Source organism: Roseovarius conchicola (assembly GCF_041403425.1).
GTDB classification, from domain to species: domain Bacteria; phylum Pseudomonadota; class Alphaproteobacteria; order Rhodobacterales; family Rhodobacteraceae; genus Roseovarius; species Roseovarius conchicola.
In genome coordinates, this window is sequence record NZ_JBGEHK010000002.1 from 416,402 (window position 1) to 472,175 (window position 55,774).

At 59.1% G+C, this 55,774-nt stretch carries 58 protein-coding genes (1 of these 58 only partly in view); 25 read left to right on the top strand and 33 right to left on the bottom strand.

What is annotated here, in order from left to right; genetic code table 11:
• The first annotated feature begins 1,107 nt into the window (after positions 1–1,107).
• From V6N02_RS07905 to V6N02_RS07930, 6 genes are all read left to right on the top strand, one after another.
• A complete protein-coding gene (locus tag V6N02_RS07905; RefSeq protein ID WP_371225276.1) occupies positions 1,108–1,344 on the top strand; it encodes a rod-binding protein in 237 nt (78 codons plus the stop codon).
• Positions 1,337–1,696, top strand: a complete 360-nt coding sequence (locus V6N02_RS07910; protein ID WP_371224985.1) for a flagellar protein FlgN — start codon at positions 1,337–1,339, stop codon at positions 1,694–1,696. The genes V6N02_RS07905 and V6N02_RS07910 overlap by 8 nt, the downstream gene beginning before the upstream one ends.
• Before the next feature lie 206 nt (positions 1,697–1,902).
• On the top strand, positions 1,903–3,117 hold the full coding sequence (locus V6N02_RS07915) for a flagellin N-terminal helical domain-containing protein (RefSeq protein ID WP_371224986.1): 1,215 nt from the start codon (positions 1,903–1,905) through the stop codon (positions 3,115–3,117).
• A gap of 79 nt (positions 3,118–3,196) precedes the next feature.
• Positions 3,197–3,574, top strand: coding sequence for a flagellar biosynthesis regulator FlaF (gene flaF, locus V6N02_RS07920; protein ID WP_371224987.1), 378 nt, complete (start codon positions 3,197–3,199; stop codon positions 3,572–3,574).
• The gene (flbT, locus tag V6N02_RS07925; RefSeq protein WP_371224988.1) at positions 3,571–3,975 is read left to right on the top strand and encodes a flagellar biosynthesis repressor FlbT; all 405 of its coding nucleotides are present in this window, start codon (positions 3,571–3,573) and stop codon (positions 3,973–3,975) included. The genes flaF and flbT overlap by 4 nt, the downstream gene beginning before the upstream one ends.
• Positions 3,972–4,784 (top strand): DUF1217 domain-containing protein, encoded by an 813-nt coding sequence (locus V6N02_RS07930; protein WP_371224989.1) that lies wholly within the window; start codon positions 3,972–3,974, stop codon positions 4,782–4,784. Before flbT ends, V6N02_RS07930 begins: the two co-directional genes overlap by 4 nt.
• Before the next feature lie 35 nt (positions 4,785–4,819).
• On the opposite strand, the gene V6N02_RS07935 is transcribed toward V6N02_RS07930, so the two are convergent.
• The gene (locus V6N02_RS07935) at positions 4,820–6,238 is read right to left on the bottom strand and encodes a FliI/YscN family ATPase (protein ID WP_371224990.1); all 1,419 of its coding nucleotides are present in this window, start codon (positions 6,236–6,238) and stop codon (positions 4,820–4,822) included.
• A 198-nt stretch (positions 6,239–6,436) separates the two neighbouring features.
• On the opposite strand from V6N02_RS07935, the gene V6N02_RS07940 reads away from it, so the two are divergent.
• From V6N02_RS07940 to V6N02_RS07980, 9 genes are read left to right on the top strand one after another with little or no spacing between them, the layout of a single operon-like run.
• On the top strand, positions 6,437–6,823 hold the full coding sequence (locus tag V6N02_RS07940; protein ID WP_371224991.1) for a FlgB family protein: 387 nt from the start codon (positions 6,437–6,439) through the stop codon (positions 6,821–6,823).
• Between the two features lie 12 nt (positions 6,824–6,835).
• Complete coding sequence (gene flgC, locus V6N02_RS07945; protein WP_371224992.1) at positions 6,836–7,228, top strand: flagellar basal body rod protein FlgC; 393 nt, start codon at positions 6,836–6,838, stop codon at positions 7,226–7,228.
• 12 nt (positions 7,229–7,240) lie between these two features.
• Positions 7,241–7,531 carry a flagellar hook-basal body complex protein FliE gene (gene fliE, locus V6N02_RS07950; RefSeq protein ID WP_371224993.1) on the top strand — a complete coding sequence of 97 codons (291 nt, stop codon included), beginning with the start codon at positions 7,241–7,243 and terminating at the stop codon, positions 7,529–7,531.
• A gap of 4 nt (positions 7,532–7,535) precedes the next feature.
• Positions 7,536–7,805 (top strand): flagellar biosynthetic protein FliQ, encoded by a 270-nt coding sequence (locus V6N02_RS07955; RefSeq protein WP_371224994.1) that lies wholly within the window; start codon positions 7,536–7,538, stop codon positions 7,803–7,805.
• 3 nt (positions 7,806–7,808) lie between these two features.
• Positions 7,809–8,522, top strand: coding sequence for a flagellar hook-basal body complex protein (locus tag V6N02_RS07960; protein ID WP_371224995.1), 714 nt, complete (start codon positions 7,809–7,811; stop codon positions 8,520–8,522).
• Between the two features lie 19 nt (positions 8,523–8,541).
• Complete coding sequence (flgG, locus tag V6N02_RS07965; RefSeq protein ID WP_371224996.1) at positions 8,542–9,327, top strand: flagellar basal-body rod protein FlgG; 786 nt, start codon at positions 8,542–8,544, stop codon at positions 9,325–9,327.
• Entirely contained in the window at positions 9,327–9,743 is a 417-nt protein-coding gene (gene flgA, locus V6N02_RS07970; protein WP_371224997.1) for a flagellar basal body P-ring formation chaperone FlgA, read from the top strand. Before flgG ends, flgA begins: the two co-directional genes overlap by 1 nt.
• Positions 9,740–10,483 carry a flagellar basal body L-ring protein FlgH gene (gene flgH, locus V6N02_RS07975; RefSeq protein WP_371224998.1) on the top strand — a complete coding sequence of 248 codons (744 nt, stop codon included), beginning with the start codon at positions 9,740–9,742 and terminating at the stop codon, positions 10,481–10,483. The genes flgA and flgH overlap by 4 nt, the downstream gene beginning before the upstream one ends.
• An 11-nt stretch (positions 10,484–10,494) precedes the next feature.
• Positions 10,495–10,995, top strand: coding sequence for a flagellar basal body-associated FliL family protein (locus V6N02_RS07980; RefSeq protein WP_371224999.1), 501 nt, complete (start codon positions 10,495–10,497; stop codon positions 10,993–10,995).
• A gap of 3 nt (positions 10,996–10,998) precedes the next feature.
• Here V6N02_RS07980 and V6N02_RS07985 read toward each other — a convergent pair whose 3' ends face one another.
• From V6N02_RS07985 to V6N02_RS08030, 10 genes are all read right to left on the bottom strand, one after another.
• Positions 10,999–11,424: a hypothetical protein gene (locus V6N02_RS07985; protein ID WP_371225000.1), complete on the bottom strand. Its 426-nt coding sequence runs from the start codon at positions 11,422–11,424 to the stop codon at positions 10,999–11,001.
• Positions 11,421–12,506: an EscU/YscU/HrcU family type III secretion system export apparatus switch protein gene (locus V6N02_RS07990; protein WP_371225001.1), complete on the bottom strand. Its 1,086-nt coding sequence runs from the start codon at positions 12,504–12,506 to the stop codon at positions 11,421–11,423. The genes V6N02_RS07985 and V6N02_RS07990 overlap by 4 nt, the downstream gene beginning before the upstream one ends.
• Positions 12,507–12,509: 3 nt before the next feature.
• Entirely contained in the window at positions 12,510–13,280 is a 771-nt protein-coding gene (locus V6N02_RS07995) for a flagellar biosynthetic protein FliR (protein ID WP_371225002.1), read from the bottom strand.
• Positions 13,277–15,367, bottom strand: coding sequence for a flagellar biosynthesis protein FlhA (flhA, locus tag V6N02_RS08000; protein WP_371225003.1), 2,091 nt, complete (start codon positions 15,365–15,367; stop codon positions 13,277–13,279). The genes V6N02_RS07995 and flhA overlap by 4 nt, the downstream gene beginning before the upstream one ends.
• Entirely contained in the window at positions 15,364–16,218 is an 855-nt protein-coding gene (locus V6N02_RS08005; protein ID WP_371225004.1) for a transglycosylase SLT domain-containing protein, read from the bottom strand. Before V6N02_RS08005 ends, flhA begins: the two co-directional genes overlap by 4 nt.
• Positions 16,219–16,287: 69 nt before the next feature.
• A complete protein-coding gene (locus V6N02_RS08010; protein ID WP_371225005.1) occupies positions 16,288–18,102 on the bottom strand; it encodes a hypothetical protein in 1,815 nt (604 codons plus the stop codon).
• Positions 18,103–18,566: 464 nt separating this feature from the next.
• A complete protein-coding gene (gene motA / locus V6N02_RS08015) occupies positions 18,567–19,436 on the bottom strand; it encodes a flagellar motor stator protein MotA (protein WP_371225006.1) in 870 nt (289 codons plus the stop codon).
• Positions 19,437–19,504: 68 nt separating this feature from the next.
• On the bottom strand, positions 19,505–20,113 hold the full coding sequence (locus V6N02_RS08020; RefSeq protein WP_371225007.1) for a MotE family protein: 609 nt from the start codon (positions 20,111–20,113) through the stop codon (positions 19,505–19,507).
• Complete coding sequence (locus tag V6N02_RS08025) at positions 20,110–20,520, bottom strand: hypothetical protein (RefSeq protein ID WP_371225008.1); 411 nt, start codon at positions 20,518–20,520, stop codon at positions 20,110–20,112. Before V6N02_RS08025 ends, V6N02_RS08020 begins: the two co-directional genes overlap by 4 nt.
• 11 nt (positions 20,521–20,531) lie before the next feature.
• Positions 20,532–21,038: a flagellar basal body-associated FliL family protein gene (locus V6N02_RS08030; RefSeq protein ID WP_371225009.1), complete on the bottom strand. Its 507-nt coding sequence runs from the start codon at positions 21,036–21,038 to the stop codon at positions 20,532–20,534.
• Positions 21,039–21,149: 111 nt separating this feature from the next.
• Here V6N02_RS08030 and fliF point away from each other — a divergent pair, with 111 nt between their 5' ends.
• From fliF to fliP, 4 genes are read left to right on the top strand one after another with little or no spacing between them, the layout of a single operon-like run.
• A complete protein-coding gene (fliF, locus tag V6N02_RS08035) occupies positions 21,150–22,790 on the top strand; it encodes a flagellar basal-body MS-ring/collar protein FliF (RefSeq protein ID WP_371225010.1) in 1,641 nt (546 codons plus the stop codon).
• Positions 22,790–23,377 (top strand): FliH/SctL family protein, encoded by a 588-nt coding sequence (locus tag V6N02_RS08040; protein WP_371225011.1) that lies wholly within the window; start codon positions 22,790–22,792, stop codon positions 23,375–23,377. The genes fliF and V6N02_RS08040 overlap by 1 nt, the downstream gene beginning before the upstream one ends.
• Entirely contained in the window at positions 23,374–23,679 is a 306-nt protein-coding gene (locus tag V6N02_RS08045; protein WP_371225012.1) for a FliM/FliN family flagellar motor switch protein, read from the top strand. The genes V6N02_RS08040 and V6N02_RS08045 overlap by 4 nt, the downstream gene beginning before the upstream one ends.
• A complete protein-coding gene (fliP, locus tag V6N02_RS08050) occupies positions 23,676–24,410 on the top strand; it encodes a flagellar type III secretion system pore protein FliP (RefSeq protein ID WP_371225013.1) in 735 nt (244 codons plus the stop codon). Before V6N02_RS08045 ends, fliP begins: the two co-directional genes overlap by 4 nt.
• 233 nt (positions 24,411–24,643) lie before the next feature.
• On the opposite strand, the gene V6N02_RS08055 is transcribed toward fliP, so the two are convergent.
• The 5 genes from V6N02_RS08055 to V6N02_RS08075 all read right to left on the bottom strand — a co-directional run bounded on the left by V6N02_RS08055 (position 24,644) and on the right by V6N02_RS08075 (position 30,586).
• Positions 24,644–25,756 carry a flagellar basal body P-ring protein FlgI gene (locus V6N02_RS08055; RefSeq protein WP_371225014.1) on the bottom strand — a complete coding sequence of 371 codons (1,113 nt, stop codon included), beginning with the start codon at positions 25,754–25,756 and terminating at the stop codon, positions 24,644–24,646.
• The gene (locus V6N02_RS08060; RefSeq protein WP_371225015.1) at positions 25,753–26,763 is read right to left on the bottom strand and encodes a flagellin; all 1,011 of its coding nucleotides are present in this window, start codon (positions 26,761–26,763) and stop codon (positions 25,753–25,755) included. The genes V6N02_RS08055 and V6N02_RS08060 overlap by 4 nt, the downstream gene beginning before the upstream one ends.
• A 3-nt stretch (positions 26,764–26,766) precedes the next feature.
• The gene (gene flgK / locus V6N02_RS08065; protein ID WP_371225016.1) at positions 26,767–28,218 is read right to left on the bottom strand and encodes a flagellar hook-associated protein FlgK; all 1,452 of its coding nucleotides are present in this window, start codon (positions 28,216–28,218) and stop codon (positions 26,767–26,769) included.
• 43 nt (positions 28,219–28,261) lie between these two features.
• A complete protein-coding gene (locus V6N02_RS08070) occupies positions 28,262–29,572 on the bottom strand; it encodes a flagellar hook protein FlgE (protein WP_371225017.1) in 1,311 nt (436 codons plus the stop codon).
• A 162-nt stretch (positions 29,573–29,734) separates the two neighbouring features.
• Complete coding sequence (locus V6N02_RS08075; RefSeq protein ID WP_371225018.1) at positions 29,735–30,586, bottom strand: flagellar motor protein MotB; 852 nt, start codon at positions 30,584–30,586, stop codon at positions 29,735–29,737.
• Positions 30,587–30,790: 204 nt separating this feature from the next.
• Here V6N02_RS08075 and V6N02_RS08080 point away from each other — a divergent pair, with 204 nt between their 5' ends.
• On the top strand, positions 30,791–31,327 hold the full coding sequence (locus V6N02_RS08080) for an RNA polymerase sigma factor (RefSeq protein ID WP_371225019.1): 537 nt from the start codon (positions 30,791–30,793) through the stop codon (positions 31,325–31,327).
• Positions 31,324–33,363 (top strand): vWA domain-containing protein, encoded by a 2,040-nt coding sequence (locus V6N02_RS08085; protein WP_371225020.1) that lies wholly within the window; start codon positions 31,324–31,326, stop codon positions 33,361–33,363. The genes V6N02_RS08080 and V6N02_RS08085 overlap by 4 nt, the downstream gene beginning before the upstream one ends.
• 59 nt (positions 33,364–33,422) lie before the next feature.
• Here V6N02_RS08085 and V6N02_RS08090 read toward each other — a convergent pair whose 3' ends face one another.
• From V6N02_RS08090 to V6N02_RS08125, 8 genes are all read right to left on the bottom strand, one after another.
• A complete protein-coding gene (locus V6N02_RS08090; RefSeq protein ID WP_371225021.1) occupies positions 33,423–33,830 on the bottom strand; it encodes a GFA family protein in 408 nt (135 codons plus the stop codon).
• Positions 33,831–33,955: 125 nt separating this feature from the next.
• Positions 33,956–34,423 carry an Hsp20 family protein gene (locus V6N02_RS08095; protein WP_371225022.1) on the bottom strand — a complete coding sequence of 156 codons (468 nt, stop codon included), beginning with the start codon at positions 34,421–34,423 and terminating at the stop codon, positions 33,956–33,958.
• A 131-nt stretch (positions 34,424–34,554) separates the two neighbouring features.
• Positions 34,555–35,379, bottom strand: coding sequence for a trypsin-like serine peptidase (locus V6N02_RS08100; RefSeq protein WP_371225023.1), 825 nt, complete (start codon positions 35,377–35,379; stop codon positions 34,555–34,557).
• Entirely contained in the window at positions 35,379–36,182 is an 804-nt protein-coding gene (locus V6N02_RS08105) for a trypsin-like serine peptidase (RefSeq protein WP_371225024.1), read from the bottom strand. The genes V6N02_RS08100 and V6N02_RS08105 overlap by 1 nt, the downstream gene beginning before the upstream one ends.
• Positions 36,183–36,257: 75 nt before the next feature.
• The gene (gene glcF, locus V6N02_RS08110; RefSeq protein WP_371225025.1) at positions 36,258–37,550 is read right to left on the bottom strand and encodes a glycolate oxidase subunit GlcF; all 1,293 of its coding nucleotides are present in this window, start codon (positions 37,548–37,550) and stop codon (positions 36,258–36,260) included.
• Entirely contained in the window at positions 37,551–37,916 is a 366-nt protein-coding gene (locus V6N02_RS08115; RefSeq protein ID WP_371225026.1) for a hypothetical protein, read from the bottom strand.
• Complete coding sequence (gene glcE / locus V6N02_RS08120; protein WP_371225027.1) at positions 37,913–39,049, bottom strand: glycolate oxidase subunit GlcE; 1,137 nt, start codon at positions 39,047–39,049, stop codon at positions 37,913–37,915. The genes V6N02_RS08115 and glcE overlap by 4 nt, the downstream gene beginning before the upstream one ends.
• A 24-nt stretch (positions 39,050–39,073) precedes the next feature.
• Positions 39,074–40,507, bottom strand: a complete 1,434-nt coding sequence (locus tag V6N02_RS08125; RefSeq protein WP_371225028.1) for an FAD-linked oxidase C-terminal domain-containing protein — start codon at positions 40,505–40,507, stop codon at positions 39,074–39,076.
• 136 nt (positions 40,508–40,643) lie between these two features.
• On the opposite strand from V6N02_RS08125, the gene V6N02_RS08130 reads away from it, so the two are divergent.
• Positions 40,644–41,024 (top strand): hypothetical protein, encoded by a 381-nt coding sequence (locus V6N02_RS08130; protein ID WP_371225029.1) that lies wholly within the window; start codon positions 40,644–40,646, stop codon positions 41,022–41,024.
• On the opposite strand, the gene V6N02_RS08135 is transcribed toward V6N02_RS08130, so the two are convergent.
• Genes V6N02_RS08135 through V6N02_RS08150 form a run of 4 tightly spaced genes read right to left on the bottom strand, consistent with a single transcriptional unit; the run spans position 41,021 to position 47,692 of the window.
• Positions 41,021–43,069, bottom strand: coding sequence for a hypothetical protein (locus V6N02_RS08135; protein ID WP_371225030.1), 2,049 nt, complete (start codon positions 43,067–43,069; stop codon positions 41,021–41,023). The two genes, V6N02_RS08130 and V6N02_RS08135, sit on opposite strands and share 4 nt — an antisense overlap.
• Positions 43,066–45,813 carry a DUF4159 domain-containing protein gene (locus V6N02_RS08140; RefSeq protein WP_371225031.1) on the bottom strand — a complete coding sequence of 916 codons (2,748 nt, stop codon included), beginning with the start codon at positions 45,811–45,813 and terminating at the stop codon, positions 43,066–43,068. Before V6N02_RS08140 ends, V6N02_RS08135 begins: the two co-directional genes overlap by 4 nt.
• The gene (locus tag V6N02_RS08145; protein WP_371225032.1) at positions 45,810–46,688 is read right to left on the bottom strand and encodes a DUF58 domain-containing protein; all 879 of its coding nucleotides are present in this window, start codon (positions 46,686–46,688) and stop codon (positions 45,810–45,812) included. The genes V6N02_RS08140 and V6N02_RS08145 overlap by 4 nt, the downstream gene beginning before the upstream one ends.
• Positions 46,685–47,692, bottom strand: a complete 1,008-nt coding sequence (locus V6N02_RS08150) for an AAA family ATPase (protein ID WP_371225033.1) — start codon at positions 47,690–47,692, stop codon at positions 46,685–46,687. The genes V6N02_RS08145 and V6N02_RS08150 overlap by 4 nt, the downstream gene beginning before the upstream one ends.
• A 70-nt stretch (positions 47,693–47,762) precedes the next feature.
• Between V6N02_RS08150 and V6N02_RS08155 the strand changes: the two genes are divergently transcribed.
• Positions 47,763–48,344 (top strand): DUF1285 domain-containing protein, encoded by a 582-nt coding sequence (locus V6N02_RS08155; protein WP_371225034.1) that lies wholly within the window; start codon positions 47,763–47,765, stop codon positions 48,342–48,344.
• 1 nt (position 48,345) lies between these two features.
• Positions 48,346–49,098, top strand: coding sequence for a hydroxypyruvate isomerase family protein (locus V6N02_RS08160; RefSeq protein ID WP_371225035.1), 753 nt, complete (start codon positions 48,346–48,348; stop codon positions 49,096–49,098).
• Between the two features lie 36 nt (positions 49,099–49,134).
• Here the strand turns inward: V6N02_RS08160 and V6N02_RS08165 are convergent, their stop codons facing one another.
• From V6N02_RS08165 to V6N02_RS08185, 5 genes are all read right to left on the bottom strand, one after another.
• Positions 49,135–49,374 (bottom strand): CDGSH iron-sulfur domain-containing protein, encoded by a 240-nt coding sequence (locus V6N02_RS08165; RefSeq protein ID WP_371225036.1) that lies wholly within the window; start codon positions 49,372–49,374, stop codon positions 49,135–49,137.
• A gap of 179 nt (positions 49,375–49,553) precedes the next feature.
• A complete protein-coding gene (locus V6N02_RS08170; RefSeq protein ID WP_371225037.1) occupies positions 49,554–50,444 on the bottom strand; it encodes an AraC family transcriptional regulator in 891 nt (296 codons plus the stop codon).
• A gap of 174 nt (positions 50,445–50,618) precedes the next feature.
• On the bottom strand, positions 50,619–53,426 hold the full coding sequence (gene polA / locus V6N02_RS08175; RefSeq protein ID WP_371225038.1) for a DNA polymerase I: 2,808 nt from the start codon (positions 53,424–53,426) through the stop codon (positions 50,619–50,621).
• A 51-nt stretch (positions 53,427–53,477) separates the two neighbouring features.
• Positions 53,478–53,990, bottom strand: a complete 513-nt coding sequence (locus V6N02_RS08180) for a class I SAM-dependent methyltransferase (RefSeq protein WP_371225039.1) — start codon at positions 53,988–53,990, stop codon at positions 53,478–53,480.
• A 73-nt stretch (positions 53,991–54,063) separates the two neighbouring features.
• Positions 54,064–55,392 carry a lytic murein transglycosylase gene (locus tag V6N02_RS08185; protein WP_371225040.1) on the bottom strand — a complete coding sequence of 443 codons (1,329 nt, stop codon included), beginning with the start codon at positions 55,390–55,392 and terminating at the stop codon, positions 54,064–54,066.
• Positions 55,393–55,610: 218 nt separating this feature from the next.
• On the opposite strand from V6N02_RS08185, the gene V6N02_RS08190 reads away from it, so the two are divergent.
• Positions 55,611–55,774, top strand: the start of a protein-coding gene (locus V6N02_RS08190; protein WP_371225041.1) for a glutamate synthase-related protein. The gene runs 1,447 nt beyond the window's last position; the window shows 164 of its 1,611 coding nt (coding positions 1–164); the start codon lies at positions 55,611–55,613; its stop codon lies beyond the right edge, outside the window.

The window sequence follows — 55,774 nt, forward strand, 5'->3', positions numbered from 1 at the left end:
TCGAAGTTGGCCGTGCCCGGCTGGTAAGTCTGCCGTTTGCGCTTTGACCGGATCCGGCGCTGGTGTCGCTTCGGGCGCTCCGATGATCAGCGATCGGGGAGAATTGGCGGCGGATGCCCCAGGTGTGTCAGGCCCGGTTGGGATATGTGCGGAAGCGGGCTTTTCCGCACTGTCTGAAACGGCGTTATGCATCAGAGGCATTGGTGCCCCCCGTGTTCGTGCGACAAATCCGACGCCGGCCTGTGTTGGGTCAGCAGCGGGCACTGACGTGATGGAAAAGTGTTCAACGGCTTGAACGTTTCTATTTGGTGTGGCGTCCACCGGTGAAAGGGCCGCCATACCTTCAACTCCTGTCCGATGAACCGCAGTTGGCGTGATCGTTGCGAGGTCCCGAGTGGTCACGACACGCGGGTTGACCTTGCCGATCCGCCCGTCTTCCAGCGTCGCGCTAGGTGTTTGCGGTCCGGTCGTCAGTCGTGAGCGGTTTTCTGTTGCGGTATCCGGCGTCAACTCCTCGAGAGGTCGGTTCGCGTCAGGAATGGCCAGTCCGGGCACTGCTGGGCGGGCGCTTTGCCCCGGAGAATTCGTGGGCATGTCAGTGCGCGCGCGGCCCGCCGCGTATGGAGATGTTATGGGCGCGGAGACCGGAGCATCTGACATTTCGGGAGACGCCCCCTGCTCTGAAAACGCGCCCAGACCCACGTCTTCTGCGAGAGTATCGGCATCGGGTGTCACAGAATCCTGTTCAATTGACGGCTCGGGGTCAGAAACAACTGCTTCCGGAGTTTCATCATGGTCCGCATCCGGTGCTGTATCGGTGAGAACCTCGAGAAATGTGGCCAATTTAGCTCGCGTCTCGGTTGTTTCGGTGTCTTCAGAGCGACCGGCCCTGTTCTCTGCCTCGCCAGATTGAAGACCAATGATCTGGCCAATTTGGAATTGCAGCATGTCTGCCTCCGGGAATTCTTCCGTTTGGACGACAATCCCAGATTTTGGTTACCGCATCTTTACCGCTCTGAGGTCAAATGACACGTAGTCCCAGCAATTCGAGGTATTCCCGTGACAGATTATTTACCTATTCAGCCTCCGCCCGGTGGCACCGCGCGGATGGTCCCACACGAAACCGTCCGCGAGGTGGCAGAAAAACTTGAGGCCACCTTTCTGTCCGAAATGCTGAAATCCGCAGGGTTAGGTGCGCAAAGCCATGAGTTTGGTGGCGGAGTTGGTGAGGATCAGTTCGCCTCGTTTCAGCGTGACGCCCTGGCCAGCGAGATGGTCAAGCGCGGCGGTGTCGGGCTGGCCGAGGTGTTTTACAATGCATTGGTGGAGAAAATAGATGACTGACACGACCCCCCAGGAGTTGATTGACGATCTGGACAGTCTGCTGGATCAGGAGCGATTGGCATTGCTGAGTGGTGACCTTGAGCAGGTCGCCCAGATAGCGCTGCAAAAAGAGAGCCTGATTGATGCGTTGAATGCGGTTGCCCCGACCAGTCAGGAGCAGCTGAAAGACCTGCAAGCCAAGGTGGCGCGCAATCAGGTTCTGCTGGACGGTGCCTTGCAAGGCATTCGAAAGGTCGCAACCCGCTTGGCCGCGCTGCGCAGAATTCGCCGATCGCTGGAAACCTATGATGCCCAAGGGCAGAAGCACACCATTCAGGGCGAGGTTGAGCACCGTATGGAAAAACGAGCCTGACCAGATTTGTTTCAAATACCAAGCACATGAGGGAGAACATTTAGCACTCCATTAGCACTTGCACGAGCATGTTAAGCGGGCATCCGGATCGGGTGGCACAGCAGGGTTCAGGCCCGCTGTACTCGTTAGAACAACAGCTTAGGCCGTCCTTACGGGGCGGGATGTGCAAACAGGCGCAAAAGCGCCGTAAGCTAAAGGAAAATGCTATGTCCAGCATTCTGACAAACACCAGCGCAATGGTGGCGCTGCAAACCCTGAAATCGGTCAACATGAACCTGGCCGACACGCAGACCATGATCTCAACCGGTAAAAAAGTGGCCTCGGCCAAGGATAACTCGGCGATCTGGGCGATTTCAAAAGTGATGGAATCGGACTCCAACGGCTTCAAGGCCATTTCGGACAGTCTTTCATTGGGCCAATCAACGGTTGCCGTGGCCCGTCAGGCGTCTGATGCCATTACCGACCTGCTGACCGATATGAAGGGCAAGATCGTCGCCGCGCAGGAAGACAACGTTGATCGGACTAAGATCAATGACGATGTCACAGCCCTGAAAAACCAGATCAATTCGATCATCTCGGCAGCGCAGTTCAACGGCCTCAACCTGATCGATGGCAGCACGCCATCCGCAAGCATCCTGTCGTCTCTGGATCGCGACGCGTCGGGCAACGTATCGGCCGCGTCGATTACTGTCGCGGGGCAAGACCTTTCGTCGGGTGGATATGTCGCCAAGGCGGCGTTCACCGGTTCGGATGGACTGGCCGTGGATGACGACGATGCCTTCGGGTTCGCGCTTGATGCCACAGGTGGTACGGACGTGGCCGGAACTGTGGTCATCGTTGATCCGACGTATGTCGCAGGCGACAAGATCTCGATGACTTTGGGTGATACCGAAGTATCCTACACCGTGACGGCTGCGGATGTGGCCAGTACATCGGTCGAGGACATCATCGCCGTCGGTCTGAAATCTGCGATTGAGGCAAGCGGTGCTGACGTCACCGTGGATTACAATATCGCGAATGCGGGCACCCTTGTGATCACCAATACAGGCTCTGACTCCTTATTTGTCTCGGGGCAGTTCTCAAACGCCGGATCGGGTGGTCTGGGCGCCATGACCGGAATTGATGTATCGTCAAGCGCTGGGGCAACCGCTGCGCTGGGTACGATCGAAACGCTGATCAACACCGCGATCGACGCCACGGCTGCGTTTGGCTCGGCCGAAGGGCGGATTGAGACACAGGCGACCTTCATCTCGAACCTGACGGATTCGTTCACCGCGGGTATCGGTGCTCTGGTTGATGCCAACATGGAAGAGGCTTCGGCCCGCTTGCAGGCGCTTCAGGTGCAGCAGCAGCTGGCCGTGCAATCCTTGTCGATTGCCAACCAGTCGCCGCAAACCATCCTGTCGTTGTTCAGAGGCTAACAACACTGGTCAGGGGCGCATCGTTTGCGCCCCTGGCATTTCTCAAGGCAGAGCAGCAACAGAAATCTAAGGACGCAAAATGAACGCGATACGTCAAGCGCAGAACGCCTATGGTCAGGGTGCGCAACCCATCCGTACCCACCGGGGTGCCGAATACGATGCCTTCGCCCAGATCACATCAAGGCTGAAATCAAGTGCAGCGAAAGGCAAATCCGGTTTCGCCGACCTTGCCCGCGCCATCCACGACAACCGACGCCTTTGGACCGCGCTGGCGGCAGATGTCGGTAGTGATGGCAACGCCCTCCCAAAAGAGTTAAGGGCCCGGATTGTATATCTGGCAGAATTCACCCGGCTCCGCAGCGGTCAGGCGTTGACCCAGGGCGCTTCGGTAGAGCCGCTGATCGACATCAATGCTGCGATGATGCGCGGCTTGCGTGACGAGAGGGCCAAACCATGAGCGGTCTTGTTCTGAAGCTGGGTCCAAAAGAACGGGTCCTTGTGAATGGGGCCGTGATCGAAAATGGTGACCGACGTTCCCGCCTGTCGATCATGACGCCTAACGCCAACATCCTGCGTTTGCGGGATGCAATCCATCCCGATGAAATTAATACGCCCGTGCGCCGGGCCTGTTATGCGACACAGCTTGTTCTGTCGGGAGACTCCGCGCCGGAAGAGGCGCGTTATCCCCTGTTGCACCGGATCGAAGAGTTGAGCCAGGTGTTGACCGACCCGGATAGCCAGACCCATTTGGCACGTGCCACGGCGGCCCTTCTGGACGGTCAGTTTTATCAGTGCCTCAAAGCATTGCGTGCCTTGCTGCCGCGAGAGGCCCGTCTTCTGGCGCATCCGATCCAATGACTTTCCAACCCGTTGTTCCAATCTCGGGGCTGAGCGGCTGGACGTTCTTGCAAAACACCCTGCCGCGTCAGACTGAGGCGTATAACAGCTCACCGGTGCTGACCCGCGATACCGACTATTTCGCGCAGAACATTGGGTCGGTGGACAGTGCCGAGGCGCTTGTCTCTGACCGGCGGCTGCTGCGTGTGGCGTTAGGGGCGTTCGGGTTGCAGGATGATATCAACAGCAAGGCCCTGATTCAGAAAGTGCTGGAAGAAGGCACCATTGATGACAATGCATTGGCCAACCGGCTGTCAGATGACCGGTATCGGCAATTGTCTCAGGCCTTTGGATTCGGAGATTTCACCGGCATGCGGACCGGCCGGGAAGGTTTTGCCGATGAAATCAATGCCCTCTATCGGCGTCGTTCATTCGAGGCGGCCGTGGGCGAGCAGGATCAAACCATGCGGCTGGCTTTGAACGCCAAGCGCGAACTGGTCGAAATCGCGGGTCGCGATGATACGGAAAACACCAAGTGGTTCAACATCATGGGGGTGCAGCCGCTGCGGCAAGTGTTTGAGACTGTTCTGGGCCTGCCAAGCGGCTTTGGGCAACTGGATCTGGATCGGCAGCTGGACGAGTTCAAATCGCGCGCGTCCAGTCAGTTGGGCTTGTCCAGCCTCGCGGGTCTGAAAGATCCTGAGGTTCTGGATGATCTGGTCGAACGCTTTGTGTTGCGTGATCAGATATCTGCCAGCGAGTCCCTGTCCACAGGCTCGATCGCATTGAGCATCCTGCAATCTGCGCAGCCCTTAAACAGTGCTTTCTGATCAGGCGACAGACAGGCCACGCTGACTTATCAGGCTCAAACCTGCGCGACCGAAGGTCTGGCCGCGGTTTTGCCTGATGTGGTTGCACGTGTCTGGGCGGCCTTGGGCGCGGTCGCAATCGCGCCGCCCGTCGCCGTCGCCCGCCGCAGGATCAGACCCAGTTTGTCAAAACTGTTCTGAACGGATTGCGTCTCGACCTCGGCGAGATAGGCATCCAGTTCGGGCCAGACTTTCAGGGCCTGGTCCAACTGCGGATCGCTGCCTTCGGCATATAGCCCTGCTTTAACCATTGTTTCGGACCGGGCATAAGCGCCCAACAATGCCCGCGCCTGCCCGATCATCGTGTTTTCCGCCTCGGAGGCCGCCGCAGGCAGGCTGCGCGAGACCGAGCGTAGTAAATCAATCGCGGGGTATCGCCCGCGTTCAGCAATCGTACGATCCAGCACCACATGCCCATCCAGAACACCGCGCAAAATATCTGCAACTGGTTCTTCCATGTCAGATCCGGCTACCAACACGCTGAGCAACGCGGTGATATCCCCTTGACCATTCTCACCCGGGCCCGCCCGTTCGCAAAGCGACATGATCATATGTGCCGTTGAGGCCGGAAAACCGCGCAAAGCGGGCAATTCACCCGATGCGGTGGCCACTTCGCGATGCGCCTCGGCAAAGCGCGTAACCGAATCGGCCAGAAACAGGACATGTTTGCCCTGGTCGCGGAAATGCTCGGCCACGCTCATCGCGGTCCAGGCGCAGCGGCGGCGCACCAGGGGCGATTTATCTGACGTGGCCGCCACGACGATCGATCGTCGCATCCCTTTCTCGCCCAGCACATGCTCGACAAATTCACGAAGCTCTCGCCCACGCTCACCGATCAGGGCGAACACCACCACATCGGCCTGCATGTTCCGGCCCAGATGCCCCAGAAGGCTGGACTTACCCACACCTGACCCGGCAAAGAGGCCCACCCGCTGACCCCGCACAATTGGCAATAGGGTGTTAAACGCTGCCATCCCGGTCTCAAGCCGCTCGCCCAATGTGCGCCGTTGTGCAGGGGCGGGGGGATCGGCCCGTAAGGACCGTGGGCTGGGACCACGCATCAGGGGCCGCCCATCCAAGGGCTGACCAAAGGGATCGATGATCCGGCCAATCCAACTGTCATCCGGGGCAATTGTACTGGCCGAGGACAACGACGCACGATCCCCCAAAGCCACCCCTTGGGCCGCCTCATCGGGCAACATCACAACGCTGTCCTGATCCATCTGCAGAACTTCGCCCGATAACTGACCGCCGCCGCGTCGGTAAACACGAATGCGATCCCCCAGGCAGGCCTGTGCCGACAACCCGCTGATGCGCAAGGTCGCGCCCTCAACAGCGCTAACCCGTCCAACGACGCGCACAGCTTCCAAAGTTGCAATCTCTGCCTGCAACGAGGCCAGACCCGGTTTGATCATCGCACTCTCCAATCATCTTCTGAAAACAATTTCTAAAGGAATCAGGGTTAAGCCTTGGTTGAAGCAAACGCGTTTCACGAAAACCTGGGTCACAGGATCTCGTGCAACGCACCGAAACACATACGCGTTGCGCGCCGCCAGCTTTGACTGCGGGCTGCAGGTTCAACACCAAACGCATTGATCGAGGGAGAAGCCCCGATGTTTGAAAATCTGGATGTTTTCCGCATGGCCCACGCCATGTCTGTCCACGCGGCCACGAAACAGGGTCTCAGCGCCCAAAACATGGCCAATGCCGACACGCCGGGCTACGTTGCGCGCGATGTGACCCCCTTTACAGATCTGATGAAATCCGAGTCGGCCGAATTCGGGCTGAAAGCGACGCGGGCCGCTCACCTGAACGGATCGGGCCAGACTTTCGCCGGCGAAATCTTTGAACGCGACGGCGAACGTGATCCCAACGGCAACTCTGTCTCACTCGAAATCGAAATGATGCATGCAGTGAATGCCAAGCGGCAGCATGACCGCGCTCTTTCTATCTATAAAACTTCCCTTGGCGTGCTGCGCACGGCCATCGGCCGACCATAAGGAGGACGCGGTATGAGTGAATTTCAAAACGCCCTTGCGGTGACATCCAGCGGGCTAAAGGCTCAGGCACAGCGGCTGCGCCATGTGTCAGAGAACATCGCCAATGCCGACACGCCGGGCTATCGCCGCAAGACGATCCCATTTGAAGCCGAATTTGGTGGGTCGGGAACATCGGGCCTGGTTGAAACCGGACGCGTGCGGCTGGATCAAAGCGATCTGACACAGATCTATGACCCGGGCCATCCCATGGCCGATGACACCGGTCACTACCTTGGGTCCAACGTCAATCTGATCATTGAAATTGCCGACGCCCGCGAGGCGCAACGCAGTTACGAGGCGAACCTGAAGATGTTCGACCAAACCCGGCAGATGTCATCAAGCCTGAATGAATTGCTACGTAAATAAAGGAGTTCCAGAATGGAAATCAGTTCCCTTAACGCCGTACAGAAGTACGCAGCAGCCCGCCCCGCAACCGAGCCAAAGGCCGACGCGGGCGGCGCAGCCGACGCCTTTACCGGGTTGGCCAAGGATTTTGCCGCCACGCTGAAAAATGGCGAGGCCACGGCAAAGGCTGCGATGACCGGTGACGCCGATCCGCATTCACTGGTCCACGCGCTGGCGCAAACGGAACTGGCGGTCGAAACCGCCGTGACCGTGCGTGACAAGGTGGTCGAAGCCTATCAGGAAATCCTGCGGATGCCGGTGTAAGCCGATGCAGGATCAAGTGGTTTTCTTTGATACATTGCGCCAGGGGCTTTGGATTGCAGTGATGATTTCGCTTCCCATCCTCAGCATGGCGCTGTTGGCGGGCGTGACGGTGGGGCTGTTTCAGGCCCTCACTTCGATCCAGGAATTGACGCTGACCTTCGTGCCGAAACTGGCGGCGATTGTCCTCGTCTTCTGGCTGACAATGGGGTTCATGACGCAAACACTGGTCTCGTTTTTTCAAACGCGCCTGATCCCGCTGATCGTGGGGGGGTAGGTCATGGAAAACACCAGCTACACAACCCTGACACGGCAGACCGGATTGATGCGCGAGATGCAGGCGGTGGCCAATAACATCGCCAACTCGGCCACCACCGGATACCGGCAGGAAGGGTTGATCTTCGGCGAATATGTTCGGCGGACTGAAGGGGGCCCGTCGATCTCGATGGCTACCGCCAATATTCGTAACACGTCGATGATCCAGGGCGGGTTGACCCAGACGGGTGGCCAACTGGATTTCGCGATTGAAGGTGAGGGGTTCTTCAACATTGAAACGCCCGCGGGCGAGAGGCTGACCCGTGCAGGCAGTTTCGCGATGTCGGCCGAAGGCGATCTGGTCACGCTGGATGGTTTTCGCGTGCTGGATGCCGGCGGCGCACCGATTTTCATTCCGCCTGATGCCACCGATCTGGGGGTGGCTGCCGATGGTACGCTTAGCGCCGGGGGCCGTCCGATTAGTCAGCTAGGGTTGGTGATGCCGTTGGATATGACGGGTTTGATCCGCGAAGACGGTGTGATGTTTCGCGCCGATGGCGGCACTGAACCGGTGATCGAAGGCCGCGTGATGCAAGGCTTTCTGGAAAGCTCGAATGTCGACCCGGTCAGCCAGATCGCCCGGATGATTGAGGTGCAGCGCGCCTACGAGATGGGCCAAAGCTTTCTGGATGCTGAAAATGAACGTATCCGTAACGCTTTGAAAACATTTATCAAATAAATCAAAGAAGGAGCCCTTCATGCGTGCCCTGAAAATTGCAGCTACAGGAATGGCGGCCCAGCAGATGCGGGTCGAGACGATCTCGAACAACCTCGCTAATATGTCGACCACCGGGTACAACACCCGGCGCGCCGAATTTGCCGACCTGCATTATCAGCAACTGGCGCGCGCCGGCACAGTAAATGCCTCTGACGGGACGGTGTTGCCCACCGGTGTGCAGCTGGGTCTTGGCGTGCGGCCCTCCGCGATTTCGGTGCATTTGCAACAGGGCTCGCTCTCGGCCACGGGCGGCGATCTGGACGTGGCGATTGAGGGCAAAGGATATCTTGAGGTGACGCTGCCATCCGGGCAGTCGGCTTACACACGCGACGGTGCATTGAAGCGCTCGGCCGAGGGGTTGATTGTCACGTCTGACGGATTTGCCGTGGCCCCCGAAATTGTCATTCCTGACGATGCACGCAGCATTTCGATCAATGCCGATGGCGAGGTATATGCCTATTTCCAGGATACGGTTGAAGCCCAGCTTTTGGGGCAATTCACCATGGCCGGTTTCACCAATCCCAAGGGGTTGGAGGCGATCGGAAGCAATATGTTTACTGAGACCGAAGCCTCGGGTCAGCCATTGATCGGCGATCCGGGCGAGGATGGGCTGGGCACGCTACGTCAGGGGTTCCTTGAATCCAGCTCGGTTGATCCGGTGCGCGAAGTGACCGAACTGATCGAGGCACAGCGCGGGTATGAACTGAACTCCAAGGTAATCTCGGCCGCTGACCAGATGCTGGGCGCGACGACGCAGGTGCGGTGATGCGGCCTCTGATCCTCATCGCGGCGCTGTTCGCCGCTCCGGCCTCTGCAGAAACCGTGTTTGCGGCTCACACTATCCGCGCTCAGAGCATTCTGACCGCGCAGGATATCATGATCAAAGATGTGGACGTCCCCGGGGCCGCCACCAGGCCCGAACAGATCATCGGCAAGGAATCACGGGTGGCGCTTTATGCTGGCCGTCCGATCCGGCAGGGCGATGTGGGGCCGCCCGCCGTGGTGGATCGCAACCAGATCGTGCCGCTCATTTTCAAGTCCAGCGGACTGACCATCACCGCCGAAGGCCGCGCCCTGCAGCGTGCGGGCGCTGGCGAATACGTGCGGGTGATGAACCTCGCATCGCGCAACACGGTGACTGGTCTGGTACTGGCCGATGGCCGCGTGATGGTGTCGCAATGAAAGGGAAGACCATGTGGAAGACCTCGCTTTGCCTTGGCGTCGTGCTGACGATCAGCGCTTGTGGAAGGGCCGATCATATCGGCAAGCCTCCCAGCTTTACGCCAAATCTTGAATCCGACGAACGGGTTGCCATGCTTGATCCGGGTTTGCCCCTGAATGTTGAACGGCGGCGCGATGTAGACGCAGCATCGCTTTGGAGCGGCGGCAAGCAATCCTTGTTGGGGGATCGGCGAGCGATTCAACGCGGCGACATCCTGACCGTCGTAATCGAGATCGACGAGAAAGCCGAGATTTCAAATTCGACTGACCGGTCACGCAACGGGTCGGAAACCATGGGCGTGCCGCAGCTGTTCGGCCTCCCGCAACGTATCGATGGCAGCTTGCCAGATGGGGCGACAATGGCCGAGGCGGTTTCAGTCAACTCATCGGGCAGCTCGGGCGGCGATGGCTCGGTCAAACGCACCGAAAAACTCGAGCTACGGGTGGCTGCCACGATTATGCAGGTGCTGCCCAATGGTGTTCTGGAAATCTCCGGCTCGCAGGAAGTGCGGGTGAATTTCGAACTGCGTGAACTTCTGGTGACCGGCTATGTAAGACCCGAAGACATCTCGCGCAAGAACGAGATCACCTATGACAAGATCGCCTCGGCCCGGGTGTCCTACGGCGGGCGCGGGCAGATTACAGATGTGCAGCAACCGCGATATGGCCAGCAAATACTGGATGTCATTCTGCCGTTCTGAGAGGGCCTGAGATGAATAAGATTTTACCTGTTCTATTGCTTCTGGTCGGGACCGGCGCGGGAATCGGTGCCGGTATCGTGCTGAAGCCAAGCCCGGCTGACATGGCTGACGAGCATGCGCAGGTTAGTGTAGAAAATCCGCAACATGAGGATGGTCATGATGCAACGCAGGAGAAGGATGAGTCCGATATACCTGAATATGTCGAGCTGAATAATCAGTTCGTGGTGCCGGTGGTTCGCGACGATATGGTGGATTCCCTGGTCGTGATGTCCTTGGGCATCGAGGTGGACGCCGGCGGTGAAACCGACGTCTATCGCCGCGAACCCAAGCTGCGCGATGTCCTGTTACAAGTCCTGTTCGATCACGCCAATGTCGGAGGATTCCATGGCCGGTTTACGGATGGCAATACAATGGACACCCTTCGGATGGCCTTGACCGAGGCGGCCCAGTCGGTTGTCGGCAAGGCTGTCCGCGCAGTCGTTATCACCGATATCGCAAGACAAGATGTCTGAAATTCAAACCTGACTGGCACGGATCAGAGACTGTTCCTGTTCCTGCGCAGTCTGACGGCGGCCCAGAATTTTGCGATGGGCTGCTTTTTCTTGCTCTAACAAAGCTTCCGATGCCTGATGCTTGCCATAGGCTTTGCGAAGGGCTGTGAGATGACGGGCCTTTTGCACAAGACAGAGGGCCAATTGCCGGTTCAGCTCTTCGCGATTGCGGCCGACCCAACCTTGCCAGAGGATGTCCGCCCCAATTTGGCGCACTGCGTGCAACTCCTCTGCTGGCAATGACAGGGCTGCCTTTCGATGGTCTTCCAGTTGCGCAAGGGCTTGTCGCAGGCTGGTCTCCTGCTGAACAAGATCGCGCATTCGGGCTTGTTCAGCCCGGTAGAGCGCCCCGGTCAACTCGGTCAGATCTTCCAGAGTGTCGCGGCTCATCCAAAGCTCCTGGCGCGGCGACGCATGTCATCAGCAAACCTGATCGACGCCGCCACGGCGCGGTAGTGATCGGTATCGATCTCCTGGCCGATGTCGGTTGTGGCATGCAATGCGCGTGCGGTGGGCGGATCGTGTCGCACCGGCACACCATGTTCCATGGCGCATTCCCGAATGGCGAGCGCAACGTGATCCACCCCTTTGGCGATGCAGACCGGCGCCGAACCCGGCTCACGGCTCCATTTCAGGGCGACGGCATAATGGGTTGGATTGACGATCACCACATCAGCGGTGGGGACGTCACTCATCATCTGCTCTGAGGCTATCCGCGCTCCGCGTTGACGACGTTCTTGTTTGAGATGCGGATCGCCTTCCGAGCTTTTGTGTTCTTCCTGCAGTTCTCGGTACGACATGCGATGCTGGCGCATGAAATCAAACCTCTGCCAGACAAAATCAAGGCCACCGATCACCAGTGCAATCAAAAGCACCACGAACATGAACTCGATCAGCATCCGCATCATCAACGCGCCGACAAGTTGCGGGCTGCCAAACAAAGTCGCAGCCATGTCATCAAGCCGATAATTCAGGTAAAGCCCAAGACAAATTGAGTACACCACAAGCTTGACGAAATTCTTGGCAAACTCAAAAAGGCCCGAAGGTCCGAATTTCTTCTTGGCGTTCTGGATCAGGCTAAGACGGTTCAGCTTGGGCATAATTTTTTCGCCAGACACCACAAAGCTGCGTTGGGCGATCACCGATAACAGCGCCATGCCGGACGGGATCAGATACCAACCGAGAAGCGACAGAGAGACAGCGACCACCAACCCTGTCAGGGCAGACGCCCCCGATCCTTTGAAAATCACCTCTGACAGCGGATCGGCCTGATCAAGAAGCGCCATCATTGCCGTGCTGATCCCCTGGATCGACGGCACGCCCACGACGAGACCAGCCAGCAAGAAACCCCCGTATGAGGCGGCGGTGGTCAGGTCGGCCGAGCGGACAACCTCGCCTTTCTTTCGCGCCTCAAGCAATTTCTGCGGCGTTGGTTCGTGGGACTTTTCGGTATCGTCATCTTGCTTGGACATCGCCTAGCCCCCGAACGGATTGGCGATGAAACCATGCAGGGCATCGACCCAGAGCGTCAGCATTGTCGGCGCCAATAAGAGAAGTAGAAACAGCCCTCCCAGGGTGATCACCGGTGCGCCGACGAAGACCACCATCATCTGGGGCATCGCCCGATTGATGATGCCGAGGGTAAGATTGTAAAGCACCGAGACGATCACAAACGGCGCGGCCAGGGTAAAGGCCAAGGCAAAGGCACCTGCCACCTGCCGCACTCCCCAGAGCGAAACCGCGCTGGCATCGGGCATCTGGGCTGGTGGGAACAGCCCGTAGGTCAGCACCAACATTTCGGCCACGCGCACGTGCAGGCCGAGCATCATCGCCAGGGCCAGGGCCCCGACCACAAGAAGGTGGCCCATGGCCGGCAGGGGCGTCACACCCGCATTGCCCAGGATCTGCGCCAGCGATGTGGATTGCGCGGCGATTGCACCAGCGGTTTGCAGGGCCAGCAGAAACAGGCGGATGCCAATGCCGATGATTAACCCCACCAGTGTTTCACTCAGAACCAGCCATCCGATGGGGGGTGGTGTATCGACGAGGTGGCCAAGACCAGGCGCCGCTGCGGGCGCGACGATCACGGTAACGGCCAAGGCCAACACCAGTTTGATCCGAACCGGCACGGATCGCTCGCCGAGGCCCGGGAAAAGCGACATCACGGGCCCCACGCGCAGAAACACGATGAAATGCAGCCAAAGCACATCCTGCGTGAGATTCAGAAGGTCAGCGGCAGCAGTCATGCGGCGACAACGCCCACAAGCGAGGGTTTGGCCTCCAGCCCGATTTCCTCGAAGGACAAAACAGGATTGGCAATGTTGCGCGCACTCAAAACGGTGCGCAGGAACCGCCGTCGCGCGGTTGATGTGACGATGGCGGGGAAAAGCCCCTGATCTCCGGCTTTGTTGACCTCGTCTGAAACTGCCTCCGTCAGCGTATTGAAAAGTTCGGGTGGCAGGGCCACGTCCAGTCGGTTGGCGTCACTGTCGATCTGGTAGGTCGCGAACGTGTCTTCCCATTCCGGTGCCAGCTGGATCAGGGGCAGACTGCCATCGTCACGCGCCAGATTGGCCACCAATTGGAACCCAAGGCGCTGGCGAACGTGCTCGCAAATCGTTTCGGGCTGTGCCCCCTGCAGCTGGCGCGCCTCGGCCGTCGCCTCGAGGATCAAAGGCAGGTTGCGGATCGAGACCTGCTCGGCCAGCAACAGCCGCAGCACCGAGTGCAACATGTCGGGCGGCACACGATCCGGAATGATTTCATCCAACAGCTTGCGATTGGCATCACATCTGGCTGGATCGCTGAGATTGACCATTTCGTCCAGCAGCCGGCGCATGGATTTCATAGTCAGCAGCCGGCTCAGGTTTTTGCGAACAACTTCAAGAAGATGTGTCGCCATCACTTCGGCGGGAGCCACCAATGTGGCCCCATCCAATGCGGCGTCATCCTGGGCGTCGGCCGGGATCCAGCGGGCAGGTGCGCCATAGACCGGTTCTTTGACATCCTCGCCTGCAGGCAGGTCAGGATGACTGGTGGGATCTAGCGCCAACATCTGATCCGCCCGTAAGGTCGCGCGCGCTTGTTCGACACCCTGAATACGGATCGCATAAGTTCCGGGTGCGCGCGCCGGATCATCTGTCAATCTGATCTCGGGCAGGATCATCCCAAAGCGCGTCGCGATATGGGTACGCATGTTCGAAATTCGCGCGTCCAGCCCGGTGCCGGGATCCAGCATGAGGTTCACAAGGTCCGCCGAGAACTCCACGTGGATGTCGTCCAGTTCAAGGATATCGCCCAATGATTTGTCAGCAGGAACATCGGATGGATCGGGTGCAACATCGGGTGAAACGGGTGTTTTTCGCCGTTGTAGGATCATCCATGTCGCGGTTGCACCAAGGGCCAGTGCACCAATCATGAATGGCAGGAAGGGCAGTCCCGGGACCAGTGCGAACAGCCCCATCAGCACGCCCACCGTGGCTAGCGCCGATGGATGACGCCCCAGTTGCGAGCTAAGGGCAAGATCGGTTGCGCCCTGTGTGCCGCCACGTGCCAGTAAAAGTGCCGAAGCAATGGAGATAATGACAGCGGGAATTTGCGTAACAAGCCCATCACCGACCGTCAGGATGGTATAGGTTTCAAAGGCTCGCCCCAGGGGCATGTCATGTACGATCACACCCATGATCAGGCCCATGATCAGGTTCAGCATTGTGATCAGAAGACCCGCGATCGCGTCGCCTTTGACGAATTTGGATGCCCCGTCGAGAGAGCCGAAAAACGTGGTTTCCTGTTGTTCACGCTCGCGGCGTTCCTTGGCTTCCTGGTGATCGATAGCGCCGGCAGACATATCGCTGTCGATGGCCAGCTGCTTGCCCGGCATGCCATCCAGCGCAAAGCGCGCGCTGACTTCGGCCATGCGTGCGGCCCCTTTGGTAATCACCATGAAGTTCACGATGAGCAGGACACCAAAAACGACGAGGCCCAGAAACACGCTGCCGCCCATGATGAAATTTGCAAAACCTTCGATCACCTCGCCAGCGGCATCTGTACCGGTGTGACCCTGTCCAATGATCAGTTTCGTCGAGGAAACATTCAGCGAAAGTCGCAACATCAGCGAGGCCAGAAGTATTGTCGGGAAGGCCGAGAAATCCAGGGGCCGTTCGATGAACAAGGTGACGGTAAAAATCAGGATCGCGAGGGCGAAAGAAGCAGCAAGACCGACATCCAGAACCCAAGAGGGCACTGGCAATATCATCATCACGATGATCGCCATCAGCGCGACGGCCAAAAGGACCGTGGGTTGGAATACATCCGAGATGTTCAGACGCGTCATGGCTGCAATCCTCCCCGGTTTGCATCCAAAGAGATCAGAGCGGTCCCTGCATCACGGCCAATCGGATTGTGTCTGGTCTCACCCAACGGAACGAGAGAACCGCGGGATCCATGATGCGAAACCTGCCGAAGCAAAGGGTACCGGTTGACCCGGACTGGCCGAGCTTCGTGGGTTTCACGCGTCACCACCATTGTTCGTGAAGAAGGAGAGACCGGGGTGACATCCATAGTCTGACGGATCTCATCGAAGCGGGTGCGATACCGTTTGGCGAATTTCGGAGTGCGTGAATGGTAGGCACCAGCAGCCTTTGACCAGTCCTGCGTCTCATCGTGCAGTCGCATCAGAAAAGAGGCCGCGTAGCGGGCATTCTCCACCGGATCGAACATTTCATCAATCGAGCGGAACGCCTCGCCATGCCAGCGGTAATTGATCTGAAAGCAGCCAACATCAAAACTGCGGGCACCGCCTTTGAAGTGCTTGAAGACATAAGCTCTGGCGGCATCCTCGGTCTCAAACCATTTACCGACGCCCTCCATGTTAACAGTCCATGGCCATGGCTGGAGCTTACCCGCACGCGTGCGGCCGGTTTCCGTTCGGGTGATTGAGCGCAGAACAGAAACGGGCACGCCACTCTCTGATGCGGCAATCTGTGCGGCGTGATCGCAGGTGTCACCGATTGGTATGCTGGCTGATGCTATGCCGACCAAAGTTGAACTCCAGCAAGCCAAACCAAGTGTTGTACGAAAAAGAGCGCGGCTGAGAGTGAGTCTCAATCCGCGATCGAACGGTTTTCCATTTGATTTCAAGCCCGTCGGTTTCACCGTCGCGTCCACTGGTTCGCTCTCTTTCATCCACGCCTTCTGGCGTTTCGATATGAAGTTTAGGCGCTGTGTCTTTAGATTTGGTAAGCGTAAGGGGGATCAGGGGTTGGCCTTGGCACCAACTGGGACCGGGTTTGCATCAAGGATGGCCGACAAGGTTTCGCGCGCCGCTGTGCTGGCTGCAATCAGGTTGCGATTCCGGGCCAGAACTGCCTGACTTGCGTCTGCTTTGGTGTCCGTAGCGGTCTCTCTTGTGGCCATAAGATCGGCGAGTGCGGTGTAAGCGGGTTCTCCGGGAGCCGCCGCACGCTTCCAGTCACCCTGCAACCAGGCTTCCTGTCGTGCGTTTTCTGGGGTGGGGGATGATGCGAAGAGATAGTACGCCGCAGCGTGATCGCCTGCAGCGCTTAATGCCCGCGCGCGCAGCCCGTTGACATCTGCCCCTTCCAGATCAAGCAGTTCGACAATGGCCTGGCGCGGCCTGTTCAGTTTCAAAGCCAGCTCTGCGCGTAGCAACCGCCGTTCGCGGAATGCCGAGCTGCTGCGCGGAGGGTCTTGCGCAATCAACTCGGTTGTCGACCCGGGGAAACCAAGTTGAATGAGACGACCGGCAGCCTTGTTAACGGCAAACGGATCAAGCTGGGGCGCCGCGCCAAATCGCTGTGCAAGCATATGGTGAAGAAATGTCACGTCGCTGGCATTGTCTGCCAAAAGCCGCATCATATCCGAGTGCAGAGCTGGTATCTGATCGGGCCTGAGGGCCCGACCTCGATCCACCAACGTTTCAAACGCCATGTCGAATGATCCCGCAGATGCCAGCGCCCGGATATGGGCGGCTGATAATTCGGCGCCAATCGGGTCGTTTTGCTTCTCAAATGCGTATGCCCCGGCCAGCTGTGCCTCTTCAAAAGAGACGCGCTGACCACGGGCCACGCGGTCATTGATCATGTTGGCCAACGCTTCTGCCGATGGTTCTGCATTGCTTTTTACAACGTCTTCCAATCGGATGTCGGCCTGTCGGGTTTGGCCAGACGCAGCATCCGCCTGCGCTTTGGCCAACTCGGCTTGCGGTGTTGATGCCGTGTCGGGGCGGTCTAGGATGCGTAACAGCTTTTTGGCGACATCCGCCTGACCGGCATTTAAAAATCGCCGCGACAATATGGGGCCATAATGCCTGCGCAGATGTTGTGGCAGGGCATTGAATTCACGCAGGATCGCATCGGTATCGATTGGCAGATCGCTTGGAATTGCCTCATAGGACAGGGCCGACCAAAGCGCCGCGGGTGACGTACAATCCATTTGATTGGCCAGGTAGCCGGCGCCTTCTGCATGGCCATGCTCAGCAATCTCGGCCAATTGCAGAGTTACCAAAGCATCCACGTTTGTTGATGGAAGCAGGGCGAGAGTTGCGCGTGCCTCGGCACCAAAACCGAAGAAAAGGTAAAGGCGTGCAAGCTTTAACGCGCTGTCGTGGTTTATCTCATCAAACTCGCCAGTCAGTCTCTGGTGCAACGCCGAGATCTGGTGCCCAAACGGAGCGTCATTCCCCCAGGACGCGGCATCTATTTGATCCAGAGGCAAACACCCATTGGTTCCACCAGCTGTGGCATTTGCGAGATCAAAGTCCAGAAAATCGCGATCGATGCTGCTTTCGGCCTTCAGGTTGATCTGTGGGAGGCCCGGATTGTCGGGTTCTTCGTCGGCCAGCTTGGGTGGTTTTTCGGCGGGCTCTAAAGTACTCGGCCCGGCAAGTGCCTCAGGCAGGGACACTCGCGGTTCAACAAGGCCTTGTGATGCGGCGCGGGCAAGCTGCTGCAAAAGCCGGTCACGCGCATCATTCAAAGTTGCGGGCTTCTCGAGTGCTGTGATCGGGTCGGCAGGCTGGGTTGGTGTTTCAACACGTGGCCCTGACATTCCATCCGAGGTCGGCTTGACCGCTTGAAAAGGTGAGCGGATTTGCGGAACTATGTCTGTCTCGGATGTTGCGGATATGGACTTTGTCTTGAAAATATCAGCGCGTGCTGGCCGCTGTTTCACGTCAAGGACCAACAAAGACGCTCCGTGCCAAAACCCGGTAACTTTACATTCGCAGCCAAAGCTGAGTTGAAGTGTTTTCCTGGTGTTGTCCCAAGTTGCATCCAAGACCCTGTCGCGCGGGATTCGATCAAAGACAACGCTTGTATCGACCTGCAGATTTGCAGCATCAAACTGAACCTCGGCGCTGTTTTCCCCTGGTTCAATCGCCCAGTCCAGTCGTGATGGCATCTCAATAGTCAACCGCGAGAACGTGTCATGTTCCCCCGAGCGAAGCTGCACAACCTGGGCAGCAGCGGGAAGGGCTGCGACCAAGCTTATCAGCAAAATCAGGGCGCGCCCGATCATGCCGCATCCTGTTTGACTGATTTCAATGCGTCTTCCAGGTCATTGAAGCTGGGTCGATTATGGGCTGGCGTGTTCTGACGCCCTACTTCGATGCAGATGTTGGTGGCATGATTGTGCAGGTTCGCCACCAGCACTTCTCGGATGAGCTGATAGAAATGGCTGTCTTCCTCGACCGCCGTCTTCACTTTGCCCGAGAACGGGCCGACAAGGCCGTAGGACAGGAATACTCCCAGGAAAGTTCCGACCAAGGCACCGCCAATCATTTTCCCGAGGATTTCAGGAGGTTGATCAATCGAAGCCATCGTCTTGATCACCCCAAGAACGGCGGCCACGATGCCCAGTGCCGGCAAGCCGTCAGCCATCGCCTGCAAGGCATGGCTGGAATGCAGGGCATGGTGCAGATTGGCTTCCATCCGCTTTTCCAGAACCTCTTCGACTTGATGAGGGTCGTCATAATTCATCGATGCCGATCGCAAAGTGTCACTGATCAAAGAGACGGCTTCGCCGTCCGCAAGGATCCGGGGGTACTTGGCGAAAATCGACGATTCATCCGGAGCCTCAATATGCTCTTCGATCGCAACCGGGTTGGTACGGGCCAGACGGATCAGCTCGAACAGCAGACACAGCAGGTCACGGTAGTCGTCGGGTTTCCACTTCGGGCCTTTGAAAACCTTGCCCACGTCTTTCAACGTGTGTTTGACCGCCGACATGTCATTCGCGATCAGAAAAGCCCCTACGGCCGCGCCGCCAATGATCATCATTTCAAAGGGAAGCGCCTTGAAGATAATACCCAGCTTGCCCCCGGCGGCCAGATAACCACCAAAGACCATCACAAAGATTATCAGAATGCCAAGTATCCCGATCATTGTATTCTCCGCCCGGATGTTCGGGGCCACATTGCCATCTGCAGGTTAAGAAACCGTGCGTTTCGGCCTTATTCTTTGGGAACTTCCGCATTACGCCCGGCCAGAACCACACTAAAGGAATGTGCGGCCGCGGGTGTCAGGCCAGCCATGATCGCTGCGGCCGCATCCGGGCGCATCCGGCCCAGGAAACCGGCTGCAAACTCGGGATCCATTTCCTCGAAAAGCGCGGCGGCCTGTTTGGGTTTCATGGTTTCATAGACCTTGGTCAACCGGGCCAGATCACCCTCTGCTGCGGTATCTGCAAGGGCGATTGTTTCGCGCAGGTCGTTCTCGGCCTGGGTAAGGGCGGCCAGCTTTCGCTCAATCTCTTCGTCGGCGACACGCAACGCCTGAAGCCGGTTGCGAATGGCGTTCTCCTGTTCGGCGATTCTCGCTTCTCTCTTCTGGAACGCGGCCAGCATCGGCTCCAGATCTTCTGGTGCCGAACACGCAGCTTGCATCGGTACAGGATCAAGCTCGCTCACCATCATTTCCTCGGGCGCAAGAGCAAGCGCCTGACCGGCACTTTCGCCCATGCGCAGAGCGGCTGAACTGATCAGGAGCGCGGCGACCATCACCAACGCCCCCTTCCCGGGGCTGCGTCGACCACCTTTCAACTTGGAACGTCTGAAGATCATTCTGCGACCTCCCTGTGGCGTTTGAAGACCGGACCGGTTGGCGGGGCTTCGGGTTGCGGTACCGGGGAAGCGGCCTGAGGTTCAGGTGCTGGGGGCGGGGCAGGCTGTGGTTCGCGCGCCATGTCCGGCAGGTCATGCATCGAGGCCACCAGCAGTTCCAGCCGCTTGGCGACACCTTCGGCCCTGTTCGTCAATCCTTCCAGAGATGAGGTTGAGGCCCCGGCGATATTCTTGGCCGCCTCAAGCGTTTTGGTCAGATCATCAACCTGCGCTGACAGTACGGCCACCGCCCCGCCGACACCGTTTTCCAGATCGTTAAACCGGCTGAGTCGCCGTGCAAGAATGTAGCAATAGAAACCGGCCCCCAAAGCGCCGGCAACCAGCAGAATATCAGCAATCAGTTCCATATTTCGCGTCCTCAGTTCAGTACAAATTCCATGATCAGAAGGTCATTCACGCGCCCGCCACCGGTGACAATCTGCACCCGGCGCAGCATTTGGGCCCGCAGGCGCGCCAGCGAACTGGTGTTGGCCAGATCTTCAACTTCAAGCGCACGCAGGTAGTTGTTCAAGACGTCGACAACCCGCGGCATCAGCTGTTCCACCTCACCTTGATAGCCGTTCTGAACTTCAAGCTGCGCACGGAACCGCAGATGGCCGCTGTCCCCGCTGAGAGAAATGATAATTGGCTCAACCGGCACAAAGGCGATATCGGGCATGGCAGTGATGTGCGCCATTTCCTTTTCGTCGCCATGCCCGGTGTCGGCATGCGAATCGCCTCCCAACAGCAAGCCGGATTGCACCGCGTAAAATCCAGCCCCACCGCCAACGAGTGCCAGAGCAAGCCCTATGATCAATGGCAGTTTCGAGGGCCGCTTTGGCGCCTCTTCGTCTGTTTCCGTATCTTTCGCCATGTCGATATCCATGCGTTCGTTTCGATCACTATAGACCGGCAGGAACTAACCGATTGTTAAGCCTGATCAGCGAAAGATGACCTCACCGCACGGCAGAACGTCGTGGATGAGGAGGCAAAGAAATTGCAGCAGATCGCAACTCTCTGGACGGCGCTGGATGCGCGCAAACGGACGATAATCGTATTGGCGACAATCGCCATGTTCGCAGCCGTTCTGGCTCTTGCACGCATGGCGTCTTCGCCCAGTCTGACGTTGCTTTATGCGGGTCTTGAGAGCGGCCAGGCAGGCGAGGTCGTCAGCGCCCTGGAACAGCGCGGTGTCGCCTATGACGTGCGGGGTGGCTCCATCTTTGTCGAATCAGGCCGGCGGGATGAATTGCGCATGACATTGGCCAGTGAAGGCCTGCCTGCAAACTCCAGCAAAGGGTACGAATTGCTGGATGGATTAAGCGGTTTTGGCACCACGTCGCAGATGTTTGATGCGGCCTATTGGCGTGCGAAAGAGGGTGAATTGGCCCGCACGATCGTCTCGCACCCCTCGGTCAGCGCAGCACGCGTCCATATTGCCAGCACCGGGACGAACCCTTTTCAGCGCGATGTGCAACCGACGGCGTCGGTGGCGCTTACCACAAATGACGGTGGTATTACCGCCAAGCACGCCCGTGCACTGCAGTTTCTGGTGGCCTCCGCCGTCACAGGTCTGACACCCGAGGACGTGTCGGTCATCGACAGCAAAAGCGGGCTGATCGGTGCCGTGGAAGAGGCCCCGGCTAATACCGCCGATGATCGTTCCGATGCGATTCGTCAGAAGGTCGAGCGCCTGCTTGAAGCACGTGTGGGTGCCGGCAATGCAGTTGTCGAAGTCAGCGTGGACACAATCACAACCACCGAGTCGATTCGTGAGAAGCTGATTGACCCCGAAAGCCGCGTCGCGATCAGTATTGATACGGAAGAGCGCTCGAACTCGGCTTCTGATCAAGGAGGCGGTGATGTGACGGTGGCCTCGAACTTGCCCCAGGGGGATGCAGGCGCAGGCGATAGTTCATCGAGCGAAACCAGTGAGACCCGCGAACGGGTGAATTACGAAGTGTCCCAAACCGAGCGCGAGGTTACCCAGGTGCCCGGCGCGATCAAACGGATGACCGTTGCCGTGCTAGTCAACGGCACGGTCGGGACAAACGAGGCGGGGGTTGAAACGTTTCAGCCCCGCTCGGACGAAGAATTGAGCGCGCTGCGCGAGCTGGTTGCCTCGGCGGTGGGGTTTAACGAAGACCGCGGCGATGTGATTACCCTCAAGACAATGCAGTTCGAACTGGCCAGTCCGGCGGGAACCACGGCCGAAGCGTCTTGGTTGAACGGTATGGCGATCGATATCATGTCGATCATTCAGGCGGCCGTTCTGGCGATCGTGGCGTTGATTTTGGGCCTCTTTGTGGTCCGGCCCCTGCTAAGCCGCCCCCCCGAGCAGTCTTTGGCGCAATTGGCGGCACCGCCCACAGCTCCACCATCCGTATCGCAAGAGGACGCGCCCGCTGCCGCGCCGGAACTAACGCCGATCACGGGGGAAATTGATGATCTCACCCGTGATCCGGAAACCATGGCTCTGATTGGCACACCATCGGGTGATGCAGACTCCACTCTGCCCGATCTGTGCCAGTCCGGAGAGGACCCTGTTGAGCGGCTGCGCAACCTGATCGGTGAGCGGCAGGAAGAAACGGTTGAAATCCTGCGCAACTGGTTGGAAGGCGAAGAGGAGAAAGCCTGATGAGCATTTCCCATCTCCTCGAAGATTTCGGCGCTTATGCGCGCGGTAAGCCAGTGTCGTTGACTGACGTTTCATTGGAAGAACAGCGACTAGAGGCTTTTGAGAAAGGCTATCAGGCCGGTTGGGACGATTCGTCAAAGGCGTCCGAGGACGACACGCGGCGGGTGTCTGTAGATTTGGCCCAAAACCTGCAGGATCTGTCAATCACCTATCAAGAGGCACATTCCGCAGTTCTTGCGTCACTGCGCCCGTTACTGGAACAGATCACGCAAACGGTTCTGCCTGCTCTGATGCTCCAAACGCTGGGTGCGCAACTTGTAGATCAGGTGCATGGCATGGCCCGCGAACTGGGGCCGCAACCGATCGAGCTGGTTACCGCACCCTCTAACGCCGCCACGCTTGAGGCCCTGCTGGGTGACGATCCCGCCATGCCCGTTACCGTCATCGAAGAACTGTCTTTGGGCGAGGGCCAGGTTTTTGTCCGGTTCGGCAACCATGAACGCGAGATCGATCTGAGCGGTGTGTTGGCCACCATCGAGCAGATGATGACGGGCTTTTTTGATGAAAACCAGAAGGAAACAGCATGACCGATGATGCCACTTTGACCTCTGAAACTTCTGCACCCCGTGAAGTTTCAAACCCTTTTACTTCGGTTCCGATCGAGATCACGATATCGGTTGGCAAGGCCCGTCCGCTGATCCGGGACCTGTTGAACCTGGGGCGTGATGCGGTCCTCCCGTTGGACAAGCGCGTCGAGGACCCGGTTGAGCTTTATGTCGGGGATCGGTTGATCGCACGAGGTGAGCTGGAAGAGCTGCAGGGGGATCAGGCCGGACAACTGGCGGTGCGTCTGATCGAAGTGGCCGATCTGCAAGACGGTCTGGGATGAACCGTTTATTTCTACTGTTGTTTATTGTCGGGGGACTCGTTTGGTTTGCCCCGCCGGCCATGGCACAGGACATCTCGATCTCATTGGGCGATGACGCCAGCCTGTCGGCGCGCACGATCCAGCTGATCCTGCTGATCACGGTTCTCAGCCTCGCACCGGGGTTGGCGATCATGATCACCTGTTTTCCCTTCATGGTCACGGTGTTGTCGATCCTGAGACAGGGCATCGGGTTACAGCAATCGCCACCAAACATGCTGATCATCAGCTTGGCTCTATTTCTAACCTACTTTGTGATGGAGCCTGTATTCATGGCCGCCTGGGAACAGGGCATTGATCCGCTGCTCAATAATGAATTTTCCGTTGAGACAGGCATTGAACGGGCGCTAGAACCGTTTCGCCTGTTCATGGCAGGTCGCGTGGATGCAGAGACCTTTGCCTCGATGGCCGCATTGCGCCCCGACGGAGCCCAGATCGCCCAAGGGGCAGATGCTCCACTTTCAGTATTGGTGCCAAGTTTTCTTCTGTCTGAGATTTCAAGAGCGTTCCAGATTGGCTTTCTGATCTTTCTTCCCTTTCTGATCATTGATCTGGTTGTCGCGGCCGTCCTGATGTCCATGGGTATGATGATGGTTCCGCCGGTGGTCGTGTCCTTGCCGTTCAAACTCGCGTTCTTTGTGATCGCTGACGGCTGGCGCCTGATTGCCGATAGCTTGGTGCGCGGGTACTTCTAAATCTATCTGGCGCTGATGCACTTTCGGACATTGCCAGATCCTCCCGATAAGGGAAGTCAGGTTGCTGATCGCCAATTGAAGTTCCACTCGCCTAGTCGAACGTTTGCCGGGATCAGCTTTTTGGTTCTTGATACGATCTGATGAGTTTTTTGCGCCTGTCGCAGAGCGGATACACAGATAGGCCATTGGTCAAAAGCTTTAACCTTCCGAACAGCTCGATCCTTGCCGTCCCTTTATCGCACGACGAACTCGGCATGCAGTGCTCCAGCGGCTTTGATGCTCTTCAGGATATCGATCATGTCGCGTGGGGATACGCCCAGTGCGTTCAGGCCCGCGATCACCTCGGACAGGGATGTTCCCGGAGGCACCTCGGCCAGCCCGGTTCCTGGCTCTTCCTCGATCTGTGCATTGGTGCGCGGCACAATGACGGTTTCGCCCTCGGCAAAGGGATTGGGCTGTACAGCGATCGGGGCTTCTTCGACCCGCAAGGTCAAGTTGCCCTGCGAAACGGCCACGCGAGAGATGCGCACATCCTGCCCCATCACGATGGTGCCCGAGCGTTGATCCACAACGACGCGGGCCTTGCGCTCGGGTTGAACAAGCAGGTTTTCGATCCGGCCAATCATATGGGCTGCCGAGCGGGCATTGGTAGAGCCGACGCTCAAACGGACGGTGCCAGAATCCAGCATCACTGCAACGTTGCGCCCAAAGGATTGGTTAATCGCGGCTTCGATCCGTCCGGCGGTCGTAAAGTCGGGCTCACGCAGTGCCAGCCGCAATGTGTCGAGCGATCCGAGTTCAAAATCCAACTCACGCTCTACCCGGGCGCCTGCCGGGATCACCCCTGAGGTTGGTACGCCTTGCACAACCCCTGCGGCCTCGCCTTCGGCCAAGGCACCGCCTGCGATAATCGTGCCCTGTGACACCGCATAAATCTGTCCATCGGCGGCGTTTAGCGGGGTCATCACCAAAGTTCCGCCTAATAGGCTTTTCGCGTCGCCAATCGCCGATACGGTCACATCAATCTGACTGCCCGCGCGCGAGAACGGCGGCAGGCTGGCGGTCACGAAAACGGCCGCGACGTTCTTGGGGCGAAATTGTTCACCGGTGACATTCACCCCCAGCCGTTCGAGGATATTCGACATGATCTCTTCGGTGAAAGGCGCATTGCGAAGGCCATCGCCGGTGCCGTTGAGGCCGACAACCAGCCCATATCCAACCAGATCGTTGCCGCGTACTCCATCGAACTCGACCAAGTCCTTAATGCGGATCTGGCTGGCGGCGCTTTGCGATGCGATCAGGGTGAGGACGAGGCCGAAGGCCGCGATCAGGCGGGAAAAAATCATGACAGGAAATTCACCAGGTTGAGGCGCGACATGCGCGATGTGAGTGTGTAAAGCGTCTCCAGCCGTAATTGGACGGTTTCGAGATCAGAGGCAGTCTCATACGGGTCGATGCTGAGCAATTCCGCCTGCACCAGGTTCAGTCCGGATACTTCCGCCGAGATTCTGCTGGCGGCGCGATCAATCCGGCCTTCGGCAAAACCCAGGTCCGCGCGAATTTTGGTGACGCGATCCTGACCCGACAGAAGGTTTTCCCCCACCTGCAATGTCAGGGCGCGTTTATCTATGTCTGACAGGGTGGTGCCAGGGTCATCCAGAACGGCGCCGATGGCGGCCTGTTTCAGGACAGCGCGAAACGCTGCATCGTCCGCGCGCAGATCCAATGTCACGGATTCGCCTTCACCCAAAGGATAAGAGGCGCGCGATGCCGTGCCGCCCTGGTAAGCCAGTGTTTCAAAATCACCGCCTGGCGTGTCAAAGAAAGTATCCAGGGCAGTGGTGATATCAGCGGATGTTGCGGCGCCAGAGACGGCCACGCTGAGGGCGGCCATCACATCCGCGACTGGCGCCAGTGGAGACGACGTCACAGCATCACCAGCGAAGAGGGCGCGTCCTCCGACATGGGCGTTCAGTGCTGAGATCATGGCGCCAAGAGCGCCCCTTGATTCGGCGGCAAAATCAGAAACCAAGGATGAGGTTTGCGACGAGCCGACAGCAAGCGCATTACTGCTCAGTGTTTCGGTCTCGGACTGAAGTTTTTGCAGAGCGGATTGCATGATGCCGGTTTCGATACGGCCCCGCTCGGCGACACTGCGATGACTATCGAGCAACTCAAGCTTATGCTTGACGTCCGACAGCTGCATGAAATCGCCAGAAAGATGGCGTGTGACATCCGTGGTAACACCGCTCGACAGTTCCTGGGTCAGCCGCTCCATCTGTTGTTTCAGCGAGGTACTTTGACGGCTCATTGCAAGAGTATGGGCAAGATCACCGATTGAGTTCATGGACATAGGTTAGATCCTCAGCAAGGTTTGCATCATGTCGTCAATGGTCTGGATCATCCGCGCATTTGCGCTGTAGGCCCGCTCGACCAGAAGAAGACGTTGCAGCTCGGCATCCGAATCCACGCCGTTTTGCAATTCCAATTCAGCCAGCTCAGACTGCCTTACCGTTGCAAAACTAAGCGATTGATCCAGCGTGAGACGGTCTTGCGCCAGACGGGATGTCAGTGTCGCAAAATGCCCGGACGATGAACGTGCCCCGCCACCAAGATCACCGGAAGACAGGGCCTGACTTGCGCCAAGCACCGAAGCAAGTTGGGACAGCAACGTCCCATTTCCTGCCGGTCCCTGCGTGACAGCGCCCAACCCATCCCGCAAGCGCCACGTTTCCCCGCCCTGATCAGGATCGACGGCGGTGTTGAGGCTGATCCGGCCTGCGACCCCAATCTCGTTCAGCGGGTCGAACGCGGCCCCGGCATCTGTGAACAGGCCCGGATCGCCCGGCGCTCGTGTGGGATCAAGGTCGGCCTGTTGGAATCTCTCGATTATGTCGCGGGTGACGGCGTCCAGCTGGGTTTGCATGTCAACGCCCAGATCATCACGGACGCTGAACAAGGCTGCAAGCCGACCGCCGTCGATCGGGCTTCTTGACCCAGCGGGTTGGACATCGACACCGTTGATCGACAGACCGGAGAGCAGGCCGTTGGACAGGGTCATATGTGGGGCGACCAGGTTCGATTGATTGAACTCCAGCGTGGCGGCTGTTCCATCCAGAAGAATGGCACCTCCGGGCGTGAAAAGAGCAATGGTGCCGTTGTCGCGCGGCACCTGCCGCACCGGAATGAACTCGGACATCTGATCGACAAGGGCCTGACGTTGATCCAGAAGGGTTGCGGCATGATGATCGGCAGGGCCGTGGCGGGCGATCTGGATATTTACATCCCGAATTTGACCCAAGAGCGTATTGACGCTGTCGACCGCGCGGGCGATCTGCCCCTCTGCTTCCGTGCGGCGACGTTCAATTTCTGACGCCGCCGTGTTGAGGCTATTTGCCAACTCTTCGGCGCGGAATACTGCGTTTTGCAGATTGGCCGGATTATCAGGACTGGCCGAGGCTGTGACCAACCCGGCTTCAAATGCGGCCAGTCTCCCGCTTAGTGACGCCGGATCATCGGGCGTGCCGATGACGCGCTCGATCTGCGCCAGAAAGCCTGCGCGGGTGTCAGCATAAGCCAACTCACTTCCGGCGTTTTGCCGATCCGCGATGATGCCCTGATCAACCAATCGCGTGATGCCGGTAACCGCCACCCCCGGAATGCCATAGCCAAGCGTTTCAAGTTCCAGCTGTCTGCGAGCGTAGCCGGGCGTCAGAGCATTCGCCAGGTTCGATGAAATAACATCAGCTGAGCGAGATGTGGTTGTCAGCCCGCTAACGGCGCTGGACAGGGCGCTTGAAATACTCATGACAGGGCCTTCCTGTTAGGCAAAAGGGAGTGGGAAGCCAAACTTATCGTTTGATATTCGTGGTTTCCTGCAACATCTCGTCGACGGTTTGGATCACCTTGGCGTTCGAGGAATACGCCCGTTGTGTTTGGATCATGTCCGTCAATTCACCTGCGACATCGGTGGCGGATTCTTCGCGTGCGAAGGACACAACATCACCGGTTGGGCCATCTCCGGCATCCCAGAGGAAGAAGGATCCACTGTCAGGCGATGGCAAATAGGTTTGTTGATCCAGGGCAACCATGCCGTTGGGGTTAGGCAAGTCGACCAGGGGTACCTGATAGATGATCCGCGTCAGCCCGGTGTCGAAAGAGGCATAGACAAAGCCGTTTTCGTCCACCTGCGCCGAGGTCATATTGCCCACAGGCGAGCCATCCTTCGAGATGGACAGTGGCGCGAAGGTATCGGACAGTTGTGTTAATCCGTCATTTGCTCCGATCTGGCCGATGTTGATCTCCATCGGACCGCCCGCAACATTGACGATCACGCTGCCGGTTACAGGGTCGTAGGTGCCACCCGGAGACCCGCCCACTGTGGCGACGCTCAGCAATGTGCCACCCGATGCCTGTGAATCGTCAAAGGTTAGGGTGTACTCGCCGATCGTGGCACCGCCCTGGGCCGAATCCGAAACGGTCATCGTCCATTCATTGGATGACCCGGTCGCGGGAACGGTGGGCAAGAACTCAATCTGAACGTTTTCGGATTTGCCGAGATTGTCGAAATACTCGATCGAAAGCTGTTCGGGATCGCCAACGCCGCCCGCATCCGTTTCCGTGGCAGGCAGGTTCACACCCAGCCCGATGCGGGTTGTCGGTTCACCGGTCAACTGATTGACGTTGATCTGAACAGGCTCCAGCCCGATCGACGTATCACGCGGGAATTCTGGGACAGTGCCGTCGGGATTGGCGGGCCAACCCAACAGGACAAGGCCGGATTCAGTGACAAGTTTGCCTTCGTCATCGGTGCGGAACGATCCTGTGCTGGTCAACAGCATTTGGGCTGTCCCATTGCCCACTTCGACCTCGCTGGCCTTGGCAACCGGCAACATGCCACGCCCCCGCACCGCAAGGTCAGTGGGATTGTTCGTGGCCACCAAAGAACCGTTCTGATCAATCAATCGCTGTGTGCTGGCGCGGACGCCACCTGCGGAATAGGTGCCGCCAGACGATGAGATCACCATGGATTGAAAATCAGCCTCAACCCGTTTGTACCCATAGGTCGCGGAATTGGCGATGTTGTCTGAAATAGCCGCGAGCCGGGTCGCATTGGCCTGCAGACCCGCCACACCTGCATTCAAGGAAGAGGAAATTGTCATAGATACGCCTTTCTGCTGCATCGATTGGTTTCAATGCAAACAGTTACAGACGCGCCTTTAACAGCGAGCTAACATATAAAATGCGTTCTATTTCCCCAAAATCCGGCTGCTTCTTAACGATCATAGTGTTCCACCGGGATTTCAAGGAACAGGAGAGGCGCGTTAATGGTCCGATCTGAGCAGGATCACCTCCAACCGGTTATTACGGATCGCCATCGGGTTGTTGACCACAGGTTCGCGATCCGCATGTCCGGTGATCCGCTGAATCCTGTCACGCCCAAGATCACCTGATTGCAGCATCTGGCGCATCCGATTGGCCCGGGCTGTCGATAGATCCCAAACGGGATTGTGTTTCAGAATGACAGGTTCGGCCCGTGTATGGCCTTCGACGGCAACGCCGTTCTCGACCAGGGCACTGACCGACGCAACCAATGCGGCCAGCTCGGTCAGCAACTCCGTTGGTGTATCGGTCCCCGGCTGGAACAGTGCCGAACCCGGCAAGTCAAACATCTCGATCACCAACCCCTCATCGGTAACCCGTGTCAGAATGTGACGGCGGGTTTCGCGGGACACGGTGCTTTCACCGGCCCGGCCGGTCAGGGTTTCTTCAAGCTCTTCAAGCGCTTTGGTCTCGGCCGCTTTCTCTTCTTCAGCACCCTCGGCACTTACCCCCATCTCGCCACGGGCCTGTTGGGATTCAGTTGGACGCTGGTTCGTGGCCCCGGTGCCATTTTGGGGAAGCACCTCTTCGGAAAAGACACTGCTGCCTCCGAATTCACCATCCCCACCACCGGAAATCCGGTTGATCGGAATGGTCGGGCTGAAGTAATCAGCCAAACCCTTGCGTTGTTGCTCTGTCGTCGCATTCAAAAGCCACATCAACAGGAAAAAGGCCATCATTGCCGTCACGAAGTCGGCATAGGCGACTTTCCAGGCACCCCCATGATGCCCGTCACCGCCAGTGACTTTCTTCTTCTTGATGATGATTGGCGCGACATTGTTGTGCGCGCTCATCTCCACCACCTATTTAACTCACCCAAGTGCCAGAGTTAGAGACAAAGGGTTACGGGCGACTTAACGAATAAACTTGTGTGGAAATACCTGGGAGTCATCAGCCTATATTGGCCTTTGCGATCACTATAATCGGCATCGTGAAAACGAATTTGCCACCCGCGCCAAGGATTGACCTCTGGCGCGCGTCCTACAATCGTGATGCGCATGACTGTGAGTGACGAAAACCTGGCCCATGCCGCGGCCGAAGGGGATGGCGATGCCTTCGCCCTGCTGCTTGAGCGGCATTATGATGGTGTGTTCCGGCTGGCCTTTCGTCTGACGGGCGTGCGTGATCAGGCCGAGGACCTGACCCAGGATATCTGTGCTGCGCTGCCTGCCAAGCTGAACAGCTATCGCGGCGCGGCCAGGTTCACCACATGGCTTTGGCGCGTGGTGGTCAATGCCGCGCATGACCGTCGCCGCCGGGCCGCGACCCATGCGCGCCATGCCACCGGCTGGGGCGATTGGGAAGTGGATCGCCGGGCTGCCAACGACGACACCGCCGAGGCGCTGGATTGGTTGACTGAGGCCATGCGCGCCTTGCCCGACGATCTGCGCGATACGCTGGCCCTGGTGTTGGATGACGCCACCCATGATCAGGCCGCCGAGGTGCTGGGCATCTCGCCCGGTACGGTCAGCTGGCGCATCTCTGAGGCAAAGAAACACTTGCGCGCCCTGCGCGAGAAAGAGGATCAGATATGACCGACGAGCTTGATGATCTGAAAGCCGCTATGAAGGCTGCAACGCCTGCGCCCGACGCCGCGAAAAAGGCGGCGGACATCGCGCTGGCCCGGAAAAATTTCGCGGATCTCCAAGAAAGCCGCGATGGGACGCGTCTTACCTCTGAACACCCCAAAACGGGGTGGAGTAGAGGAGTAAGACAGATGTTGAATGCCCTGAACCCCCGTGCCGCTTTGACGGCGACCACCGCGATTGTTGCTGTTGGCATGCTGGCCGTTATCCCCAATTGGCAGCAAGGCCCGGAAGGATATGACTTTAGCTCCACGCCCAAACCCATGGTCGTGCAGGAAGAAGCGGTCGCAACAGATGAGGTTCGTGAGGCGATTACCGAAACCGAACCGATGGCTCTGCCCACGCCCAAGCCAGAGGGCCTGCGCAAGGATGACACCTCCAGCTTGCGGGGCGAATTTGCGCGCAGTCGGGATCAGGGTCTGGCTGATGCGGATGATGGGTATTCTGGCCGGACTGCTCTGAATGCAGCCCCCGAGGCCTTGGCTGAGATCGCACCCGGTACAGCCGCGCCGCAGGCCTCAAGGAAAGCCACGAGTGAACTGCAGCGGCCAGCCCCGATTGACGACGATGTCATTCTGCAACCCGAAGCCGATACCGAGGCGTTCCCCGAAGCCGACGCCAGCCCTCTGAAGATCACCGCCGAAGAGCCGACCTCGACCTTTTCCATCGACGTGGACACGGTCTCCTATGCGGTTGTGCGGTCTTCCCTGACCAACGGGCAACTGCCGCCCGCAGGGGCGGTGCGGATCGAGGAAATGGTAAACTATTTCCCCTATGACTACCCTGCCCCCGATGCGGACGGTGCGCCGTTCCAACCCACAGTGCGCGTCACGCAAACGCCCTGGAACCCCGATACGCAACTGGTGCACATCGCCATTCAGGGCGAAAAGCCCGCCATTGAGGACCGCCCGCCGCTGAATCTGGTGTTCCTGATCGACACATCCGGATCGATGAACCAACCCAACAAGCTGCCCCTGCTGAAACAATCCTTGTCCTTGATGCTGTCGAAACTGACCGCGCAGGATCAGGTGGCGATTGTCACCTACGCGGGCAGTGCCGGGCAGGTGTTGGAACCCACCGCCGCGACCGAACGGGACACGATCCTCGGCGCGCTGGACCGGCTGGAGGCGGGCGGATCGACCGCCGGACAGGCCGGGTTGCAACAGGCCTATAGCGTGGCCGATGGCATGGCCGAAGAGGGCGAGGTCACTCGCGTGATCCTGACCACGGATGGCGATTTCAATGTTGGCCTGTCCGATCCCGAAGCGTTGAAAGACTACATCGCCGACAAGCGCGAGAGCGGCACCTACCTTTCTGTCATGGGCTTTGGCCGGGGCAATCTGGATGATGCCACGATGCAGGCGTTGGCGCAGAACGGCAACGGGCAGGCGGCGTTCATTGATACACTCAGCGAGGCGCAGAAAGTGCTGGTTGATCAGGTGTCGGGCGCGCTGTTTCCGATTGCCAATGATGTGAAGATTCAGGTCGAATTCAACCCCGCCGAGGTCGCTGAATACCGCCTGATCGGGTATGAAACCCGCGCCCTGAACCGCGAGGATTTCAACAATGACCGCGTGGATGCGGGCGATATCGGGGCCGGGCATTCGGTGACCGCGCTCTACGAGATCACCCCGGTAGGCAGCCCCGCGCGCCTGTCCGATCCGCTGCGCTATCAGCCCGAGGAACCGATGATCACCACGGGTGAGCTGGGCTATCTGAAACTGCGTTACAAGGAACCGGGCGAGGCCACCAGCCAGTTGATCGAGCGCCCCTTCCGCATCAGCAGTGGAGAAGCCAGTGATGACATGCGCTTTGCCATGGCCATCGCCGGGTTCGGGCAACTTTTGCAGGATAGCGTATACCTTGGCGACTGGGGGTACGAGCAGGCGATTGAATTGGCCAATGGTGCGCGGGGCGAAGACGCCTATGGCTATCGCGTCGAAGCGGTGCGGCTCATGCGGTTGGCACAGAGTTTGGCGGAATAGAGCGAAGATTCGGTGTAAGCGGCAAGGCCCAGAGCCAATCTCTGGGTCTTTGCCAGTCACTAATCGGGATCTGGATAAATCATCGTTTCGTGAGGCAGATCGTTTGCATCATCGTACCAAGGGCAACGTTCCTCAAAGCGCCAATGCAATGTTGGAGGATACGCGTCGGGGTTGTCCAGCGAACCTATATGCAGCGAAATCAAGTTCTCGCGGGTCCAGCTCAGGCTGGATCCGCACCGGCCACAAAAGCCGCGTTCAACCCCTGGAGATGACTGATAGATACTGAGATGCCCGCTGGTGAGAGAGACTTTGTCTTGTTTGAACACCAGCATGCCAGCAACAGCCGCGCCACTGTGATGGCGGCAGCTCCGACAATGGCAGTAGCCGATATGTAGCGGGTCACCGTGCCCCTCATAGCGCACCGCCCCACACATGCATCCCCCTGTTATCTGGCTACCTTGATCCATTTGGCCGCCCTTCCGGTCTCAAACAAGCCGCGCATGCGCGCATGACGCTGACGTGTTACCTTAGCTTGCGGAAATGAAAAAGGCCCAGAGGATACTCTGGGCCTTTCGCACGGGTTCAGATGTAGTTAATTGACCGCTTTGGCGTCCACCACGTCTTTTTCGATCGCTTTGCCACTGGCAATCTCGATCCGGCGGGGTTTCAGGGCCTCGGGTACTTCGCGCACCAGGTCGATATGCAGCATGCCATCGGCATGCGCCGCGCCGGTGACGCGCACATGATCAGCCAGCTGGAATTTGCGCTCGAACGCGCGGGTGGCAATGCCGCGATGCAGGAAAGTCCGCTCGTTTTCTTCGGCCTGTTTGCGGGCCGTTACGATCAACTGCCCTTCCTTGACCTCAACGCCCAGATCCTCGTCAGCGAAACCGGCCACGGCAATCGAGATGCGATACGCATCATCGGCGGTCTTTTCAATGTTGTAAGGGGGGTAGGTTGGTTGACTGACATCGCTGGACAAAACACGGTCCATCATGTCTGCGATCTGATCAAAGCCAACAGTGGCCCGGTACAGCGGGGCCATATCAAAGTTACGCATGGGTCATCCTCCATTGAGCGATAACATATGTTGATGCCTTCCCAGCATGGGACAGGCGGTTTGCGCCCGGCCCACCTGTGCAGCGCCGGACCCCCTTTATTTGGGAAGTAGCTAAGGAGGTGTCAAGACCCTCAGGGTTTGGCGAATTTCGCACCCGATGCAGTGCCGCCTTCACCGATCTTGACGCGGCGCAGGCCGGTCGATGACGCGGTTGCTTTGGGCATCGCCCGTAGGTCTCGTTTGAGCTGATCCAGAAGAGGTGGCAAATCCATACCAAAGGCCATGCGCGGGCCATCCTTCACTTCGCCGCCGCTGATCAGGGTCAGAATGCGTGCGCGGCCCCCCTCGCGCACGAAAACAGGTGCCCCGGACGAGCCATAGGTGACGTTGCAATCAAAGGCGATCAGCCCCTCTGCACGCCCCAGAACTGAACATTCGCGTTGCCATGACAAGGCCTCATCCCGGCCACGGCCATAGGACACAACGCTGACATCCTGACCCTTGCCCGCATGTTTCTGCAGGATAAACGGATCGGCAACCGATGTTGGGATGGGTGCGGCGAGTTCCAGTAAGGCGGCATCATAGCGGATGGTTCGTGTGCCGAAGGACACACGCGGGTCGAAACTTTTATGGGCGGCAATGCGCCTGACGGGTTGTTCCGCAAGCGCCTGCCCGTCGGCCAAACCGGCCCGGAACATCAGGCTGTCTGCTGCTCTGAGACGACCTTGTGGATCATAAACGCAATGCGCGGCGGTCAGCACCAGGTTGGGGGCGATCAGCACTCCGGTGCAATATGCACCCCCTTTGATATCGACGCGCCCGACCCCTTCCCATCCAAAGAGATCATCGCGATCAGTCAATCGGATCAGACCATTGCCAGCACTCAGCGGGACAGCAGGGATCGCGACAATCAGGACCGCAAGTGCAGCAAAAACGATATGGTGAAACCGGCGCATCAGGGCTTGGCGAATTTCGCCCCCGTGCTGCGTTCTTTCCCGGCCGAGAACATGGACGGAGCCGGGTCCTGGTAGACACCGTACCCGGCGGCCAATTCATCGCGCAGAACCTGTAAGGGGCGTTCCAGCTGCGTGCCCAGTGACACTTTCTTGCCATCGACCTCGGCCATGGCGGAAATCACCGAGACAACGCGCGGCTCGCCGCTTTCAAACGAAAAGATCGGTGCCCCGGACGAGCCAAAATTCACATCACACGAGGTGATCAGGACCCCGCGCTGACGTGCCATTACGTTGCAGACTTCCTGCAGCGACGGGGCTTCGGAACGGTCCCGTGCATAGCTGACTACGCCGATGCGTTGACCTTTGCGCGGGCGGACATCAGTTTTGAACGGGGTGACCGAGGTGTTGTTGATCGGGTGATGCAGCTCAAGCAGGGCAACATCATTGCGCGTCCGGTCCTCGACCTCGCCTCCTTCATAGTGAAAATCGGGATGGGTGACAGCACGGCGTACCCAGCGATAGGCCGATGCACGGCCATTGCGCCATCCGGCCAGAAACTCGATCTTGCTATGGTCGATCCGTTGGCCGGTGTCGCTGTCATAAAGGCAATGAGCCGCCGTTAAAACCAGATCGGGGGCAATCATCGCACCGGTGCAAAACCCACGCCCGTCAATATCGAGCCGCCCAACCGCCTCCCAGCCGCGCGTGTCATCGCCCGTTTCCAATGCCTTCAAATCGGTATCGTTGCTCCACCCAGCCGACGCGGCAAACACCAAAATAAGAGATAGAAACGCAGACCGCATAAGAATTCCGATACTATTTAATTGCCGGGTCGGATTAGCAGCGATTTTAGGCAGAATTGCGGCGTTTGGAAGGGTTTAGATGGTCCCGTTCAGCTTGGCCGGTTTCGGCCCGCCCGTGGCCCAGTCCAGCAGTTCGACCGTATGGACAACCGGCACCTCCGTGCCCCCGCCAATCTGGATCATGCAGCCGATATTGCCCGCCGCGATGATATCCGGGGTTTTGGCCTCAAGCGTACGCACCTTGCGGTCTTTCAACTGCTTGGAAATCGCAGGCTGCATCAGGTTGTAGGTGCCCGCACTGCCGCAACATAAATGGCTATCTGCCGGCTCGACCACCTCAAACCCGACGCGTTTCAGCAGATCCTTGGGAGCGGTTTTGATCTGTTGACCATGCTGCAGCGAACAGGCCGCGTGATAGGCAATTTTGAGGTCTTTTGGCGCACCCTCGGGGATGTCCAGCTTCATCAGAAGTTCCGAGACATCCATGGTGATCTCGGACACGCGCGCGGCGTCCCCGGCCAACGGTCCATTGCGGAACATATGGCCGTAATCCTTGACCGTTGTACCGCAGCCCGAGGTGTTTACCACGATGGCATCCAGCCCACCCGCGTCCATTTCAGACGCCCATGCGCGCACGTTCTTGCCAGCGGTGCCGTGGCTTTCCTCGGTCTTGCCCATGTGATGGGTCAGCGCACCGCAACAGCCCGCGCCCTTGGCCACCACCACCTCGCAGCCCAGTCGGGTCAGAAGCCGGATCGTGGCATCGTTGATATCAGTATCCAGCGCCTTTTGCGCACAGCCCGTCATCAGGGCGACGCGCATCTTGCGATCACCTTTGGCCGGGAAGCTTTGCGGGTCGTCATTCCGGCTGACCGGAGGGATCGTCTTGGGGGCCATCTCCAGCATTGCACGAAGCCGCGCATCGGGCATCAGCCGGGCGAACGGCTTGCCGATCTTGGCCCCCAGAAGAGAAATGCGGAAGCGGGTGGGGTAGGGCAGAATTCGTGCAAGTGTCCAGCGCAACATACGGTCCATGAACGGGCGCTTGTGGCGCTGCTCGATATACTCACGCGCGTGATCCACCAGATGCATGTAATGCACGCCCGAGGGGCAGGTGGTCATGCAGGCCAGACAGCTGAGGCAGCGGTCAATATGTTTGACCGTCTTGGCGTCCGGATCGCGGTTGTTCTCAAGCATGTCCTTGATCAGGTAAATCCGGCCGCGCGGACTGTCCAACTCGTCCCCCAGCACCTGATAGGTGGGACAGGTCGCGGTGCAGAAACCGCAATGCACGCAAGAGCGCAAAATCTCGTTCGAACGCGCAATGGCCGGGTCTTTGAGCTGGTCTGGGGTGAATTCGGTTTTCATCTATTCTGTCACTATCTGTGCCGCGTAAAGCCCGAACCAGGGCAGGGTGGTGGCCATGGCGCCAATGGCAAAGGCCCCGCGATGCGCCGTGCCTGGGGGCAGGCGTTCGCGCAGGGCCAGAAAGCACAGGGCGACAACAACGATCCAGCCCAGCCAAAGCATCAACACTTTTGTCAGTGCCGGGTAGGCCGAGGTATCGCCCTCGATTGCGGCCAGCTTCGGCACGACATTAGCCGCCACCATCAGGGTCAGCGCGATCACGCAAAGCAGCGTGAAATATCCCCGCGACGGGCACCGACGGGCCAGCCCCCAAAAGATCACCGGGCCAGCGACAAAGCTGACGAGATAGACCACTGCGGTGATCATGCCGCCTGTCCCATCAGGCCGGGGTTCAACAGGCCTCTGGGGTCGAACCTGTCACGCAGCCCGTTTTGGAGTTGCGCCAATGGGGCGGGTTGCGGCTGGAATACATCGGGGTCTTGTCCTCGGATCAGCGTGGCATGCCCGCCGGTTTCCGCCAGATGCGCGCGCAGTGTCGCGCCATCCAGAGCAACCTCAGACGGCACCAACAGCCAGATCAACCCGCCGCCCCAATCATAAAGGGCTTCACATCCCGGCATGCTGGCGACAATCCCCGGGGCATCAGTGGGTTTTACCGACAACCGCCAGACGGCCCCGTTCCGGTCGTGAAACGGCGCCACATCCCGCACATAGCGCCAACCCTCAGTGGTCTTGGTGGCATCTGTTTCAAATGTTGGTGCGCCGAAATCAGCCAACAGTTTTGACAGCTCTCCCCCCCGATAGGCGACAGAGTTTTCAAACCCTTCCAGCCGGATCATCGTTACCGGGCTGCCGTCCATGCCTTTTTGCAAATGCGCCGCACCCGTCACCTCGTAAGGGGAGGACAACGCCTTGGACAAGGCGGACACGGCGTCGGTATCGCTGAGGCCCTCAAAAAGTAAAACGCCGGTGGCCTGCGACTTGGGCAAAACCTTCAGCGACACCTCGGTCAGTACGCCCAAGGTGCCATAACTGCCCGCCATCAACTTAACGAGATCATAACCAGTGACGTTTTTCATCACCCGTCCACCATTGCTGATCACGTTCCCAGCCCCGTCGACGAAACGCACGCCCAGAAGGAAATCCCGCAGAGCACCCACCTGAATCCGGCGCGGTCCCGAGACATTTCCAGCCACCACGCCACCAATCGTTGGTGTGCCCGAAGTGCCCAGCAGCCCGCGGTGGTCCATCGGCTCGAAGGCAAGGCGCTGGCCCTCGGCCTCAAGCGCTGTTTCGATCTCGGCGACCGGCGTGCCTGTGCGTACCACAAGGGTAAGTGCACCAGGTTCATAAAGCTGGATGCCGGTCATGGCGCTGGTGCTCAACACCTCGCCGGTAACCGTGTGGCCAATCGGCCGCGTGCCACCGCCGCGAATGTTCAGCGGAGCATTTGCCGTGCGAATGATCTCGGCCAGTTCGGTCTCGGTCTTGGGGGTCATCGGATGTCTTTCTGGCTGTATGGTTCAGGCCGCCCGGCGTGCTTGTGACACGTCAAGCGGGAACACCTTGGCCGGGTTCAGCAGCCATTTGGGATCAAACACATCCTTTACCGCCATTTGAATTTCCAGATCGGCAGGTTCGTATTGATGGGTCATCAGATCACGCTTTTCGATCCCCACACCGTGTTCGCCGGTCAGGCAACCTCCCACCTCGACGCAGAGCTTCAGAATTTCGGCACCGAACGCCTCGCACAGCTCCAGATCGCCGGGTTTGTTGGCATCAAACAGGATCAGCGGGTGCATGTTGCCGTCGCCTGCGTGGAACACATTGCCCACATCCAGACCAAACTCCTTGGACATCTCGCCGATACGTTTCAGGACATGCGGCAACTGGCTGACCGGGATCGTGCCATCCAGACACATGTAGTCGTTGATCTGGCCCATTGCGCCAAAGGCCGATTTGCGGCCCAGCCAGATTTTCGCACTTTCCTCGGCCGAGTTGCTTTCGCGCAGTTCGACCGGATTATGCGAGCGGGCGATGGCCATGATGGTTTCCAGCTGCTCGTCAATCTCGGCATCACTGCCTTCGACCTCGACAATCAACAGCGCCTCGCAATCCGGGTAACCCGCCTTGGCAAAAGCCTCGGTGGCGCGGATGCACGGGCGGTCCATGAATTCGATCGCGACCGGCAGAACGCCCGCCTTGATGATATCTGACACGCAGGCCCCCGCCACTTCGTTGCTGTCAAAGCCCATCAGCACGGGGCGCGCGCCTTCGGGTTTGCGCAGGATACGCAAGGTCGCCTCGGTCACCACGCCCAGCTGTCCTTCCGAGCCACAGATCAGGCCCAGCATGTCATAACCTTCGGCATCCAGATGCGCGCCACCAATCTCAACCACGGTGCCATCCATCAACACCATGGTCACGCCCATCAGGTTGTTGGTGGTCACACCGTATTTCAGACAATGCGCGCCGCCAGCGTTCATCGCAATGTTGCCGGCAATGGCACAGGCCAACTGGCTGGACGGATCGGGGGCGTAGAAAAAGTTCTCCTCCTCAACCGCGCCGGTGACGCTGAGGTTGGTGCGCCCGGATTGAACGCGGATAAACCTGTTTTCATAATCGGTTTCCAGCACATCGTTCAGCCGAGCGATGCCCATGATCACGCTGTCCTCTGTGGGCAATGCACCACCGGCCAGCGAGGTGCCCGATCCGCGAGGTACGACCGGCACGCCCAGCTGGTGGCAGATTTTCAAGACGTCTGACACTTCCCGCGTGCTGGAAGGCAGCACGACACAAAGCGGTGGGCATTTGTAAGCAGTCAGCGCGTCACATTCATAGGCGCGCGTTTGGGCGGGATCATGTATCACCGCATCCTCGGGCAGAACCTCTTGCAAACGTGAAATCAGCTCGGGCTTGCGGGCCAGAACGGCGGGATCGGGTTTGGGCATCTGCATAAGGGGACTCCTATATTGGTAATAAAATATAACCAATTTTGGAATTAGGCAAGAAGAGTCTGCGCGGCATTCGCGCCCGGCGCACAAAATGCTCTTGAAACACGGCCACACACAGACGTGACTCCCCACCGCGGGCATGATCCCTATATTGGGCGGTATGAAACGATTTGCCTTCGCTCTCGCGCTGATCTGCGCCCCGACTCTCGCTTTGTCCGACGATCCTGAAGTTGTCGATGTTTCCGTCGAGAAAACCGGAATGACATGGCGGATGGATGTGACGATACGCCATGACGATACAGGCTGGGATCATTACGCCGATGGGTGGGAGGTGCTGGATGCGCATGGGAATCGTCTGGGTTATCGCAAGCTGATGCATCCGCATGTTGACGAACAGCCCTTTACCCGCTCTCTCAGTTCGCTGGTCGTGCCGGACGGCACGCGCGAAGTGTTTCTGCGGACCCACTGCTCGCAGAAAGGCTGGTCCGAAGAGCGCGTGAGGGTCGAACTGCGGCCTTAACGCCGCCCTTCGCGCAGCCAACCACCCACAATCAGTCCTGAAATCAACAGCAGCACCAGCCATGCGGGCAGTAAGGCGATCTGCGTCACATTCAGCGTTTCATAGGCCTCGCGCGGGGTGATTCCGATCCAACCGCGACCCGCCGCGGGACGGCCCTCGCGCACGGCGCGGATGCGCGGCACTCCGTCTTCCAGCGCCCGGATGCCGCCATTCGTGGACTCGATCAGCGGGCGCAGCGCCTCGCCACTGGCCAGGGTTTCCTCGAACTCGACCGGCGAGGCGGGGCCAAGGCCGATCACCGCGCTGTGTTCATCATTGGCCAGCCGGTAAAGCCCGATCTCGGGGCCATCGAACACCGTCTCAAACCGTCCCGGGCTGACCTCGTCCAGGGTCAGTTCCAGTTCTTCACCCGAAGGAGTGATGATCGTTACGGTGCCCACCTCGTCCGACAGGCTTTGGCGGGTGATGCGCATGCTCTGTCCAGTGGCCTCGGCCGACAGGGCCTCTTCTTCGAGCTCGGGTTCTTTCATCATCCAATGGGCCAGACGGCGCAGCAATTCCAGTTGCGGGCCGCCACCCTCATAGCCGCGATGCCACATCCATGCGTGATCCGACGCCAGCAGCGCCACGCGCCCTTCACCCACGCGATTCAGCATCAACAGAGGCTTTTCATCAATGCCTGACATCACCACGTGACCCTCTTGCGGGACCACTTCGATCTGGCGCAACCAGCGGCCCCATTCGCCATCAAATTCCTTCTCCAGCCCGGCGGTCACCGGGTGGCGCTGTCCCAGATCGGTGACGGTTGGCCGGTAATGTTCTTCCAACACGCGGGCGGTGGGGCGCCCCGGCACAATGGTTTCAATCGGTGTGCGGAAAATGCTGTCGGCGCTGGCAAAGTCCGGCCCTGCGGCGATCAGAACAGCGCCGCCCTTCTCCACGTAAGAACGCACATTATCCAGATAGATCGACGGCAGGATGCCGCGCCGCTTGTAGCGATCAAAGATGATCAGGTCGAAATCCTCGATCTTCTCAAGGAACAGCTCGCGTGTCGGGAACGCGATCAGCGACAATTCCCGCACCGGCACGCCATCCTGTTTCTCGGGCGGACGCAGAATGGTGAAATGCACCAGATCGACCGAGCTGTCAGATTTCAGAAGATTGCGCCATGTGCGTCCCCCGGCATGGGGTTCACCCGATACCAGCAATACGCTCAGGCGGTCCCGCACGCCGTTGATCTGCACCAACGCGCGGTTGTTGCGGTCCGTCAACTCGCCCTCTGCAAGGGGGGTCGAGAACTCAAGAACGTTCCGTCCCCCATGAGGCAGTTTCAGCGGCAGGTCGATGGGCTGGCCCAGCGGGACGTCGAACATCTGCGGTGTGTCACCATCAACCGAGACCTCCAACGGCACGCTGGTCAGGCCAATGGGGGCATTGCCGCGATCTTCGATCTGCAAGGTCATGGTGACCTCTTCGCCCAGAATGGCAAAAGCAGGGGCATTGCTGATGGTCAGTCGCCGGTCCCAATCATCTGTCAGCCCTGTATGCAACAAATGCAGCGGGGCGGGCATCTCGGGCGCGCGATCCAGATCATGCAAACGGCCATCTGACAGCAAAACAGCACCGGCTATGCGCCCGCGCGGTTCCTCGGCCATCGCCTCGCTCAACGCGGTCATCAACTGGGTGCCGGTATTGTCCTCGCCATCGGGCAGCGTAATGCGGCGCAACTCGGTATTGTCCATCGCGTTGATACTTGCGGCGATGGTCTCGGCGGCAGTGCTGGTGCGCGTGGCGCGGTCTGAAAGCTGTTGACTGGCACTCTCATCCGCGACCATCAGAACGATATCGGTGAGGCGTTCACGCTCTTCCTGCTGATAGACCGGCCCGGCCAGCGCCGCGATCACCGTGAGCGCCGCCAGGCCCCGCAAGGCCCAGCCGGACAGGCCCCGATGCAGGGCAAGGGCAACAGCCGTGAGGGCCACACCGCCCAGAACCGCGATCAGCCACCAGGGCAGAAGGGGATCAAAGACGATGCTGATATTCATTGGCCCAGCCTGTTCAGCAAGGCAGGCACATGCACCTGATCGGATTTGTAATTGCCGGTCAGCACATGCATCACCAGATTGACGCCAAAGCGGTAAGACAGCTCACGCTGCCGTTCGCCCGCAAAGCCGCGCCCAACGGGAAACAGCGGGTTGCCGCGATTGTCCATCGCCCAGGCCGAGGCCCAGTCATTGCCGCCAATCACCACCGGCGTGACGCCATCGTTGAGGTTGCGAAACGGCATCCCTTCAATCTGTTCGGCATCCGGTGGGGCCGCTTCGACCCACACGCCGCGCCCGGCATGACGCCCCGGGAAATCCTGCAGCAGATAGAAAGTGCGCGTCAGAACGTGATCTTCGGGCAGCGGCTCTAATGGCGGAATGTCTAAGGGGGCCGCCAGCCGTTGCAGCTTGGCCCCATTGGGCGAAGAGGCCCCGAAGGCGGCGATATTGGCATCGCGCGTGTCAAATAGGATCATGCCCCCGGTGCGCAGATAGGTGTTAAGGCGTGCATAGGCCTCGGCCGAAGGCTGTGGCTGATCTGGTGTGATGGGCCAGTAAAGCAGCGGAAACACCGCCAGTTCGTCGGTTTCCAGATCGACGCCAATCGGATCGGCTGGCTCGACAGATGTACGGAAAAACAGCGTCTCGCTGAGCCCGACAAGGCCCGCCCTTGCGGTGTTGTCCAGCGTTGTATCGCCCGTCAGAACATGGGCCAGCACCAGTTCGGAGGTGGCCAGCGCGGTCTTTTCGTCCTGCGCTTCGCCGGTTTGGGGCAGGGCCATCAGCAGACCAAGCATCAAGGCCGCGCGCGCAGGAACCAAACGTCCCGACAAAGCCAGTGACGCAATCACATCGGCGGACAAAAGCAGCAGAGCCAGCGCCAGCAACCAGCCACTCAGCGGTTGCTCGGCAGGGCGCGACAGCCCCGTGACCGGCACATCCGCAGGCCAGCTGACCGGCTCCAGAACGGTTTCCGCTTCAAGCACATTGCGTGCGATGCGGCGATCGGGCCCATCATAGAGACCGGGACGAAGGTCAGGGCCAAGGGCCGCGGTGATCAACTGATCCCCTGGCACACCTGGCAGATTGCCCGCGTCAGCCAGACGCCCCTGACCATCCAGCACCTTGATGGGCTGCCATGTGGTCCCGGCCAGATCCTCGGCGTCGGGTTGGGTGATCGACGACGAAACGGCAAGCCGTTCCAGCATCTGTACAAACAGACCAGACAGCGGCAGGGTCGACCATTCGGCATTGGCAGTGACGTGGAACAACACCACCTGCCCATCGCCGACCCGCTTGCGGGTTACCATCGGGGTGCCATCGCTCAGCTGTGCAATCACACGCTCGGCCAGTGTTGGATCAGGTTGCGCCATGACCTGCGCACTGACGCGGACATCCTCGGGGATATCGAGGCCGAAAAACGGGCTGCTCTCGGTGAAGGGGGCCAGCGATTTCGGTTCACCCCAACTCATCGCACCACCCACACTGCGCCCACCCGAGCGCAGGCGGACCGGCATCAGGGGCGCTTCTTCACTGCGCGACACATCACTGGCCGCCAAACGTGGCCCCGCAAAGCGCAGCAACATGCCGCCTGCGTCCAGCCACTCCAGCAATGCAGCCTGTTCGGCCCCTGATAGCGTGGCCACATCGGCCAGAACGATCACATCGGGGTTGGCGGGCAGGATATCCATCAACGCACCGTCCAGCAGATCGGCGGTTGGGATCAATGCCTGTTCGAGGAAATGCAGAGGCGAGAGCAGCTCCAGCCCTTCCCGGTCCTCACGCCCCGCGATCAGGGCCACTTCGCGCCGTTTCAGGCTGTCATCGGACAGGGTTACCGCCCCGGCATGATCTTGCCCTGCAATCTCGAATCGGCTCAGCCGTGCGCGCAGTTCGGGCGGAAGCGATAACTCTCCAATTGTTTCTGAGGCCCCGGGTTCAAACGTCATCGGCAAGGTGGCCAGCAGACGCGAAACGCCTGAGGGGTCGCGCCCATGCGCCTCGACCGTGATTTCACGCGCCAGATCGGTGGTGCTGCGCCGGGCGGTCAATTGCACATTCCCCTCGGCCAAACCCGCGGGGGCCAGCGCCAGAACCGGACGCGGGCTTTCATAGATCGAGACCGGGCCGCGCGCCTGCACCGCGCTCAGCACATCCTCGCGCCCCTCGCGGGTCAGACCGTCCGAGAACCAGCGGGTTTCAAAGCTGCCATCGCCCAGCATCGCGGTAGCCTCACCCAGCGTCTCTGGTGTCGGTGCCCAAGGCTCGGGTCCCAACCCGGACAGGCGCGTGCGCCATGTCTCGGCCGCCTGGAAAGAGGGCGTCTCGGGATCGCTCAACCGCATCACGGCGACGGTGCGCCCTTCGCGCCCGGCCTCGGCCAACATGTCGTCCAGCAATGCCTGTTGCGCGGCCCAATCACGCCCGCTGGCCCAGCTTCCATCCAGCAGGATCAGCAGGGGGCCGCTCGCGCGCGTCTCACCCTCGGGCTTGGGATTCAGAACGGGACCTGCCAGACCGACAATGACGGCAGCAACCGCCAGCATCCTGAGCAGCAACAGCCACCAAGGCGTGCGATCCGTGACGCTGTCATCATCCTTCAGCCCCAAAAGCAGTGCGACACCGGGAAACCGCCGCCGGATCGGCGCAGGCGGGACCGCGCGCAGGATCATCCACAGAATAGGTAATAGCGCGAGCGCCACCAACAACCACGGCTGGGCAAATCCGATGGGGCCAAAGATCATGCCGCTGCCCCCTGTTCAAAGGCCTGATACAGCCATAAAAGCGCCGATTGCGCCGAGTCCGACGTGTGATGGCAGTGATACTGCCAGCCGGTCAGGGCGCAAAGCTCGCGCAGCTCGGCCTTACGTTCGGCCAGCCGGGTCAGGTATCTGTCGCGCAGTTCAGAGGCTTTCAGTGTTTCATGCGCCAGCGTGCCACCAACGCTTTCAAAAATTGTGCGTCCTCTGAACGGAAATGCCTCTTCCACCGGGTCCAAAATCTGAAGGACCACGCCCTGCACTCCGCGATCTGCCGCCATCAGCAACGCGTCGCGCACCGGTTCGATCTGCCCCATGAAATCGGATACCAGCAGGGCGCGCCCATGTGAGGCCATTCCGCGCAAATCGGGTTTGCCGTAATCATCCGGGCTTTCAATCGTCAGCGCCTCGGCCAGCCGGGCGAGTTGTGCTTCGCCACGGCGCGGTGGCAAGGACGTGCCGGTCAGGCCGACGCGCTCGCCGCCCCGGTTCAGCAATACGGCCACGGCCAGCGCCAGAACCCGCGCGCGATCCGCCTTTTCGGGCAGGTTTTCATCCGAGGCGAAGCGCATTGAGGCTGCTTCATCCACCCAGAGCATCACCGATTGGGCAATCTGCCATTCGCGCTGTTTCACGAATTGCGCATCACTCCGGGCTGATCGACGCCAGTCGATCAACCGCCGTGAATCACCGGGCTGTACCGGGCGGTATTGCCAGAAATCATCGCCCATGCCCGATCGCCGCCGCCCATGTTCCCCCAACAGAACAGCCCCCGCCAAATGTTCGGCGCGGGCCAAAAGCGCTGGGAAGCGGGCCGCCTCGGCCTCTGCCCGGGCGCGGAGGGGGATAGGTTGAGTCAAGCGGCTGCCTCAACCCGGGTTACGGTTTCAGCAGTGCGCGTGATCAGATCGGTCAGGTTATCACCGCGCGCGCGGGCGGCAAAATTGAGCGCCATCCGGTGGCTGAGAACGGGTTGCGCCAGCGCTGCGACATCATCCACATCCGGGGCCAGCCGCCCTTGCAGCATGGCCCGCGCCCGCACGGTCAACATCAGGGCCTGCGCCGCCCGCGGACCGGGACCCCAGGCCACGCTTTCGCGCACCGTATCGCTGGCGGTGGTATCCTCGGGACGGAAGGCGCGTACGAGATCCAGAATGGCCTCCATCACACTTTCCCCCACCGGCATCCGGCGCAGCAATTGTTGGGCTTCGACCAGTTCAGCCGCAGTAAACACCTGATGCGCCTCTTCCTCGGTCGCACCGGTCGTGGCCAGCAGAATATCCCGTTCGGTATCGCGATCCGGGTAGGGCACGTCGATCTGCACCAGGAAGCGGTCAAGCTGCGCTTCGGGCAGGGGATAGGTGCCCTCCTGTTCAATCGGGTTTTGCGTCGCCAGTACATGGAAGGGCGCGTCCAGCGGACGATCCTGCCCGGCAACGGTGACCTGACGTTCCTGCATCGCCTGCAGCAACGCCGACTGAGTCCGCGGGCTGGCGCGGTTGATCTCGTCCGCCATCAGAAGCTGACAGAAGATCGGGCCGGGAATGAACTTGAACGCGCGGCTGCCATCGGCACCGGTTTCCAGAACTTCACTGCCCAGAATATCGGCGGGCATCAGATCGGGCGTGAACTGAATGCGGTGGCCATTGAGGCCCATTACGGTGCTCAGAGTTTCCACCAGCCGGGTTTTGCCAAGCCCGGGCAGACCGATCAACAGCCCGTGACCGCCACACAGCATTGCCGAGAGCGACAGATCGACGACCGTCTCTTGCCCGATAAAGCGTTTGGTGATCGAGGCCCGCGCCTGCGCCAGCTTATCTTCCAGCGCCTCAATCCCCTGCAACAACTCGGCCTCATCACTCATGGCAAATCTCCTCAGCAATCTATATCCCTTGAGGTAGAGTGTATCGCGCGAGAACGAAATGGCAAAAGCAATGAGCGATAAGCAGATCACGTCCCCGTCAGCAGAAAGCCTTGAGGCCTCTGTCAAAGCCGCCAAAACCCCCGGATTGCCGCCGATTCATCTGTGGAATCCGCCCTTTTGCGGCGACATAGATATGCGCATCGCACGGGATGGCAGATGGTTCTATGAAGGCACACCGATCAACCGGCCCGGGCTGGTGCGGCTTTTCTCGACAATTCTGAAGAAAGAGGGTGACAGCTATTTCCTGGTCACCCCGGTCGAGAAGGTGGGCATCACGGTGGACGATGCCCCCTTTGTGGCCGTCGATTTCGAGGTGAAAGGCGACGGGGTCAATCAGATGCTGCAATTTGAAACCAATGTCGGTGACACCGTGTTGGCCAGCACCGAAACACCGATCCGCGTTGTGCGGGATGAGGGCACGGGTGAACCGTCGCCCTATGTCATGGTGCGCGATGGGCTGGAGGCGCTGATTGATCGCAAATCCTTTTACCGGCTGGTCGATATCGGCGCGCATCACGAGGGCTGGTTTGGTCTCTGGTCTGGTGGCGAATTCTTTGGCATTATCCCGTCGGAAGATCTGCCGGAGTCCTGACATGCCCCGTTTTGCCGCCAACCTGACGATGCTGTTTCAGGAAGTTCCGATGTTGGAGCGGTTTGAGCTTGCCAAAGAAGCTGGGTTCGATGTGGTCGAGATCCTGTTTCCCTATGAAGAACCGGGCCAGGATATTCGCAGCGCTCTGATCCGCCATGATCTGTCGCTGTGCCTGATTAACTGCCCCCCGCCCAACTACAATGGTGGCGCGCGCGGGTTCGCAGCCGTGCCGGGCGGCGAGGATCGGTTTCGGTATGATTTCAAACGGGCGCTGCGCTATGCCAGCCTTCTGAAACCGACGTTTATTCACATCATGAGCGGTGAGGCCGAGCAAGGCGACGCAGCGCATCAGACCCTTGTTGAAAACCTGCGCTGGGCCTGTGCCGAGGCGCCCGAGCAATCGCTGACGATCGAGCCGATCAATACCGATGATCTTCCGGGCTATTATCTCTGCGATTTTGACCATGCGGTGGCGGTGCTGGACGAGGTGGGCGCGCCCAATCTTGGGTTGCAGTTTGACGCCTATCACGCCCACAAGATTACTGGCGATACCATGGCCCTCTGGGACAGGCTCGGGTCTCGTGCCGTGCATGTACAAGTCTCCGCAGCCGAGGGGCGGCATGAGCCGGTGAAAGGTGCAATTGACTATCCGGCGTTTTTTGACCGGCTGGACCGCGACGGATATGCGGGCGTCGTCAGCGCCGAGTATCATCCGGCCGGACGAACCAGCGATGGTCTTGGCTGGCTGCCCTGAGCCAGCAACGGCGTTCCGATCAACGGCGTGAACAGTTCAGAGTTTCGCGTGGCTTCCATCGCAGACAGGTGTTTTGCCCGTGGCCTTGCAACCGCAAAAGAAGACCTTGCCGTCTTTTTCAGCCGTGTATTTCACTGGCGAGAAATCAGTATCCTTGTGGCTGCCGTCACAAAAGGGTTGCTTGCTGCTTTTGCCGCACGCGCACCAGAAGTAGTTTTTCCCGGCTTCCACTTCGACTGGGTAGGGTGCTTTTTGGGCGATTTCAGGCGTCGACATTACTCTCTCCGATTTTAGTCTCTTCCAGAAGCTATCGCGGGCAGCTTCTTTGACCAGCCAAAATCACTCATTAACGAGACATCATCCGCGACTCTGGGAAATACAAAGGAGTATAGCTTTGTCGTTGTGACAGCGCATGGATGGCTTCTGGCGACATCAGGTCCGATCCCCGGGTAACATCACACCGAGACGCGCATTCCGCCGATAAAGCTGCGGGGCGAGGCCCCGAATTTCCGGGCGTATTCACGGCTGAACTGCGTGGCGCTGTCATAACCGACCGCGCGAGCAGCGGCGGCCACGGCGCTGTTACCGCTGGCAATCAGGCGACGCGCCTCGAACAACCGCAAGTCTTTCTGGTACTGCAAGGGCGTCGTGCCGGTAATCGTCTTGAAATTCGCATAAAAGGCCGAGTCGCTCATGCCCGCAACTTTGGCCATCTCGGCCATGTTGAGGGGATTGCGAAAGCCTTGCCGGATGCGCGCAATCACCCGAGCAACACGACTTGCCTGACTGTCGCGGATCAGCAATTGACGCAGCATGCCGCCATGCGGGGCCATCAGCAGGCGGAAATGGATTTCACGCAGCAGAAGCGGGGCCATTACGTCGGTTTCCCACGGTTTGGAACTGAGTGCGAAATAGCGCCCCAGCGCATCAATCAAAGCATCATCCGTGGTGGCCACGGCCAGGGCGGTACCTTCCGTCTGGTCAAAAACCGTATCGCCGATCTGATCATAGAGACCGCGCATCACGGTCAGATCAAGGGTCAGATTGAGCGCCAGGTATGGCGTCTTCTGATCTGCGACGGTGATGTGATTTGTCGAAAACAACGCGTGGCTGAGAATCTGCGACTGCCCCGCCCCCGACTTGACCGTCAGGCCGGCCGCCGTGGTTGCCTTTTCCCCCTGCAGGATCAGGCAAATTGAAGGTGTGCCCAAATGGGCCTCGGGATTGGTAGGTACAGTGTTCCGCTGAACCGACAGATGAGGAAGACCCGTGGCCAAAGACGCACCATTCTTCCAGTGTGGGTTGATGTAGCGATCAACCTTCCGCGCAAGTATCTCTAATGTCATGACGCCCCCCAGCGTTGGCGAACGTGATACTGCGATCCGGCCTGTCAGGCACGAAAAAATCCCGAAAACCGGGGAAACAGGCAGTTAACGATTTGGAAACGATTAGGTTGGGTTAGGATTTCTGAGAGCGCTGGGAGGCCTCGGCGCATTGCCCAAAACACCAACCTTGTGTGTTCAGTGCGCTTCCGCCCAGTTGCCGCCCTGACCCGCATCCACAATCAGCGGCACGTCAAGATGCACCGCAGGATCGGCGGCCGCTTCCATGACGTCGCGGGCGGTCTGGATCAGCGCTTCTTCAGCACCCTCGGACACCTCAAAGATCAGTTCGTCATGCACCTGCAGCAGCATTTTCGCGGGCTGTCCCTCGATGGCGTCCGGCATGCGGATCATCGCACGGCGAATGATATCGGCGGCGGTGCCCTGAATGGGGGCGTTGATCGCGGCGCGCTTGGCGAACCCGGCGCGGGGGCCTTTTGCCGCAATCTCGGGCGTGTGGATTTTGCGCCCGAACAGCGTCTCAACATGGCCATGCTCTTTGGCGAAGGCGATGGTCTCGTCCATATAGGTGCGGATGCCGGGGAAACGTTCAAAATAGCGGTCGATAAAGCCCTGCGCCTCGGCGCGGGGAATGCGCAGATTGCGGGCCAGGCCGAAGCTCGAGATGCCATAGATCACCCCAAAATTGATCGCCTTGGCGCGGCGGCGGATTTCGGGGGTCATGTTGTCCATCGGCACGTCGAACATTTCCGAGGCGGTCATGGCATGGATGTCGTCGCCACGTTTGAACGCCTCTTTGAGGGCCGGAATATCGGCGATATGGGCAAGAATACGCAGTTCGATCTGGGAATAATCGAGGCTGACCAATGTATTGCCGGGTTCCGAGATAACAGCCTCGCGGATGCGACGGCCTTCCTCGGTGCGCACGGGGATGTTTTGCAGGTTCGGATCGGTCGACGCCAGGCGGCCTGTCGACGCCCCGGTCTGCACATAAGAGGTGTGCACGCGCGTGGTGTCCGGGTCGATGTGATCCTGCAACGCGTCGGTGTAGGTGGATTTCAGTTTGGAAAGTTGCCGCCAGTCCAGCACGCGGGCAGGCAACTCGTGTTCGGTGGCCAAGTCCTCCAGCACATCGGCCCCGGTGGCATAGGCCCCGGTCTTGCCCTTCTTGCCGCCCTCAATGCCCATTTCATCAAACAGGATTTCGCCCAGCTGTTTGGGACTGCCGACATTGAAACTGCGCCCGGCCAGTTCGTGAATTTCCGCCTCAAGCCCGGCCATTTTCTGAGCAAAGGCATTGGACATGCGGCTCAGAACCTCGCGGTCAACCTTGATGCCGTGCCGTTCCATCTGCGCGAGCACGGGCGCGAGCGGGCGTTCCAGCGTTTCATAAACGGTGGTGACCTTCTCAACATGCAGGCGTGGTTTGAACAGATGCCACAGGCGCAGGGTGATATCGGCATCCTCGGCGGCGTATTTCACCGCCTCGTCAATCGGGACGCGGTCAAAGGTGATGGCCGATTTGCCCGTGCCCAGCAGGGTCTTGATCGGGATCGGGCTATGCGCCAGGTAGCGCTCTGACAGGGTGTCCATGCCGTGATTGTGGATGCCCGAGTTCAACGCGTAGGACATCAGCATCGTGTCGTCGAACGGAGCAATATCAACGCCATAGCGGGCCAGCACCTTAGCGTCGTATTTCATATTCTGCCCGATCTTGAGGATCGCATCATCCTCGAACACCGGTTTCAGCGCGGTCAACACAGCCTCAAGTTTAAGTTGCCCATCCAACAGTGCATCCGAGCCGAACAAATCATCGGCATTGCCATCCTTGTGTTGCAACGGGATATAGCAAGCCTGACCAGGCTGAATGGCAAGGCAGATGCCCACCAGATCCGCCTGCATTTCATTGAGCGAGGTGGTTTCAGTGTCCACCGCCACATAGCCCTGATGTCGGATCAGCCTGATCCATGTGTCCAGCTTCGCCATGTCCGAGACACGCTCATAGGCATCCGGGTCTATGGCGGGCCATTCCGGGGCATACTGCGGGGTCGCGGCAGGGGTGTCTTCGATCACCGGAGGTTCGGTGCCAAGCGCGTCGGCAATACGTTTGGACAGGGTGCGGAATTCCATCTCGGCGAGGAAACCAAGCAGTTTGTCCGGGTCCGGGTCACGCACCTCAAGATCATCCAGGGTGAATTCCAGCGGGGTGTCGCAATCCAGCTGCACGAGGCGCTTGGACAGCTCGATCTGTTTGCGGTGATCAATCAGGGTCTGGCGGCGCTTGGGTTGAGGAATTTCCTCGGCCCGGTCTAGAAGGCGCTCCAGGTCACCAAATTCGTTGATCAGCAAGGCGGCGGTTTTGATGCCGATGCCCGGCGCGCCGGGAACGTTGTCAACGCTGTCACCGGCCAGTGCCTGTACATCCACAACCCGTTCCGGGCCGACGCCGAATTTCGCCTCGACACCCTCCACGTCGATGCGGTTGTTTTTCATCGCATCAAACATTTCGACCCCGCCGCCGACCAGTTGCATCAGATCCTTATCGGAGCTGATGATGGTGCAACGGCCCCCCGCCTTGCGCGCCTGTACCGACAGGGTGGCGATGATGTCATCGGCCTCATAGCCCTCAAGCTCCTTGCAGGCGATGTTGAACGCCTCGGTTGCCGTGCGGGTCAGCGGGATTTGCGGGCGCAGGTCTTCGGGCATCGCCTCGCGATTGGCTTTGTACTCGGAGTACATCTCGTTGCGGAAGGTGTGGCTGCCCTTGTCGAAGATTACCGCGACATGGGTGGGGGCATCCGGTCCGTTATTGTCCGAGATATAGCGTTGCAGCATGTTGCAGAACCCGCTGACGGCACCAATCGGCAATCCATCGGATTTGCGGGTCAGCGGCGGAAGGGCGTGATAGGCGCGAAAGATGAAGGCCGAGCCGTCAATCAGATGCAGGTGGCAGCCTTTTCCGAAGGTCATTTGCGCGTCTCCCATGTGCGTTGGCCAAGATATGCCATGCGCAAGGGGCGGGGGCCAGACCCGGTATCAAGAACGCCGCATAAACAAGGTGCCGCCTTTGTCCAATTCTGCACTCCAGGCCACGGGGCTATTGGCAAAGACACGTTTGAAACCCTCCATGTTCGAGCGTTCGTCGGCGATCAGCACCCAACCGGTTTCCGAGACGCTGCGGATCAGGCGGCCAAGCGTCTCAGGCTGTGCGTCTTTGGGCAGCATGTGCAGGGTCCGGTCGATCAGCAAAATGTCGAATGTGCCTTCCGGGACAAAGCTGGTGATGTCAGCAACGATGCCTTCGACCTGCAGGTTTTCGCGCTCTGCCGCCGCGACCATGTCGCGAATGCCGTTGGGCGAAAGATCAACGCCAACGACACGATGTCCCATGCGTGCGATAAAAAGTGCGTCCCGCCCCTGGCCGCAGCCAACATCCAGAATCCGAAGGGAGGCGCCTGTCAGCCCTTGAAAGAATTCAACAAACACGGACGTGGGTTCGCCCAGTGCCTGTGGGGTCGATCCATATAGTTTGTCATAGTTATACGCCATGCGCAGACCCCAAAGGTGCGACCCGTAAAGGCCCAAGAGATATATTCTGAGGCCGGCTCTATAGAGTTTCTGCTCAGTTCCGCTTCAATTGCTGCAACAGTTCCGCCGAGGGGAAACCATCTGGCGTTACCCCGATAGATTGCTGAAACGCCTTGATGGAGCGCGTTGTATTCGGCCCCAGAATCCCGTCGATTTTCTCCAGCGGATAGCCTTTGCGCTTCAACCGACGCTGGATTTCCTTGCGTTGCTCGAACGTGACGGGCGTATAGCCGCGCGGCCAGCTGGCCTGAATCGCAGGGCCGCCTTTGATCCGATCACCCAGGTGGCCGACACCAATCGCGTAGGCATCGGCATTGTTGTACCGCTTGATCACGTCGAAATTCTTGAACACCATGAACTTGGCCCCGGCAGGCCCCGCGGGCATCAGAATGCGGGCCGATCCGTGATTGGGTACGGGTTTGCCATTCATGGCCACCACGCCGCGCGCGGCCCAGTCCGAGGGCATCCGCTTGGCCGAGGTCGCACCAAATCCTTTTGGCACCTTCACTTCGACCCCCCAAGGCATGCCTTTGACCCAGCCAAACCGCTTGAGATAGGCGGCTGTCGAGGCCAGCGCATCCGCCGGGTTATCCGACCAGATATCGCGTCGCCCGTCGCCGGTGATATCTACCGCGTAGGCCAGGTAAGAGGTCGGGATAAACTGTGTATGCCCCATCGCCCCCGCCCACGATCCGGTCATGTTGCGCGGGGCCACATCGCCTGATTGCAGGATTTTCAGCGCCGCGATCAGCTGTTTTTCAAAGAACGCACCGCGCCGTCCGTCATAGGCCAATGTCGCCATCGACTCGATCAGGTTGATATCGCCCATCCGCGTGCCATAGCGGCTTTCCAGTCCCCAGACGGCCGTAACCACTTCTTTCTCGACGCCATAGGTGCGCTCGATCGTTTCCAAGGTGCGCCGATGTTTGCGCAGCGCTTTTTTACCCTCGCTGACCCGGTCAGGCGAGGCGGCGGAATCCAGATAATCCCAGATATTGCGTTTGAATTCGGCTTGGTTGCGATCCTTGTCGATCACATCGGCATTATACCGCACACCGCGAAAGGCCCGGTCAAACACCGACGCCTTGATGCCTTGGGACAGGGCACGCCCGCGAAACCCCTTGATCCAGTTCTGGAATTTCGGGTTGGACGAGGCAAGGATAACATCCCCCTGACCCAGGCCCTCGGGGCGCAGCGCCGGTCGCATTGACCTTAGCGGAACGTCCTTGATCACTACCACGTCCAGTGGTGTCACCGTACCCGGCCGTAACACCGGCCTGATCGATGTATCAACTGGCGCCGCCTCGGCGGCCACCGCTGTCAGAAGTCCTGTTATAGCAAACCCAAACGCACCTAAACGCATTGCCCGGCCCCTTATTTTTGTTTTGTTTACTCTAGCGCGAATTGAGCAGAATCAAAAGACAGGATCGCCCTGCAAAGCAAGCGATTGCCGATAGCCTCCAGTCCTTCGGAGGTTGCGCAAGGATGGCCATCGGTTGGATCGTAAGTCCGCGCTACACAAAAAGATCATCACCAGAAGCGCCGAACCTGCGTAAGATGGCCCAAACAGCGGAGGACAGAATGAATAAAGCAAAAGTAGCCACTCTGGCAGACGTGCCAGATCGCAAGCCACAATATGCTTTGGTGGGTGAGGTCGACCTTGTGGTCGTGCGGTTTGATGAGGAAATCTCGGTCTTTTATGGCCGTTGTCTGCATCGCGGGGCGTTGATGTCGGACGGGTTTGT

Excerpts from the sequence above, each read along its gene's own strand:
- V6N02_RS07905 (WP_371225276.1), top strand. The coding sequence starts at position 1,108 with ATGGTCCCACACGAAACCGTCCGCGAGGTGGCAGAAAAACTTGAGGCC.
- V6N02_RS07910 (WP_371224985.1), top strand. The coding sequence starts at position 1,337 with ATGACTGACACGACCCCCCAGGAGTTGATTGACGATCTGGACAGTCTG.
- V6N02_RS07915 (WP_371224986.1), top strand. The coding sequence starts at position 1,903 with ATGTCCAGCATTCTGACAAACACCAGCGCAATGGTGGCGCTGCAAACC.
- flaF (WP_371224987.1), top strand. The coding sequence starts at position 3,197 with ATGAACGCGATACGTCAAGCGCAGAACGCCTATGGTCAGGGTGCGCAA.
- flbT (WP_371224988.1), top strand. The coding sequence starts at position 3,571 with ATGAGCGGTCTTGTTCTGAAGCTGGGTCCAAAAGAACGGGTCCTTGTG.
- V6N02_RS07930 (WP_371224989.1), top strand. The coding sequence starts at position 3,972 with ATGACTTTCCAACCCGTTGTTCCAATCTCGGGGCTGAGCGGCTGGACG.
- V6N02_RS07935 (WP_371224990.1), bottom strand. The coding sequence starts at position 6,238 with ATGATCAAACCGGGTCTGGCCTCGTTGCAGGCAGAGATTGCAACTTTG.
- V6N02_RS07940 (WP_371224991.1), top strand. The coding sequence starts at position 6,437 with ATGTTTGAAAATCTGGATGTTTTCCGCATGGCCCACGCCATGTCTGTC.
- flgC (WP_371224992.1), top strand. The coding sequence starts at position 6,836 with ATGAGTGAATTTCAAAACGCCCTTGCGGTGACATCCAGCGGGCTAAAG.
- fliE (WP_371224993.1), top strand. The coding sequence starts at position 7,241 with ATGGAAATCAGTTCCCTTAACGCCGTACAGAAGTACGCAGCAGCCCGC.
- V6N02_RS07955 (WP_371224994.1), top strand. The coding sequence starts at position 7,536 with ATGCAGGATCAAGTGGTTTTCTTTGATACATTGCGCCAGGGGCTTTGG.
- V6N02_RS07960 (WP_371224995.1), top strand. The coding sequence starts at position 7,809 with ATGGAAAACACCAGCTACACAACCCTGACACGGCAGACCGGATTGATG.
- flgG (WP_371224996.1), top strand. The coding sequence starts at position 8,542 with ATGCGTGCCCTGAAAATTGCAGCTACAGGAATGGCGGCCCAGCAGATG.
- flgA (WP_371224997.1), top strand. The coding sequence starts at position 9,327 with ATGCGGCCTCTGATCCTCATCGCGGCGCTGTTCGCCGCTCCGGCCTCT.
- flgH (WP_371224998.1), top strand. The coding sequence starts at position 9,740 with ATGAAAGGGAAGACCATGTGGAAGACCTCGCTTTGCCTTGGCGTCGTG.
- V6N02_RS07980 (WP_371224999.1), top strand. The coding sequence starts at position 10,495 with ATGAATAAGATTTTACCTGTTCTATTGCTTCTGGTCGGGACCGGCGCG.
- V6N02_RS07985 (WP_371225000.1), bottom strand. The coding sequence starts at position 11,424 with ATGAGCCGCGACACTCTGGAAGATCTGACCGAGTTGACCGGGGCGCTC.
- V6N02_RS07990 (WP_371225001.1), bottom strand. The coding sequence starts at position 12,506 with ATGTCCAAGCAAGATGACGATACCGAAAAGTCCCACGAACCAACGCCG.
- V6N02_RS07995 (WP_371225002.1), bottom strand. The coding sequence starts at position 13,280 with ATGACTGCTGCCGCTGACCTTCTGAATCTCACGCAGGATGTGCTTTGG.
- flhA (WP_371225003.1), bottom strand. The coding sequence starts at position 15,367 with ATGACGCGTCTGAACATCTCGGATGTATTCCAACCCACGGTCCTTTTG.
- V6N02_RS08005 (WP_371225004.1), bottom strand. The coding sequence starts at position 16,218 with ATGAAAGAGAGCGAACCAGTGGACGCGACGGTGAAACCGACGGGCTTG.
- V6N02_RS08010 (WP_371225005.1), bottom strand. The coding sequence starts at position 18,102 with ATGTCAGGGCCACGTGTTGAAACACCAACCCAGCCTGCCGACCCGATC.
- motA (WP_371225006.1), bottom strand. The coding sequence starts at position 19,436 with ATGATCGGGATACTTGGCATTCTGATAATCTTTGTGATGGTCTTTGGT.
- V6N02_RS08020 (WP_371225007.1), bottom strand. The coding sequence starts at position 20,113 with ATGATCTTCAGACGTTCCAAGTTGAAAGGTGGTCGACGCAGCCCCGGG.
- V6N02_RS08025 (WP_371225008.1), bottom strand. The coding sequence starts at position 20,520 with ATGGAACTGATTGCTGATATTCTGCTGGTTGCCGGCGCTTTGGGGGCC.
- V6N02_RS08030 (WP_371225009.1), bottom strand. The coding sequence starts at position 21,038 with ATGGATATCGACATGGCGAAAGATACGGAAACAGACGAAGAGGCGCCA.
- V6N02_RS08040 (WP_371225011.1), top strand. The coding sequence starts at position 22,790 with ATGAGCATTTCCCATCTCCTCGAAGATTTCGGCGCTTATGCGCGCGGT.
- V6N02_RS08045 (WP_371225012.1), top strand. The coding sequence starts at position 23,374 with ATGACCGATGATGCCACTTTGACCTCTGAAACTTCTGCACCCCGTGAA.
- fliP (WP_371225013.1), top strand. The coding sequence starts at position 23,676 with ATGAACCGTTTATTTCTACTGTTGTTTATTGTCGGGGGACTCGTTTGG.
- V6N02_RS08055 (WP_371225014.1), bottom strand. The coding sequence starts at position 25,756 with ATGATTTTTTCCCGCCTGATCGCGGCCTTCGGCCTCGTCCTCACCCTG.
- V6N02_RS08060 (WP_371225015.1), bottom strand. The coding sequence starts at position 26,763 with ATGTCCATGAACTCAATCGGTGATCTTGCCCATACTCTTGCAATGAGC.
- flgK (WP_371225016.1), bottom strand. The coding sequence starts at position 28,218 with ATGAGTATTTCAAGCGCCCTGTCCAGCGCCGTTAGCGGGCTGACAACC.
- V6N02_RS08070 (WP_371225017.1), bottom strand. The coding sequence starts at position 29,572 with ATGACAATTTCCTCTTCCTTGAATGCAGGTGTGGCGGGTCTGCAGGCC.
- V6N02_RS08075 (WP_371225018.1), bottom strand. The coding sequence starts at position 30,586 with ATGAGCGCGCACAACAATGTCGCGCCAATCATCATCAAGAAGAAGAAA.
- V6N02_RS08080 (WP_371225019.1), top strand. The coding sequence starts at position 30,791 with ATGACTGTGAGTGACGAAAACCTGGCCCATGCCGCGGCCGAAGGGGAT.
- V6N02_RS08085 (WP_371225020.1), top strand. The coding sequence starts at position 31,324 with ATGACCGACGAGCTTGATGATCTGAAAGCCGCTATGAAGGCTGCAACG.
- V6N02_RS08090 (WP_371225021.1), bottom strand. The coding sequence starts at position 33,830 with ATGGATCAAGGTAGCCAGATAACAGGGGGATGCATGTGTGGGGCGGTG.
- V6N02_RS08095 (WP_371225022.1), bottom strand. The coding sequence starts at position 34,423 with ATGCGTAACTTTGATATGGCCCCGCTGTACCGGGCCACTGTTGGCTTT.
- V6N02_RS08100 (WP_371225023.1), bottom strand. The coding sequence starts at position 35,379 with ATGCGCCGGTTTCACCATATCGTTTTTGCTGCACTTGCGGTCCTGATT.
- V6N02_RS08105 (WP_371225024.1), bottom strand. The coding sequence starts at position 36,182 with ATGCGGTCTGCGTTTCTATCTCTTATTTTGGTGTTTGCCGCGTCGGCT.
- glcF (WP_371225025.1), bottom strand. The coding sequence starts at position 37,550 with ATGAAAACCGAATTCACCCCAGACCAGCTCAAAGACCCGGCCATTGCG.
- V6N02_RS08115 (WP_371225026.1), bottom strand. The coding sequence starts at position 37,916 with ATGATCACCGCAGTGGTCTATCTCGTCAGCTTTGTCGCTGGCCCGGTG.
- glcE (WP_371225027.1), bottom strand. The coding sequence starts at position 39,049 with ATGACCCCCAAGACCGAGACCGAACTGGCCGAGATCATTCGCACGGCA.
- V6N02_RS08125 (WP_371225028.1), bottom strand. The coding sequence starts at position 40,507 with ATGCAGATGCCCAAACCCGATCCCGCCGTTCTGGCCCGCAAGCCCGAG.
- V6N02_RS08130 (WP_371225029.1), top strand. The coding sequence starts at position 40,644 with ATGATCCCTATATTGGGCGGTATGAAACGATTTGCCTTCGCTCTCGCG.
- V6N02_RS08135 (WP_371225030.1), bottom strand. The coding sequence starts at position 43,069 with ATGAATATCAGCATCGTCTTTGATCCCCTTCTGCCCTGGTGGCTGATC.
- V6N02_RS08140 (WP_371225031.1), bottom strand. The coding sequence starts at position 45,813 with ATGATCTTTGGCCCCATCGGATTTGCCCAGCCGTGGTTGTTGGTGGCG.
- V6N02_RS08150 (WP_371225033.1), bottom strand. The coding sequence starts at position 47,692 with ATGAGTGATGAGGCCGAGTTGTTGCAGGGGATTGAGGCGCTGGAAGAT.
- V6N02_RS08155 (WP_371225034.1), top strand. The coding sequence starts at position 47,763 with ATGAGCGATAAGCAGATCACGTCCCCGTCAGCAGAAAGCCTTGAGGCC.
- V6N02_RS08160 (WP_371225035.1), top strand. The coding sequence starts at position 48,346 with ATGCCCCGTTTTGCCGCCAACCTGACGATGCTGTTTCAGGAAGTTCCG.
- V6N02_RS08165 (WP_371225036.1), bottom strand. The coding sequence starts at position 49,374 with ATGTCGACGCCTGAAATCGCCCAAAAAGCACCCTACCCAGTCGAAGTG.
- V6N02_RS08170 (WP_371225037.1), bottom strand. The coding sequence starts at position 50,444 with ATGACATTAGAGATACTTGCGCGGAAGGTTGATCGCTACATCAACCCA.
- polA (WP_371225038.1), bottom strand. The coding sequence starts at position 53,426 with ATGGGAGACGCGCAAATGACCTTCGGAAAAGGCTGCCACCTGCATCTG.
- V6N02_RS08180 (WP_371225039.1), bottom strand. The coding sequence starts at position 53,990 with ATGGCGTATAACTATGACAAACTATATGGATCGACCCCACAGGCACTG.
- V6N02_RS08185 (WP_371225040.1), bottom strand. The coding sequence starts at position 55,392 with ATGCGTTTAGGTGCGTTTGGGTTTGCTATAACAGGACTTCTGACAGCG.